Source organism: Cupriavidus sp. USMAHM13 (genome assembly GCF_001854285.1).
GTDB lineage: Bacteria > Pseudomonadota > Gammaproteobacteria > Burkholderiales > Burkholderiaceae > Cupriavidus > Cupriavidus malaysiensis.
Genome location: NZ_CP017752.1, coordinates 3,277,738 through 3,334,654, shown reverse-complemented (window position 1 = coordinate 3,334,654; position 56,917 = coordinate 3,277,738). Strand labels below are relative to the sequence as shown.

Annotated in this window: 49 protein-coding genes, 2 tRNA genes, 3 rRNA genes and 2 pseudogenes; 35 read left to right on the top strand and 21 right to left on the bottom strand. The window is 63.5% G+C overall.

All coding sequences use genetic code 11. The features are described from left to right. Window positions 1–347 precede the first annotated feature (347 nt). The 5 genes from BKK81_RS32715 (at window position 348) to rrf (ending at window position 5,505) form a co-directional block, all read left to right on the top strand. Window positions 348–1,879 (top strand): 16S ribosomal RNA (locus BKK81_RS32715). Window positions 1,880–1,940: 61 nt separating this feature from the next. Further along, window positions 1,941–2,017: transfer RNA gene (locus tag BKK81_RS32710), tRNA-Ile, on the top strand. A gap of 10 nt (window positions 2,018–2,027) precedes the next feature. Beyond that, window positions 2,028–2,103 (top strand) — tRNA-Ala (locus tag BKK81_RS32705). 287 nt (window positions 2,104–2,390) lie between these two features. Then, window positions 2,391–5,269, top strand: a 23S ribosomal RNA gene (locus tag BKK81_RS32700). Window positions 5,270–5,391: 122 nt separating this feature from the next. Continuing rightward, a 5S ribosomal RNA gene (gene rrf, locus BKK81_RS32695) occupies window positions 5,392–5,505 on the top strand. Together the 16S, 23S and 5S rRNA genes with 2 tRNA genes alongside form the textbook arrangement of a ribosomal RNA operon. A 452-nt stretch (window positions 5,506–5,957) precedes the next feature. On the opposite strand, the gene BKK81_RS32690 is transcribed toward rrf, so the two are convergent. Then, window positions 5,958–6,878, bottom strand: a complete 921-nt coding sequence (locus BKK81_RS32690) for a DMT family transporter (protein WP_231908162.1) — start codon at window positions 6,876–6,878, stop codon at window positions 5,958–5,960. A 161-nt stretch (window positions 6,879–7,039) separates the two neighbouring features. On the opposite strand from BKK81_RS32690, the gene BKK81_RS32685 reads away from it, so the two are divergent. Then, window positions 7,040–7,498, top strand: coding sequence for a CopD family protein (locus tag BKK81_RS32685; protein WP_071021735.1), 459 nt, complete (start codon window positions 7,040–7,042; stop codon window positions 7,496–7,498). Between the two features lie 22 nt (window positions 7,499–7,520). Here BKK81_RS32685 and BKK81_RS32680 read toward each other — a convergent pair whose 3' ends face one another. Both BKK81_RS32680 and BKK81_RS32675 read right to left on the bottom strand, forming a co-directional pair. Next, window positions 7,521–8,975, bottom strand: a complete 1,455-nt coding sequence (locus BKK81_RS32680; protein WP_071021730.1) for a GntP family permease — start codon at window positions 8,973–8,975, stop codon at window positions 7,521–7,523. 273 nt (window positions 8,976–9,248) lie between these two features. Then, window positions 9,249–9,713: a hypothetical protein gene (locus tag BKK81_RS32675; RefSeq protein ID WP_071021728.1), complete on the bottom strand. Its 465-nt coding sequence runs from the start codon at window positions 9,711–9,713 to the stop codon at window positions 9,249–9,251. 375 nt (window positions 9,714–10,088) lie between these two features. On the opposite strand from BKK81_RS32675, the gene flhB reads away from it, so the two are divergent. The 6 genes from flhB (at window position 10,089) to BKK81_RS32645 (ending at window position 17,825) form a co-directional block, all read left to right on the top strand. Further along, window positions 10,089–11,231, top strand: coding sequence for a flagellar biosynthesis protein FlhB (flhB, locus tag BKK81_RS32670; protein ID WP_071021725.1), 1,143 nt, complete (start codon window positions 10,089–10,091; stop codon window positions 11,229–11,231). Continuing rightward, window positions 11,228–13,318: a flagellar biosynthesis protein FlhA gene (flhA, locus tag BKK81_RS32665; protein ID WP_071021722.1), complete on the top strand. Its 2,091-nt coding sequence runs from the start codon at window positions 11,228–11,230 to the stop codon at window positions 13,316–13,318. Before flhB ends, flhA begins: the two co-directional genes overlap by 4 nt. 10 nt (window positions 13,319–13,328) lie before the next feature. Next, window positions 13,329–15,689, top strand: a complete 2,361-nt coding sequence (flhF, locus tag BKK81_RS32660) for a flagellar biosynthesis protein FlhF (RefSeq protein WP_071021720.1) — start codon at window positions 13,329–13,331, stop codon at window positions 15,687–15,689. Between the two features lie 4 nt (window positions 15,690–15,693). Further along, window positions 15,694–16,527: a MinD/ParA family ATP-binding protein gene (locus BKK81_RS32655; protein ID WP_197524016.1), complete on the top strand. Its 834-nt coding sequence runs from the start codon at window positions 15,694–15,696 to the stop codon at window positions 16,525–16,527. Between the two features lie 120 nt (window positions 16,528–16,647). Continuing rightward, window positions 16,648–17,364, top strand: coding sequence for an RNA polymerase sigma factor FliA (locus BKK81_RS32650; RefSeq protein ID WP_071021717.1), 717 nt, complete (start codon window positions 16,648–16,650; stop codon window positions 17,362–17,364). Beyond that, window positions 17,364–17,825 (top strand): flagellar protein FlhE, encoded by a 462-nt coding sequence (locus BKK81_RS32645; RefSeq protein WP_071021715.1) that lies wholly within the window; start codon window positions 17,364–17,366, stop codon window positions 17,823–17,825. The genes BKK81_RS32650 and BKK81_RS32645 overlap by 1 nt, the downstream gene beginning before the upstream one ends. Window positions 17,826–18,054: 229 nt before the next feature. Here the strand turns inward: BKK81_RS32645 and BKK81_RS32640 are convergent, their stop codons facing one another. The 3 genes from BKK81_RS32640 to flgA all read right to left on the bottom strand — a co-directional run bounded on the left by BKK81_RS32640 (window position 18,055) and on the right by flgA (window position 19,856). Next, window positions 18,055–18,513, bottom strand: coding sequence for a flagella synthesis protein FlgN (locus tag BKK81_RS32640; protein WP_071021712.1), 459 nt, complete (start codon window positions 18,511–18,513; stop codon window positions 18,055–18,057). Window positions 18,514–18,582: 69 nt separating this feature from the next. After that, complete coding sequence (gene flgM / locus BKK81_RS32635; RefSeq protein WP_071021709.1) at window positions 18,583–18,879, bottom strand: flagellar biosynthesis anti-sigma factor FlgM; 297 nt, start codon at window positions 18,877–18,879, stop codon at window positions 18,583–18,585. A gap of 152 nt (window positions 18,880–19,031) precedes the next feature. Further along, window positions 19,032–19,856: a flagellar basal body P-ring formation chaperone FlgA gene (gene flgA, locus BKK81_RS32630; RefSeq protein WP_083384686.1), complete on the bottom strand. Its 825-nt coding sequence runs from the start codon at window positions 19,854–19,856 to the stop codon at window positions 19,032–19,034. 202 nt (window positions 19,857–20,058) lie between these two features. On the opposite strand from flgA, the gene flgB reads away from it, so the two are divergent. The 11 genes from flgB to flgL all read left to right on the top strand — a co-directional run bounded on the left by flgB (window position 20,059) and on the right by flgL (window position 30,911). After that, complete coding sequence (flgB, locus tag BKK81_RS32625; RefSeq protein WP_071021703.1) at window positions 20,059–20,478, top strand: flagellar basal body rod protein FlgB; 420 nt, start codon at window positions 20,059–20,061, stop codon at window positions 20,476–20,478. Between the two features lie 7 nt (window positions 20,479–20,485). Continuing rightward, window positions 20,486–20,893, top strand: coding sequence for a flagellar basal body rod protein FlgC (gene flgC / locus BKK81_RS32620; RefSeq protein ID WP_071021699.1), 408 nt, complete (start codon window positions 20,486–20,488; stop codon window positions 20,891–20,893). A 37-nt stretch (window positions 20,894–20,930) separates the two neighbouring features. Further along, entirely contained in the window at window positions 20,931–21,611 is a 681-nt protein-coding gene (locus BKK81_RS32615) for a flagellar hook assembly protein FlgD (RefSeq protein ID WP_071021697.1), read from the top strand. Window positions 21,612–21,675: 64 nt separating this feature from the next. Beyond that, the gene (flgE, locus tag BKK81_RS32610) at window positions 21,676–22,908 is read left to right on the top strand and encodes a flagellar hook protein FlgE (RefSeq protein ID WP_071021694.1); all 1,233 of its coding nucleotides are present in this window, start codon (window positions 21,676–21,678) and stop codon (window positions 22,906–22,908) included. 47 nt (window positions 22,909–22,955) lie between these two features. Next, entirely contained in the window at window positions 22,956–23,699 is a 744-nt protein-coding gene (flgF, locus tag BKK81_RS32605) for a flagellar basal-body rod protein FlgF (RefSeq protein ID WP_071021693.1), read from the top strand. Window positions 23,700–23,757: 58 nt separating this feature from the next. Then, on the top strand, window positions 23,758–24,546 hold the full coding sequence (gene flgG / locus BKK81_RS32600) for a flagellar basal-body rod protein FlgG (protein WP_071021690.1): 789 nt from the start codon (window positions 23,758–23,760) through the stop codon (window positions 24,544–24,546). A 2-nt stretch (window positions 24,547–24,548) separates the two neighbouring features. Then, window positions 24,549–25,226 (top strand): flagellar basal body L-ring protein FlgH, encoded by a 678-nt coding sequence (locus BKK81_RS32595; protein WP_071021688.1) that lies wholly within the window; start codon window positions 24,549–24,551, stop codon window positions 25,224–25,226. Window positions 25,227–25,324: 98 nt separating this feature from the next. Next, window positions 25,325–26,398, top strand: coding sequence for a flagellar basal body P-ring protein FlgI (locus BKK81_RS32590; RefSeq protein ID WP_197524085.1), 1,074 nt, complete (start codon window positions 25,325–25,327; stop codon window positions 26,396–26,398). Between the two features lies 1 nt (window position 26,399). Continuing rightward, window positions 26,400–27,485, top strand: coding sequence for a flagellar assembly peptidoglycan hydrolase FlgJ (flgJ, locus tag BKK81_RS32585; RefSeq protein WP_071021683.1), 1,086 nt, complete (start codon window positions 26,400–26,402; stop codon window positions 27,483–27,485). A gap of 233 nt (window positions 27,486–27,718) precedes the next feature. Continuing rightward, the gene (gene flgK / locus BKK81_RS32580) at window positions 27,719–29,632 is read left to right on the top strand and encodes a flagellar hook-associated protein FlgK (RefSeq protein ID WP_071021677.1); all 1,914 of its coding nucleotides are present in this window, start codon (window positions 27,719–27,721) and stop codon (window positions 29,630–29,632) included. A 43-nt stretch (window positions 29,633–29,675) separates the two neighbouring features. Continuing rightward, window positions 29,676–30,911 (top strand): flagellar hook-associated protein FlgL, encoded by a 1,236-nt coding sequence (flgL, locus tag BKK81_RS32575; protein WP_071021674.1) that lies wholly within the window; start codon window positions 29,676–29,678, stop codon window positions 30,909–30,911. Window positions 30,912–31,239: 328 nt separating this feature from the next. On the opposite strand, the gene BKK81_RS32570 is transcribed toward flgL, so the two are convergent. Next, the gene (locus tag BKK81_RS32570) at window positions 31,240–32,142 is read right to left on the bottom strand and encodes a LysR family transcriptional regulator (RefSeq protein ID WP_071021672.1); all 903 of its coding nucleotides are present in this window, start codon (window positions 32,140–32,142) and stop codon (window positions 31,240–31,242) included. A gap of 184 nt (window positions 32,143–32,326) precedes the next feature. Between BKK81_RS32570 and BKK81_RS32565 the strand changes: the two genes are divergently transcribed. From BKK81_RS32565 to BKK81_RS32550, 5 genes are read left to right on the top strand one after another with little or no spacing between them, the layout of a single operon-like run. After that, entirely contained in the window at window positions 32,327–33,529 is a 1,203-nt protein-coding gene (locus tag BKK81_RS32565) for an alpha-hydroxy acid oxidase (protein ID WP_071022860.1), read from the top strand. A gap of 58 nt (window positions 33,530–33,587) precedes the next feature. After that, window positions 33,588–34,265, top strand: coding sequence for an RraA family protein (locus tag BKK81_RS32560; RefSeq protein ID WP_071021669.1), 678 nt, complete (start codon window positions 33,588–33,590; stop codon window positions 34,263–34,265). Further along, window positions 34,262–35,329 (top strand): hydroxyacid dehydrogenase, encoded by a 1,068-nt coding sequence (locus BKK81_RS34815; RefSeq protein WP_083384684.1) that lies wholly within the window; start codon window positions 34,262–34,264, stop codon window positions 35,327–35,329. Before BKK81_RS32560 ends, BKK81_RS34815 begins: the two co-directional genes overlap by 4 nt. A gap of 58 nt (window positions 35,330–35,387) precedes the next feature. Further along, entirely contained in the window at window positions 35,388–36,395 is a 1,008-nt protein-coding gene (locus BKK81_RS32555; protein ID WP_071021667.1) for a tripartite tricarboxylate transporter substrate binding protein, read from the top strand. Continuing rightward, on the top strand, window positions 36,380–36,583 hold the full coding sequence (locus BKK81_RS32550) for a hypothetical protein (RefSeq protein WP_071021664.1): 204 nt from the start codon (window positions 36,380–36,382) through the stop codon (window positions 36,581–36,583). Before BKK81_RS32555 ends, BKK81_RS32550 begins: the two co-directional genes overlap by 16 nt. A 399-nt stretch (window positions 36,584–36,982) precedes the next feature. Here the strand turns inward: BKK81_RS32550 and BKK81_RS32545 are convergent, their stop codons facing one another. Then, complete coding sequence (locus tag BKK81_RS32545; RefSeq protein ID WP_071022857.1) at window positions 36,983–37,966, bottom strand: GlxA family transcriptional regulator; 984 nt, start codon at window positions 37,964–37,966, stop codon at window positions 36,983–36,985. Between the two features lie 92 nt (window positions 37,967–38,058). Between BKK81_RS32545 and BKK81_RS32540 the strand changes: the two genes are divergently transcribed. After that, window positions 38,059–38,844: an MBL fold metallo-hydrolase gene (locus tag BKK81_RS32540; protein WP_071021662.1), complete on the top strand. Its 786-nt coding sequence runs from the start codon at window positions 38,059–38,061 to the stop codon at window positions 38,842–38,844. A 725-nt stretch (window positions 38,845–39,569) separates the two neighbouring features. Here the strand turns inward: BKK81_RS32540 and BKK81_RS32535 are convergent. After that, window positions 39,570–40,826 (bottom strand): alpha/beta hydrolase family protein, encoded by a 1,257-nt coding sequence (locus BKK81_RS32535; RefSeq protein WP_071021660.1) that lies wholly within the window; start codon window positions 40,824–40,826, stop codon window positions 39,570–39,572. Window positions 40,827–40,892: 66 nt separating this feature from the next. Next, on the bottom strand, window positions 40,893–41,942 hold the full coding sequence (locus tag BKK81_RS32530) for an SDR family oxidoreductase (RefSeq protein ID WP_071021657.1): 1,050 nt from the start codon (window positions 41,940–41,942) through the stop codon (window positions 40,893–40,895). Window positions 41,943–42,023: 81 nt separating this feature from the next. Here BKK81_RS32530 and BKK81_RS32525 point away from each other — a divergent pair, with 81 nt between their 5' ends. Then, the gene (locus BKK81_RS32525) at window positions 42,024–42,707 is read left to right on the top strand and encodes a TetR/AcrR family transcriptional regulator (protein WP_269466357.1); all 684 of its coding nucleotides are present in this window, start codon (window positions 42,024–42,026) and stop codon (window positions 42,705–42,707) included. A 164-nt stretch (window positions 42,708–42,871) separates the two neighbouring features. Here BKK81_RS32525 and BKK81_RS32520 read toward each other — a convergent pair whose 3' ends face one another. The 4 genes from BKK81_RS32520 to BKK81_RS32505 all read right to left on the bottom strand — a co-directional run bounded on the left by BKK81_RS32520 (window position 42,872) and on the right by BKK81_RS32505 (window position 47,282). Then, window positions 42,872–43,711, bottom strand: a complete 840-nt coding sequence (locus BKK81_RS32520; RefSeq protein ID WP_071021655.1) for an HpcH/HpaI aldolase/citrate lyase family protein — start codon at window positions 43,709–43,711, stop codon at window positions 42,872–42,874. Between the two features lie 205 nt (window positions 43,712–43,916). Next, window positions 43,917–44,117, bottom strand: coding sequence for a hypothetical protein (locus BKK81_RS32515; protein ID WP_071021652.1), 201 nt, complete (start codon window positions 44,115–44,117; stop codon window positions 43,917–43,919). Window positions 44,118–44,272: 155 nt separating this feature from the next. Next, a complete protein-coding gene (locus tag BKK81_RS34805) occupies window positions 44,273–46,309 on the bottom strand; it encodes a 4-oxalomesaconate tautomerase (RefSeq protein WP_083384679.1) in 2,037 nt (678 codons plus the stop codon). Between the two features lies 1 nt (window position 46,310). Further along, entirely contained in the window at window positions 46,311–47,282 is a 972-nt protein-coding gene (locus tag BKK81_RS32505) for a Bug family tripartite tricarboxylate transporter substrate binding protein (protein WP_071021646.1), read from the bottom strand. Window positions 47,283–47,427: 145 nt separating this feature from the next. On the opposite strand from BKK81_RS32505, the gene BKK81_RS32500 reads away from it, so the two are divergent. Further along, window positions 47,428–48,351 (top strand): LysR family transcriptional regulator, encoded by a 924-nt coding sequence (locus BKK81_RS32500; protein WP_071021643.1) that lies wholly within the window; start codon window positions 47,428–47,430, stop codon window positions 48,349–48,351. A 22-nt stretch (window positions 48,352–48,373) separates the two neighbouring features. Here the strand turns inward: BKK81_RS32500 and dctA are convergent, their stop codons facing one another. The 7 genes and pseudogenes from dctA to BKK81_RS35835 all read right to left on the bottom strand — a co-directional run. Then, window positions 48,374–49,702, bottom strand: a complete 1,329-nt coding sequence (gene dctA, locus BKK81_RS32495) for a C4-dicarboxylate transporter DctA (protein ID WP_071021640.1) — start codon at window positions 49,700–49,702, stop codon at window positions 48,374–48,376. A gap of 70 nt (window positions 49,703–49,772) precedes the next feature. Then, window positions 49,773–51,119, bottom strand: coding sequence for a class-II fumarase/aspartase family protein (locus tag BKK81_RS32490; protein ID WP_071021639.1), 1,347 nt, complete (start codon window positions 51,117–51,119; stop codon window positions 49,773–49,775). A 53-nt stretch (window positions 51,120–51,172) separates the two neighbouring features. Further along, window positions 51,173–52,363 carry a CaiB/BaiF CoA transferase family protein gene (locus BKK81_RS32485; RefSeq protein WP_071021636.1) on the bottom strand — a complete coding sequence of 397 codons (1,191 nt, stop codon included), beginning with the start codon at window positions 52,361–52,363 and terminating at the stop codon, window positions 51,173–51,175. A 21-nt stretch (window positions 52,364–52,384) separates the two neighbouring features. Next, on the bottom strand, window positions 52,385–53,245 hold the full coding sequence (locus BKK81_RS32480) for an FAS1-like dehydratase domain-containing protein (RefSeq protein WP_197524015.1): 861 nt from the start codon (window positions 53,243–53,245) through the stop codon (window positions 52,385–52,387). Between the two features lie 208 nt (window positions 53,246–53,453). Continuing rightward, window positions 53,454–54,527 carry a porin gene (locus tag BKK81_RS32475; RefSeq protein WP_071021634.1) on the bottom strand — a complete coding sequence of 358 codons (1,074 nt, stop codon included), beginning with the start codon at window positions 54,525–54,527 and terminating at the stop codon, window positions 53,454–53,456. Window positions 54,528–54,681: 154 nt separating this feature from the next. Beyond that, window positions 54,682–54,865: pseudogene (locus BKK81_RS32470) on the bottom strand (IS3 family transposase); the annotation flags it as partial. Between the two features lie 3 nt (window positions 54,866–54,868). Beyond that, window positions 54,869–55,048: pseudogene (locus tag BKK81_RS35835) on the bottom strand (integrase); the annotation flags it as partial. Between the two features lie 259 nt (window positions 55,049–55,307). On the opposite strand from BKK81_RS35835, the gene BKK81_RS32465 reads away from it, so the two are divergent. From BKK81_RS32465 to BKK81_RS32455, 4 genes are all read left to right on the top strand, one after another. After that, window positions 55,308–55,748 (top strand): Hsp20/alpha crystallin family protein, encoded by a 441-nt coding sequence (locus BKK81_RS32465; RefSeq protein WP_071021628.1) that lies wholly within the window; start codon window positions 55,308–55,310, stop codon window positions 55,746–55,748. A 15-nt stretch (window positions 55,749–55,763) separates the two neighbouring features. Then, on the top strand, window positions 55,764–56,171 hold the full coding sequence (locus tag BKK81_RS32460) for an Hsp20/alpha crystallin family protein (protein ID WP_071021625.1): 408 nt from the start codon (window positions 55,764–55,766) through the stop codon (window positions 56,169–56,171). After that, on the top strand, window positions 56,171–56,359 hold the full coding sequence (locus BKK81_RS34800) for an Hsp20/alpha crystallin family protein (protein ID WP_335582880.1): 189 nt from the start codon (window positions 56,171–56,173) through the stop codon (window positions 56,357–56,359). The genes BKK81_RS32460 and BKK81_RS34800 overlap by 1 nt, the downstream gene beginning before the upstream one ends. 120 nt (window positions 56,360–56,479) lie before the next feature. Then, on the top strand, window positions 56,480–56,869 hold the full coding sequence (locus tag BKK81_RS32455) for a hypothetical protein (RefSeq protein ID WP_071021623.1): 390 nt from the start codon (window positions 56,480–56,482) through the stop codon (window positions 56,867–56,869). Window positions 56,870–56,917: the final 48 nt, after the last annotated feature.

Sequence of the window (56,917 nt, the reverse complement as noted above, 5' to 3'; positions counted from 1 at the left end):
TGGGTGGTGCTGCAAAGCGCGACTGACCGAAGCGAAAAAGATGCTTCGAACCTGTTGACGAAACGCAGAAAGTTGTTCATAATCTCGTTTCTCTGCTGCTGACAACGCAGCGACGCGGTAAGCAAAGCGAATCGCGTGAGTTCTTTAACAAACAAACAGCCGATAAGTGTGGGCGCTTGATGCGGGAAGCGGAAGACCTCGGTCTTCTAGCTTACAAGTTATCAGTGCTCGCACAGTAAACATGTTTGGTTTCGTCTTCGGACGGAGCCAGTCAGTTTTCTGAGAGTGAGCGACCGCTCGAAAGAGCGAGGTTTGCGCAGGCAACTGCGCGGAACCACACAGAGATTGAACTGAAGAGTTTGATCCTGGCTCAGATTGAACGCTGGCGGCATGCCTTACACATGCAAGTCGAACGGCAGCGCGGACTTCGGTCTGGCGGCGAGTGGCGAACGGGTGAGTAATACATCGGAACGTGCCCTGTTGTGGGGGATAACTAGTCGAAAGATTAGCTAATACCGCATACGACCTGAGGGTGAAAGCGGGGGACCGTAAGGCCTCGCGCAATAGGAGCGGCCGATGTCTGATTAGCTAGTTGGTGAGGTAAAGGCTCACCAAGGCGACGATCAGTAGCTGGTCTGAGAGGACGATCAGCCACACTGGGACTGAGACACGGCCCAGACTCCTACGGGAGGCAGCAGTGGGGAATTTTGGACAATGGGGGCAACCCTGATCCAGCAATGCCGCGTGTGTGAAGAAGGCCTTCGGGTTGTAAAGCACTTTTGTCCGGAAAGAAATCCTTTGGGCTAATACCCCGGAGGGATGACGGTACCGGAAGAATAAGCACCGGCTAACTACGTGCCAGCAGCCGCGGTAATACGTAGGGTGCGAGCGTTAATCGGAATTACTGGGCGTAAAGCGTGCGCAGGCGGTTTTGTAAGACAGGCGTGAAATCCCCGGGCTCAACCTGGGAATGGCGCTTGTGACTGCAAGGCTAGAGTGCGTCAGAGGGGGGTAGAATTCCACGTGTAGCAGTGAAATGCGTAGAGATGTGGAGGAATACCGATGGCGAAGGCAGCCCCCTGGGACGTGACTGACGCTCATGCACGAAAGCGTGGGGAGCAAACAGGATTAGATACCCTGGTAGTCCACGCCCTAAACGATGTCAACTAGTTGTTGGGGATTCATTTCTTCAGTAACGAAGCTAACGCGTGAAGTTGACCGCCTGGGGAGTACGGTCGCAAGATTAAAACTCAAAGGAATTGACGGGGACCCGCACAAGCGGTGGATGATGTGGATTAATTCGATGCAACGCGAAAAACCTTACCTACCCTTGACATGCCACTAACGAAGCAGAGATGCATTAGGTGCCCGAAAGGGAAAGTGGACACAGGTGCTGCATGGCTGTCGTCAGCTCGTGTCGTGAGATGTTGGGTTAAGTCCCGCAACGAGCGCAACCCTTGTCTCTAGTTGCTACGAAAGGGCACTCTAGAGAGACTGCCGGTGACAAACCGGAGGAAGGTGGGGATGACGTCAAGTCCTCATGGCCCTTATGGGTAGGGCTTCACACGTCATACAATGGTGCGTACAGAGGGTTGCCAACCCGCGAGGGGGAGCTAATCCCAGAAAACGCATCGTAGTCCGGATCGTAGTCTGCAACTCGACTACGTGAAGCTGGAATCGCTAGTAATCGCGGATCAGCATGCCGCGGTGAATACGTTCCCGGGTCTTGTACACACCGCCCGTCACACCATGGGAGTGGGTTTTGCCAGAAGTAGTTAGCCTAACCGCAAGGAGGGCGATTACCACGGCAGGGTTCATGACTGGGGTGAAGTCGTAACAAGGTAGCCGTACCGGAAGGTGCGGCTGGATCACCTCCTTTCCAGAGCGTGCTTCCCAAGTGAAGCGTTCACACTTATCGGTCTGTTTGCTGTTACAGCCAAGGGTCTGTAGCTCAGGTGGTTAGAGCACCGTCTTGATAAGGCGGGGGTCGTAGGTTCAAGTCCTACCAGACCCACCAAGTTATCCGAGGGGGATTAGCTCAGCTGGGAGAGCACCTGCTTTGCAAGCAGGGGGTCGTCGGTTCGATCCCGTCATCCTCCACCATCGACCTTGGGTTGGACAAGCCAAATGCAAGCGCTTAGCGTTGAGCGCTTGCATTTGGCGTTGGCCAAGCGATGCGAAAGCATCGGCTGTTCTTTAACAATATGGGATGTAGTAAAGGTGTCGTGAAGCCTTGATGAGAGGCTGAAGTAACCAACACGATACCGGGTTGTGATTGTATCAACCAAAGTATTTAAGTGATCGAAAGATGACTTGGAATACGGCACAAATGCGAGAACTCAACCTGTAATGAGCGTTTCAAGCGCGAGCTTGAGACACACTTGTTATAGGGTCAAGCGAACAAGTGCATGTGGTGGATGCCTTGGCGATCACAGGCGATGAAGGACGCGGTAGCCTGCGAAAAGCTTCGGGGAGCTGGCAAACGAGCTTTGATCCGGAGATGTCCGAATGGGGAAACCCGGCCCGTATGGGTCATCCCTTGCTGAATACATAGGCAAGGGAAGCGAACGCGGCGAACTGAAACATCTAAGTAGCTGCAGGAACAGAAATCAACCGAGATTCCCAGAGTAGTGGCGAACGAAATGGGAACAGCCTTGTACTCTTTAGCAGCATTGTTAGCAGAACGGGATGGAAAGCCCGGCCATAGCAGGTGATAGCCCTGTATGCGAAAACAGCGTTGTGGAACTAGGTGTACGACAAGTAGGGCGGGACACGTGAAATCCTGTCTGAAGATGGGGGGACCATCCTCCAAGGCTAAATACTCGTGATCGACCGATAGTGAACCAGTACCGTGAGGGAAAGGCGAAAAGAACCCCGGGAGGGGAGTGAAATAGATCCTGAAACCGCATGCATACAAACAGTCGGAGCCTGGAAACGGGTGACGGCGTACCTTTTGTATAATGGGTCAGCGACTTACATTCAGTGGCAAGCTTAACCGATTAGGGCAGGCGTAGCGAAAGCGAGTCCGAACAGGGCGTTCAGTCGCTGGGTGTAGACCCGAAACCAGATGATCTATCCATGGCCAGGTTGAAGGTGCGGTAACACGTACTGGAGGACCGAACCCACTAGTGTTGAAAAACTAGGGGATGAGCTGTGGATAGGGGTGAAAGGCTAAACAAATCTGGAAATAGCTGGTTCTCTCCGAAAACTATTTAGGTAGTGCCTCGTGTCTCACCTTCGGGGGTAGAGCACTGTCATGGTTGGGGGGTCTATTGCTGATTACCCCGCCATAGCAAACTCCGAATACCGAAGAGTGCAATCACGGGAGACAGACATCGGGTGCTAACGTCCGGTGTCAAGAGGGAAACAACCCAGACCGCCAGCTAAGGTCCCAAAGATTGGCTAAGTGGGAAACGAAGTGGGAAGGCTAAAACAGTCAGGAGGTTGGCTTAGAAGCAGCCACCCTTTAAAGAAAGCGTAATAGCTCACTGATCGAGTCGTCCTGCGCGGAAGATGTAACGGGGCTAAGCCAGTCACCGAAGCTGCGGACGCACGCAAGTGCGTGGTAGGAGAGCGTTCTGTAAGCCTGTGAAGGTGTCTTGTAAAGGATGCTGGAGGTATCAGAAGTGCGAATGCTGACATGAGTAGCGATAAAGGGGGTGAAAGGCCCCCTCGCCGTAAGCCCAAGGTTTCCTACGCAACGTTCATCGGCGTAGGGTGAGTCGGCCCCTAAGGCGAGGCAGAGATGCGTAGCTGATGGGAAGCAGGTTAATATTCCTGCACCGTCGTATGATGCGATGGGGGGACGGATCGCGGAAGGTTGTCCGGGTGTTGGAAGTCCCGGTCCCTGCAGTGGAGAAGGCGCTTAGGCAAATCCGGGCGCGGGATTCAAGGCTGTGGGGCGAGCGACCATGTGTCGCGAAGCAATCGGAAGTGGTTCCAAGAAAAGCCTCTAAGCTTCAGTCATACGAGACCGTACCGCAAACCGACACAGGTGGGCGAGATGAGTATTCTAAGGCGCTTGAGAGAACTCGGGAGAAGGAACTCGGCAAATTGGTACCGTAACTTCGGGATAAGGTACGCCCTGGTAGCTTGACTGGCCTGCGCCAGAAGGGTGAAGGGGTTGCAATAAACTGGTGGCTGCGACTGTTTAATAAAAACACAGCACTCTGCAAACACGAAAGTGGACGTATAGGGTGTGACGCCTGCCCGGTGCCGGAAGATTAAATGATGGGGTGCAAGCTCTTGATTGAAGTCCCGGTAAACGGCGGCCGTAACTATAACGGTCCTAAGGTAGCGAAATTCCTTGTCGGGTAAGTTCCGACCTGCACGAATGGCGTAACGATGGCCACACTGTCTCCTCCCGAGACTCAGCGAAGTTGAAGTGTTTGTGATGATGCAATCTCCCCGCGGCTAGACGGAAAGACCCCATGAACCTTTACTGTAGCTTTGCATTGGACTTTGAACCGATCTGTGTAGGATAGGTGGGAGGCTTTGAAACCGGGACGCTAGTTCCGGTGGAGCCGTCCTTGAAATACCACCCTGGTTTGTTTGAGGTTCTAACCTTGGCCCGTGAATCCGGGTCGGGGACAGTGCATGGTAGGCAGTTTGACTGGGGCGGTCTCCTCCCAAAGTGTAACGGAGGAGTTCGAAGGTACGCTTGGTACGGTCGGACATCGTACCTAAAGTGCAATGGCAAAAGCGTGCTTAACTGCGAGACCGACAAGTCGAGCAGGTGCGAAAGCAGGACATAGTGATCCGGTGGTTCTGTATGGAAGGGCCATCGCTCAACGGATAAAAGGTACTCTGGGGATAACAGGCTGATACCGCCCAAGAGTTCATATCGACGGCGGTGTTTGGCACCTCGATGTCGGCTCATCTCATCCTGGGGCTGTAGCCGGTCCCAAGGGTATGGCTGTTCGCCATTTAAAGAGGTACGTGAGCTGGGTTTAAAACGTCGTGAGACAGTTTGGTCCCTATCTGCCGTGGGCGTTGGAATCTTGACGGGGGCTGCTCCTAGTACGAGAGGACCGGAGTGGACGTACCGCTGGTGTACCTGTTGTCTCGCCAGAGGCATCGCAGGGTAGCTATGTACGGAAGAGATAACCGCTGAAAGCATCTAAGCGGGAAACTCGCCTGAAGATGAGGATTCCCTGGAGGCTTGACCTCCTTGAAGGGTCGTTCGAGACCAGGACGTTGATAGGCTGGGTGTGGAAGCGCAGTAATGCGTTAAGCTAACCAGTACTAATTGCCCGTAAGGCTTGATCCTATAACCAGTGTGTTTCACTGGTTGACGTATCGCGTGTGCCCAGAACGGTGCCGATACCTCACAACCAAGACTACATCCCTATTCGCTGCGACGGCTCAACCCCGGCGCAGCAACCCTTAATGCCTGGTGACCATAGCGAGTCGGAACCACCCCTTCCCATCCCGAACAGGACCGTGAAACGACTTTGCGCCGATGATAGTGCGGACTACCCGTGTGAAAGTAGGTCATCGCCAGGCTCTCCCTCCCGCAAAACCCCTCGACAGCAAACGCTGCGAGGGGTTTTGTCTTTGCGGCGCTCGCAGCACGCGCGGATGCCGACGAAGCGAAATGCCGGGCAGTCTCGCCGGAAGGCGAAGCCCAAGACTGGGCGCGAAGCTGCGACAAGCGGGTCGGGCCAAAGGTGCTTCGCGTCGCATAACGTGCTCGCTTCAGCATCGAACAGGCTGCTTTTTGGGCGAGTCTGCCGGCTACACCCGCAAACTTCCTTGCAATCAGCCGGATCGGGCGAATTGCCCGGCAATCAGCGGTTTTCAGCGAAAAGAGGGGCGCCGCAGGTGGCCGGCGGATGCATTCTCCTGTAGTGTCGGCGAGGGCCATGCGAATGCCCGGTCGACCAGGATCTGTGCTGAATCATCCGGCTTCCTTCGCGATCGTTTGCGATTCCTCCTGCGTCGCGCGATTCGCGTGCCTATCGCTTCTGTGCCAGCAGGATGCCCATGCCGATCGCCACCAGGCCGACGCCGTGGTACCAGTGCGGCCATTCGCTCAAGAGCAGCGTTGACAGCAGCGCCGCGAACACCGGCGTCAAGGTGATGAAGAAGACCGGGAGCTGCGCTCCCGCCCGCGCGATAGCGCGATCCCAGGAGAAATAGGCCAGCAGGGACGGCACGGTTCCGACATAGGCCAGGATGGCGGCAACGCGCCAGCTCCAGCGGATGGACTCCTGCGCCACGCCGAGCTCCCAGCCGACGAAAGGCACGCTGACCACCAGGCCGGTGAGGATCTGCGCCAGCATGAAGGCGGGTAGCGGCAGGTCGGGACGATGCTTGCGCAACAGCCAGGTGTAGCCGCTCCAGGCGACCGTCGCCGCCAGCATGAACAGGTCGCCCGCGACGAAGTCGAGCTGGGCCAGCCGGGCGGGCTCGCCCCGCAGCAGCACGAAGCCTACGCCGATCAAGCACAGCAGGGCGCCGGCGACATGCCAGGGCTTGACCGGCTCCTTGAACACGGTGGCACCCAGTACCAGCAGGAAGAGCGGCGTCGACGCGCCGATCAAGGTGACATTGATCGGGGTCGACGTTTTCAACGCCAGGTATTGCAGCGCGTTGTAGCTGGCGATCGAGAGCGCGCCCAGGACCCACAGCATGACGGCGTGCCTCTGCAGGGCGCCGCGGTGCGCGAGCAGGCTGCGGCCGGCAAAGCACGCAAGGATGGCCCCGGCGATCACCCAGCGGATGAAGTTCAGCGTGATCGGCGGCACATGCCCCGCCGCCAGCCGGCCGACGATGGCATTGCCGGCCCAGCTCAGCGGTGGAAACGTCAGCAAGAAGAGCGTGCCCCACCGGGATGGCGGGGTGTGGCGGCTGTCGAGGCCCATGGCGGTCATCATGCCGGATTGAGGATCTCCAGATTATGCGGCGAACACGTCACGGCGAACAGCCGTGGATCACGGCACCGTGCCATCCGCGGGCCACGCCCGCGCTTGCCAGCGCATAGAATGGAGGCCGCGTCCCGCGCACTTGGGCGGGCGCTTCCGAGGAGCCGGTCCCGATGAATGTCGAACTTCTGCTGCGTTTCGTCCACATTGCCGCTGCCGCGATCTGGGTCGGCGGGATGTTCTTTGCCTATGTCTGCCTGCGGCCGGCGGCGGCCGAACTGCTCGAGCCACCGCCGCGGCTGCGCCTGTGGCGCGCCGTGCTGGCGCGTTTCCTCGGCTGGGTCTGGGTCACCGTGATCCTGATCGGCGTGACCGGCATGGTGCGCTTCGGCCAGGCAGGATCTGCGGCGCCACCCAACTGGCATGTGATGATGGGCAGCGGCCTGCTGATGTTCGCGATCTTCGTCTATGTCTACACGGTGCCGTTCGCGGCCCTGCGTCGCAGCGTCGATGCCGAGGACTGGGCCCAGGCCGGCGTGGCGCTCGGACGGATCCGTCAGGCGGTGGGCTGGAACCTGCTGCTGGGCCTGCTGACCATCTGCGTGGCCACGCTGGGCGCCGCCCTGGGCTGAGGCGGAAGCGGGCAGGCGCGGATCAGAAGGCCCCGAACAGGTTGCCCAGGCAGATCACGGCGACCAGTGCCAGCACCGGGCCGATGATGCCGACCACGGCGATGTCGCGGTAGCTGCCGCGGTGCCCGGCACCGCAGACGGCGAGCAGCGTGACGACCGCACCGTTATGCGGCAGCACGTCCAGCGTGCCGGCGCCGATCACGGCGACGCGATGCAGCAGCGCCGGGTCGATGCCGCTGGCGGTAGCGATGTCCATGAAATTCCCCCCGAGCGCCTGCAGCGCGATCGTCAGGCCGCCCGAGGCCGAGCCCGTCAGCGCGGCCAGGACATTGGTGGCGAGCGCCAGCGAGACGAGCGGGCCGCCTTCGATCGACAGCACCCACTCGCGCACCACGGCAAAACCGGGCAGCACCGCTACCACCGAGCCGAAGCCGACCAGGCTGGCCACGCTCAAGGCCGGCAGCACGGCCGCATTGGCGCCGGCGTCCATGGTTTCACGCAGGGCCGGCAGGCGGCGGTGGTTCAGCACCAGCAGGCAGAGGATGGCTGCGGCCAGCGCCACCAGCACCGCCCACACTCCGCCCACCGCCGCCAGGCTGGTGCTGCCCCAGCGTTCCTCGGCCAGGTAGCCGGCATTCCAGCGCGGCAGCACCACCAGGCTCATCAGCAGGTTGACGCAGACCACCACGGCCAGGGGCAGCAAAGCGGCCCCGGGCGAGGGCGAATCGCTGCTGCGCTGTCCGCGCGGCGCCTCGGCCGGATCGAACTCGCGCGCCACCGAGGCGCGTTCGCGCACCAGCTCGCGCTCGGCCACTTCTTCCACCGGCACATCCGCCCCGTCTCCGAAGCCCTCGCCGGCCGCTCGCGCCGCAGCCTCGGCGCGCCCGAGCCACCACAGGCCGAAGCCCAGCATGATCGCGCTGGCGATCGCCCCCAATCCGGGCGCGGCGAAGGGCGTGGTGCCGAAGAAGGGCATCGGGATGGCGTTCTGGATGGCCGGCGTGCCGGGCAGGGCCGACATGGTGAAGGTCGAGGTGCCGAGCATGATGGCGGCCGGCGCCAGGCGGCGCGGAATGTCGGCGGTACGGAACAGCTCCAGCGCCATTGGCGCGATCACGAAGAAGGCGACGAACAGGCTGACGCCGCCATAGGTGACCAGCGCGCCGGCCAGCACCACCGCCAGCATGGCACGCCGGGTTCCCAGCGTGCGGGTCATCAAGGTGGCGATGGCCGAGACCGAGCCGCTGTCGGCCATCAGCTTGCCGAACAGTGCCCCGAGCAGGAAAAGCGGGAAGAACTGCGCGACGAAACCGGCCGCGTTGTACATGAAGGTCTGGGTCCAGTGGGCCAGGGGCGGCTCGCCGGCGAAGACCGCCGCCAGCATGGCGGCGCCGGGCGCCAGCAGCAAGGTGCTCCAGCCGCGATAGGTCAACCAGATGAGCAGGGCGAGGGCCAGCAGGATGCCGAGCAGGCTCATGGGGTCAGACCTCCTTGCACAGTCCGTCGGGATCGTACTTCGGCGATTGCATCTCCATGCCTCCGCGCGCGAGGCGAGAGGACGGGAAGCCTGCATTATTCCCCGCGACCGGCCAGGCCACAAGATGTTGCCCTGCACAAAGCGATGTCCGGCGTGGCTCCCATGATTCCAATGACCCCAATGACCCCAATGACCCCAATGGAAAAGTCCCCGGCGTAGCGGGGACTTGCCATGTTCGCATCAGGCCGGGGATCGCCGCCCGGGCGGCGTGGCTCAGGTCGCCGCGCCATCGGTGTAGGGATTGGCCTTGCCGCCGAGCGCGCCCTCGCCGTAGGCGTCGAAGCTGCGCTGCGGGACAGAGGAGACACCGCTGCGGTCCAGGCCGGCGATGCGGGCACCTTCGGTATAGGGATCGAACTTCGCGCCACGTGCACCTTCGGTGTACGGATCGAACTTCGCGATGCGGGCACCTTCCGTGTAGGGATCGAACTTCGCGCCACGCGCACCTTCGGTGTACGGATCGAACTTCGCGCTACGGGCGCCTTCGCTGAAGGCATCGAACCTGCCGCCGCGCGCACCTTCCGTGTACACGTCGTGCACTGCGCTGCGGAAGTCGTAGCCGTACTTGTCGCCGGGCTGCATGTTCTTCGGGCCGGCGGCCAGCGCGCTGCCGGCAGCGGCGGCGGCGAGGGACAGCACCAGGGTGGAAACCAGCTTGCGGGTGATAGCGTTGTGCATGATTCTCTCCAGTTCGTTTAATTTTCCAGAAGGCGTCGTGCCGTCCTTGAACGCAATGATAGGTAACCTTCCGGGCGGGAAAGGCGATGAGTCGTGGATCATTTATTCAAAAAATTTGAATTAATGGCCGAGGATGCCGATACCATGCCGCGGCAGCCCATGGCACGGGTCCGCCCCCATCTGTCGCCCCGTCGCTCAAGTTGCCCCGGCCCCGTCCGTTATCCCTCGCAAGAGGCGGAACTCCGCCTTGGTGGCTGCCGCTGATCACGCAAACAGCAACCGATTCCCCTCCCTATTCCCGCTAATGGCAGGACTGGCCCGCTTTGATAATCGTCACTGACGAAGGGCCGCCTGGCGCTTCGCAACGGAGCGTCCATGTCCGAAGAAAGCGATCTCGAGAAAACTGAACCCGCCACACCCCGGCGCCTGGAAAAGGCGCGCGAGGAGGGGCAGGTGATCCGTTCGCGCGAGCTCGGCACCTTCATCATGCTGCTGGCCGGCGTGGCCGGCCTGTCGACGCTCGGGGCGCCGCTTGGGCGCCGGCTCGATGCCAGCATGCGCCACAGCCTGAGCTTCGAGCCGGCCACCGCTTTCGACGTATCGCGCATGCTGTCCCAGTTCGGCAACGTGGTCTGGGACAGCCTGCTGGCCCTGATGCCCCTGCTGGCGCTGCTGACCGTGGCGGCCCTGGCCGCGCCGCTGCTGCTGGGCGGGTGGATGTTCTCCACCAAGTCGCTCCAGCCCAACTTCGGCCGGCTGTCGCCCTTGCAGGGTCTGGGGCGCATGTTCTCCATGCAGACGCTGGCCGAGCTGCTGAAGGCGATCGCCAAATCCGTGCTGGTGGGCGGCGTGGCAGCCTGGGTGCTGTGGCGCCGGCTGCCCGAGGCCATCTCGTTGATGAACGTGCCGGTGCAGGAAGCACTGCTGCACATGCTCGAACTGGTGCTGTACTGCTCCGGCCTGGTCGTGCTGTCGCTGGTGGTCGTGGTCGGGCTGGACGTGCCCTGGCAGTTCTGGCAGTTCCACAAGAAGCTGCGCATGACCAAGGAAGAGGTCAAGCAGGAACACAAGGAAACCGAGGGCGATCCGCACGTCAAGGGCCGCATCCGCCAGCAGCAGCGCCAGGCCGCGCGCCGACGCATGATGTCCGAGGTACCCAAGGCCGATGTGGTGGTGACCAACCCGACCCACTTCGCGGTGGCGCTGCGCTATGAGGAAGGCCGCATGAGCGCACCGCGCGTGGTGGCCAAGGGCAGCGACCTGGTGGCGGCACGCATCCGCGAGATCGCGGTCGAGCATCGCGTCCCCATCCTGTCGGCGCCGCCGCTGGCGCGCGCGCTGCACCGCCATGTCGAGCTGGGGCAGGAAATCCCGGCCGGCCTGTACACCGCCGTGGCCGAGGTGCTGGCCTGGGTCTTCCAGCTGAAACACTGGCACTACTCCAAGGGACCGCAGCCCGCGGCTCCCAGCAACCTTCTCGTGCCTGACGAACTCGCCGTACCGGAAAGCCGCGCATGAATGCCCTGACCTCCTTGCTGAAGCTGCCCGGCGGGCAGACCGCCGGCCAGATGCGAGCCCTGGCGGGCCCGCTGCTGATCGTGATGATCCTGGGCATGATGGTGCTGCCGCTGCCGCCCTTCCTGCTCGATCTGCTGTTCACCTTCAACATCGCCCTGTCGATCATGGTGCTGCTGGTGGGCATGTACACCCAGCGGCCGCTCGATTTCGCCGCCTTTCCCGCGGTGCTGCTGTTTTCCACGCTGCTGCGCCTGTCGCTGAACGTCGCCTCCACCCGCGTGGTGCTGCTCGAGGGCCATAGCGGCCCCGATGCCGCCGGCAAGGTGATCGAGGCGTTCGGCCACTTCCTCGTGGGCGGCAACTTCGCCGTGGGCATCGTGGTGTTCGCCATCCTGGTGGTGATCAACTTCATGGTGATCACCAAGGGCGCGGGCCGTATTGCCGAGGTGGGCGCGCGCTTCATGCTGGATTCGATGCCCGGCAAGCAGATGGCCATCGATGCCGACCTCAACGCGGGCCTGATCAACGAGGAGGGCGCCAAGAAGCGCCGTACCGAGGTGGCCCAGGAAGCCGACTTCTACGGCGCCATGGACGGTGCCAGCAAGTTCGTGCGCGGCGATGCCGTGGCCGGCCTGCTGATCATGTTCATCAACGTCGGCGCCGGCATGGTGGTCGGCATGGTGCAGCACGACCTCGACTTCGCCACGGCCGTGCGCAACTACACGCTGCTGACCATCGGCGACGGCCTGGTGGCGCAGATTCCCGCGCTGGTGATCTCCACTGCAGCCGGTGTCATCGTCTCGCGCGTGTCGAACGACGAAGACGTCGGCCAGCAGCTGACCGGCCAGCTGTTCTCCAATCCGCGCGTGCTCTATATCACGGGCGCCATCATCGGCCTGCTGGGCGTGATCCCGGGCATGCCGCACATCGCCTTCCTGCTGTTCGGCGCCGGCCTGATCTGGTTCGGGCGCTACCTGGCGCAGCGCCAGCAGGCCGACGCGCAGGCCAGCAAGAAGGGCGAGTCGCGCCCCGCGCAGGCGCAGCCGGAATCCACCGAGGCGACCTGGGACGACGTCACCATGGTCGATCCCCTGGGCATGGAAGTCGGCTACCGACTGATCCCGCTGGTGGACCGCGCGCAGAACGGCGAGCTGCTCGGCCGCATCAAGAGCATCCGCAAGAAGATGGCGCAGGAGATCGGCTTCCTGGTGCCGGTGGTCCATATCCGCGACAACCTCGAACTCAAGCCCAACGCCTACCGCATCACGCTCAAGGGCGTGGAGATCGGCAGCGGCGAAGCGGCGCCGGGGCAGTGGATGGCGATCAACCCCGGCCAGGTCAGCGGCACCCTGCCGGGCGCCGAGACGCGCGATCCGGCCTTCGGGCTGCCGGCCGTGTGGATCGACGCCGCGCACAAGGAGCGCGCGCAGGCCTTCGGTTACACGGTGGTCGATGCCAGCACCGTGGTGGCGACCCACCTGAACCACCTGATCCAGATGCACGCGGCCGAACTGCTGGGCCGCCAGGAAGTGCAGCAGCTGCTCGACCGCATCGCCAAGGAATCGCCGAAGCTGACCGAGGACCTGGTGCCGAAGACCATCTCGCTGACCGGCCTGCAGAAGGTCCTGCAGAACCTGCTGGAGGAGGGGGTACCCATCCGCGACATGCGCACCATCCTGGACGTGGTGGCGGAGCACGCGCCCAAGATCAGCGAGCCCAGCGAGCTGACCGAGCTGGTGCGCGTGGCGCTGGGCCGCGCCATCACGCAGCAGCTGTACCCGAACGGGGCGGAAATGCAGGTGGTCGGCCTCGAAGCCGGCCTGGAGCGCGTGCTGACCCAGGTGCTGAACAGCGGCGGGGGCCTCGAGCCCGGCCTGGCGGACGCCCTGCTGCAGCAATCGCGTGCCTGCGTGGAGCGGCAGGAGCAGATGGGCTACACACCCGTGCTGCTGGTGCCGCCGCCGCTGCGGGCGCTGCTGGCTCGTTTCCTCCGGCGTACGCTGCCGCAGCTCAAGGTGCTGTCGCATGCCGAGGTCCCCGACAACCGAAACATCAGGATCACCGCCGTGATCGGCGGTGCAGCATGAGGAAGGCGCGATGAGCGTAGCGAAATTCGTGGCGGCCAATGGCCGCGAGGCCCTGCGGCGCGTGCGCGAGGCGATGGGGCCTGACGCGGTGGTGCTGTCCAACCGGACCGTCGATGGCGGCGTCGAGATCGTCGCCATGCGCGACACCGATGTCGGCGCCATCTCCAGCAGCGCCCAGCTCTATGTGCCGCCCGCACCGGTGCGCGACGACGAGGCCGAGATGGGCGAGCTGCGCGGCGAGCTCAAGTCGATGCGCGCGCTGATCGAGCGCCAGTTCGCCGGCATGGGCAACGTGCCGGTGGCGACGGGCGACCCGCTGCGCGAGTCGCTCTTCACCTGGCTGGCCGGCGCGGGCTTCTCGGGGCAGCTCGCGCGCACGCTGCTGGCGCACCTGCCGGTCGGTCACGACCGCCAGTCGGCGATGGCCTGGATCCGCCAGGAGCTGGCGCGCAAGGTGCAGGTGCTGGCCGATGAGGAGGCACTCTTCGCCCAGGGCGGCGTGCTCGCGCTGATCGGGCCGACCGGCGTCGGCAAGACCACCACCACCGCCAAGCTCGCCGCGCGCTTCGTGCTCAAGCACGGTCCGGAGCGGCTGGCGCTGCTGACCACCGACAGCTTCCGTATCGGCGCGCACGAGCAGCTGCGCATCTATGGCGACATCCTCGGCGTGCCCGTGCACGCGGTGAAGGATGCGGCCGACCTGCGCTTCGCGCTGAACGCGCTGGCCGACAAGCACCTGGTCATCGTCGACACGGTCGGCATGAGCCAGCGTGACCGCAACCTGTCCGAACAGATCGCCATGCTGGCCGGCGTGCAGGCACCGGTGCAGCGCGTGCTGCTGCTCAATGGCGCCAGCCACGGCGATACGCTCAACGAGGTGGTGCACGCCTACCGGCAGGACGCCGGTCTCGGCGGTGAGCCCGGCTGCGGCCTGGACGGCTGCATCATCACCAAGCTGGACGAAGCCACGCACCTGGGATCGGTGCTCGACGTCGTCATCCGCCACCGCCTGCCGGTGTTCTACGCCTCCACCGGCCAGCGCGTGCCCGAGCACCTGGAGCTGGCGCAGGCGCCGGCCCTGGTCGAGCGCGCCTTCCTGACGCCCCGCCGCGGCTCGGTCTTCGCCGATGCGGACGTGGCCCGCCGCCAGGCCGGCGCCCTCGAGGATGCCGAGGCGCAGCGCGGTCCCGCCGCCGAGGACATGCTGCGCTCGCTGAGCGACAGTGCCGATGCGGTCGGTGCCTGCGTGGCCGAGCTCGATGCCGGTACGCAGGGTTTTCCGCTGCTGCGCGCGCTGTGGCAGCAGCGCGACGACGACGCCGCATCGCTGCGCAGCGTCGCGCAGCAGGTGCGCGAAGCTGCCTGCCGCGACCTCGGTCGCGGCTGCGATCGCCATGTGCTGGCGCTGTCCGCCACCGCCCAGTTCGCGGCTGGCGGGCGCCGGGCCCCGCACCATGTTCAGACGACCCTGTGGCTGTCGGATCGCGACGGCTTCCCGCTGGCCGCCGCCGTGAGCGGTGCACGCAACGGCAGCGGCGAAACCGAGGCCGCCACGCTGCGCGCCGCGCTGGCGGCCACGCGTACGGTCGTCAACATGGTCGATGCGCTGCCGGCTCCGGCCGTGCTGGCGCGCTGGCAGCAAGGCGGCGAACGCTGGCTGGCGCGGGCCCGCAAGGGCGCGCGCATGCTCAGCGGAGGCACGGCCTGGAAGGTCGAGGCCCTGGCCGAAACGCTGACCTTCCATGCCGTGGGCGAACTCCATGAGCAGGGCTGCGATGCCGTGCAATGGCTGGCCCAGGTGCCGGTGCGGGTGCCCGACGGTCCGCTGCAGCGCCGTGCCGGCCGCGGCAATGCCGACGGCGGCACCGATGCCTGCCTGCTGGTTTCCCGCCTGGTGGAGCGCGACAGCGGCCGCCTGCTGGACACCAGCTATCTGCTGTGCGACCCCGCCCTGGCCGATGAATCCGCGCGGCTGGCGCAGTGGGCGCGCTGGGCGCTGGCCGCCGAGGCACGCTTCCGCACGCTGCGCCACGCGCTCGACCATCTTGCCCGCGGCGCCGTGCCGGCCGCGGACGAGGCGCAATGCCGCGCCGCGCTGATGGCGCTGCAGGCCGGCCTGACCGCCCTGCGTCTCGAATGCGAGCCGGGCGCCGTGGCGGCCGGCTTCCTCTCGCGCCTGGCCGGCCGCGCCGCGGGCAAGGCCGCGCAAGCGGCGCCGGGCCAGGCGCTGGTCGAAGGCCTGGCGCGCCTGCTGGCGCTGCTGGACGTGCTGGAGGGCTATCCCGTGCGCGCAAACCGTGCCGCTGCGGCGGACCCGGTCCGTGCGGATACGTCCGCTACCGAGCAACAACTGGAATCCGTAGGAGAGTAGGTCTGTGCACACTCTGGCAACCGATCAGGCCGAGGGGCTGCGGCGCCTGCTGGCGCCGCGCGCCACACGGCACATCGCCGTGGTAGCCAGCGAGCCGGGGGCCGGCGCCACGACGGTCGCGCTCGGACTGGCCAGCGCGCTGGCCATGCAGGGCGAGCGCGTCCTGCTGGTCGACGAGGATGCCCCGGGCGCGCGCGCCGCGCACCTGGCCGGAGCCGCGCCGCGCGGCACGCTGGCCCAGGTGCTGGCCGCACAGGCGACGCTCGACCAGGCGCTCGGTGCCGCCGGGCCCAGCGGTGTCGCCGTGCTGCCCGCGGGCGCTGCCGGCCCGGCCGGCGGCGGCCTGCCGGGCACCTTCGGCGCCTTCCGCACCGTGCTGGCCGATGCCCGCGCCGACGGCCAGGGGACGCTGTCGGCGCTGGCCGGCGCCGCGCACAACCTGCTGGTGGTGATGCGCCCCGAGGCGGCCTCGATCACCGCGGCCTACGCGCGCATCAAGCAACTGCATCACCGCTACGCCATCCGCCATTTCCAGCTCGTCGTCAATGCGGCGGCGGGCGAGGGCATCGCCGGCGCGGTGGCCGGCAACCTGGCCCGCACCGCCAGCCAGTATCTCGGCATCGAGGCCTCGTGGGCCGGCTATCTGCCGCTCGATCCGCTGGTCAGGCAGAGCGAGCAGCTGGGTCGCGGCGTGGTCGATGCCTACCCCGCCGCACCGGCGACGATGGCCTTGCGCCGCATCGCCAGCAGCATCGGCGCGTGGCCCATGCGCGCCGCGTCCACCACCTTCCCCGGCGTCGCCTCGGCGACGCCTCCGACCAGCCCACGCATTCATTGACGCCGATGCCGCACGTATCGTTCCCCCAGGCCATCGACCGGGCCCAAGCCATCGGGCCCCGGTCCCTGCACGGTACGCGCGCGGCCGGCGCTGCGCTCTAGAAGCCACGAGAGTCCCACCATGTACACCGTTCAGGGAAAGCTCGAACAGACGGATCTGGTCAAGGCACACGCATCGCTGGTGCGCCGCATCGCCTTGCAACTGGCGGCCAAGCTGCCGGCCAGCGTGCAGCTCGACGACCTGATCCAGGCCGGCATGATCGGCCTGCTGGACGCGGCCAAGCGCTACGAAGACACGCACGGCGCGCGCTTCGAGACCTATGCCAGCCAGCGCATCCGCGGCGCCATGCTCGACGAGGTGCGCGCCAACGACTGGCAGTCGCGCAGCCTGCGCCAGTTCACCCGCCGCATCGAGCGGGCCATACGCAGCCTGGAGCAGAAGCTTGGCCGCACGCCCCTCGATTCCGAAGTGGCCGAGCATCTCGAGATGCCGTTGCCGGAGTACCAGCTGCTGCTCAACGAAGTGCACGGCTGCCAGCTGCTGCATTACGAGGACTTCGAGCGCTCCGGCGAAGAGGATTTCCTCGAGCGCCACCTCGGCGTCAACGAAGACAGCGACCCGCTGATGGTGCTGATGGAGAGCGGCATGCGCGAAGCGCTGATCCGCGCCATCGAGCGCCTGCCCGAGCGGGAGAAGCTGGTGCTGTCGCTGTGCTACGACCAGGAGCTGAACCTGCGCGAGATCGGCGCCGTGCTGGACGTGACCGAGTCGCGCGTCTGCCAGATCCGCGGCCAGGCCATCGCGCGCCTGCGTGGCCAGCTGCGGGGACTGCTCTGATGCGAGGGCCCGGCCGCGCCGCGCCGCGCGTGCAGGCATGCGTTGCGACGGGCGTCGCCGCACTCGGCCTGGCGACCGCCGTCCCGCCGGTCCGGGCGGACGAGGGAGGTCCCGGTCATGCCTGGCAGAGCGTGGTGCAGGGGCCGATGCTGTCCGTGCGCGGGATGCGCATACTGTCGCCTGCGCTGCGGCCCGGCGCCATGCCGGCGCTGGCGACCGGCAAGGTGACATCCGTGCGCTGGCAGTACACCTTCAGCGGCGTGCCGCCGCATGATCTCCAGGTCTACCTGTGCAATGGCAGCCGATGCGTGCTGTTGCCGGCGGCGCAAGGCCACACCGAGGCATTCCGCGGCGATGCCGCCGCACAGGATTTCACCTTTGCTTTCCTGGCCCCCGGGCGTGGCGCGCTGGCGCCCGTGCTGCAGGGGCGCGCCAACCAGGTCATCGTCGACTATCGCTGATCGTCGAGAGCGGTCCGCCGCCGCTGCGGCGACACCCGCGACGCCGTCCTCGGCCGATCCGGCTCGGTTCAGCTCAGCTCAGCTCAGTTCAGTTCAGTTCAAGGAAGAGGATGGCGGCGCCGGACGGCGCGGTAGCGAGGGGCAATCGCGCGACCATCGTCGCGCGGCCATGTCACCAGCCGGAGCGGGGCGCTGCGAGCGCGCGTCAGTCCCAGCCGCCGCAGTGGCCTCAGCCGCGCGCCAGGCTCAGGCCGGATGCCGCGTTCTGGGTGCGGCCGTCGCGGCCGTAGAGGCCGGCATCGATGCCGCGCTGGCGCAGTACCTGGATGGCCGCGCGCGTGTGTTCGAGATGGGCGGCGATGACCGCCGAATTCAGCGTGCTTGCCTGGTGCGCGCCGAGCGCGGCCAGGCGCAGGGTGCGCCAGGCCTGATGCACGGCGGGGTCGATGCGCAGGCCGACCAGCATGCCGTTCGGGCCGGCGCGCAAGCCGGCGGCGGCCATCTGCGCTTCGCGCGCGGCGCCCAGCTCGGCCAGCGCGGAGGCCAGCGCCGTCTTGCGGTCCAGCACCGCGCCGAGCGCCTGCGCGTCGCCGCTCTTCATCACTTCGCGTTCGTCGGCCAGGGCCTCGGCGAATGCCTTCACGGCTTCGGTTTCGCGATGCAGGATCTGGATCAGGGGCAGGCTCATGGTTTCTCCACGCGCGGCGCTCTATGCCGTTCGCTCTCGGCTCGCTGCTGGGTTCCTGCCGCGGACCGCTTACTGGCCCTGGTTCAGCTCGCGCAGCGTGGCGAGCAGACCGTCGGCAATCTTGCTCGGATCGATCTTGATCCGGCCTTCGACGATGGCCTGGCGGATTTCCTCCACGCGGGCCGTGTCGATGTCGTTGTCGCTATCCTGGCTCAGGCTGGCGCCGATCTGGCGGACCTGGGCGCTCAGGGGGCTGGTCTGCACCTCGGCTGCCGTGGCCGGGGCGGGAGCGGGGGCCGTGGTGGCGCGCGCCGTGCCTTCGGCGGGGGCGCCGGTCCTGGACGAAGTGGACTGATTGATCTTCACGACTGTTCCTTGCTGGGTTCCACATGCATATCGGACGCCCGGCCGCAAACTTTAGGGCCGCCTTGCCGCATGGGCATCGCAAGCCCGCATTGTCGCACGCCATCCCGCCGCTGCGCCGCGTACCCGGCCGCCGGCCGGTCGCTTTGCCGCGCCTATTGCTGCAGTACCACGGTATCGCCGCTGCGCACCAGCCCGGTGACCACCTGGCCGTTCTTCAGGCGCACCTGCACCGAGCCGCCCGTCGGCGCATCATTCATCACTTTTCCTTCGCTGCTGATCTGGAAGGCCTCGCCTTCGATGGTCACCGACACGGTCTGGCCGTTGCGTACGGCGGCCGGCCGCTTGAGCAGGTCGGCGCGCAGCGGCGAGCCGGCGGCGATGCGGGTGGCGGCGACGGCACCGTTGGCCTGCGCCGGGTCGGTCACCACCGCGCGCGGCAGCATCGCGAGGTCCCCCTGGCGAGCTTGCAGGTCGGCGCTGCCGATCGGTTCGCCGGGGGCGATCGCGCGGGCTGCCACGTAGTAGTCGGTCAACACGCCGACCCGTGCCTGCACGTAGCGTATCCACGGACGTTCGCCACCGCAGCGCACGCCGACCGTGACGCGGCCCCAGGGCGAGCCGCCCGGCGGCAGGAAGGGGTCGGGCGCCTCGCATTCGGGAGCGCGGCCGCCGGAGGGCGGCACGACCTGGATGCTGACCTTGCCCGGCAGGCCGGCGCTCTGGCGCGCGAGGAACTGCTCGACCGCGCTGCGCACGGGATCGTCGGGGAAAGGTGTGGCGGGCGTGGCGGGCGTGGCGGGCGTGGCGGGCGTGGCGGGCGTGGCGCCATTGCCGGCCCTGGCGCCGGCCGGTTGCGCCGCGACGTGGGCGCCGGCCAGGGCCAGCGCCAGCGCGGGCAGCAGGCGCGTCGCGCGGAGCAGGGCGCGGAACAGGGCGCGCAATGGGGCGCGGAACAGCGCTCGGGACAGAGGCTTCATGTGGGTCTTCCAGCAAGTGCGCGGGCCTTGCGGCACGCAGCGGAACGTCCCGTATTGTAGGCAGCCACCCGGCGCGCTTCGGAGGGAATTGCGCGGGTTTCCGCCGCCTATTCGCGCGATTGCGCTGGCGTCGCCGCACCTACCATGGCAAGCCTGAAGAAGCATGCGCTTCCATGTTCTCCCTTCCCAGCGAGACGCAGACATGATTGACAAACTCGATGCGGCTTTCCGCTTCCAGCAGGAAGCGCTCAACCTGCGTAACCAGCGCCAGTCGGTACTGGCGGCGAACATCGCCAATGCCGATACGCCTGGCTTCAAGGCGCGTGACTACGACTTCGCGAGCACGCTGTCGCAGACCATGCAGCGCGGCGGCGCCGGCGGCGCGCAGGGCGGCCTGGTGCTGACCACCACGTCGGCGCGGCACCTGCCCGCCGAGGCACCGTCGGGCACGAGCGACCGCGACCTGATGTACCGCATCCCGACACAGTCCAGCATCGACGGCAACTCCGTGGAAATGGACACCGAGCGCGTCGCCTTCGCCGACAACACCGTGGGTTACCAGTCGGACCTGACGGTGATGACGTCGAAGATCAAGACGATGCTGGCCGCGATCCAGCAGTGAGCATGCCATGGCAGCCATGAATATCTTCGACGTGGTCGGTTCGGCCATGTCCGCGCAGTCGCAGCGCATGAACGTCACCGCGTCCAACCTCGCCAACGTGGACAGCGCGGTCAGTCCCAACGGGCAGCCCTATCGCGCCAAGCAGGTCGTCTTCGGGCTCGCGCCGACACCCGGCCAGAGCGAGATCGGCGGGGTGCAGGTGCAGGGCGTGGTCGAGGATCCCTCGCCGGCCAAGATGGTCTTCAATCCCACGCATCCGCTGGCCAATGCGGAAGGCTACGTGACCATGCCCAACGTGAACCCGGTGGAGGAGATGGTCAACATGATCTCGGCTTCGCGTTCCTACCAGGCCAACGTCGAGGTGTTGAATTCCGCCAAGAACATGATGCTCAAGACGCTGACCCTGGGTCAGTGACGCCGACAGGCCAACCCGACAAGCCGATGGATTTGACATGACCACCACCTCGAACGTTAGCGGTACCGGATCTTCCACCACCAGCTCCTCCGTGAACCAGGCGCTGAGCAGCAGCTCGGCGAGCGCCTCGGACCTGCAGAGCCAGTTCCTGACGATGCTGGTGACCCAGATGAACAACCAGGATCCGCTCAACCCGATGGACAACTCGCAGCTGACCTCGCAACTGGCGCAGATCAGCACCGTGAGCAGCCTGCAGACCATGAACACCACGCTGAACCAGCTGCTGTCGCAGAACAGCGCGAGCCAGGCGATGAATTCGGCCAGCCTGATCGGCCGCTCGGTGGAAGTGCCCGGCTCGCAGATCTCGGTCGCCGGCGGCACGCCCAGCAAGTTCGGCGTCGACCTGCCGACGGCGGCCGATACCGCCAGCGTCACCATCAAGGACTCCGGCGGCAACGTGGTGCGCACGCTGACGCTGAGCAACAAGGCAGCCGGCGTGCAGGACGTGAGCTGGGACGGCAAGGACAACAACGGCAATACCGTGGCCGACGGCAAATACACCTTCAGCGTGAGCGCGACCGCCAAGGGCAACAGCGTATCGCCGGTCGCCCTGAACTACGCCACGGTGCAGAGCATCACCGGCGACTCGAGCGGTGTGCTGGTCGGCCTGACCAACGGCCAGTCTGCCAACGTCAACGACATCCGCCGGATCAGCTGATCGGGCAACCATACCGCGCGCAGGCGGGTCATTCACGCAAGACAGCAAGTCAAGGGGAAAATCAATGGGTTTCGGTCAAGGGGTAAGCGGGATCAACGCAGCCGCCGCCAATCTGGACGTGATCGGCAACAACATCGCCAACGCGAACACGGTGGGCTACAAGCAGTCGACCGCGCAGTTCGCGGACGTCTATGCCGGCACCAACATCGGCCTGGGCACGAAGGTCAACACCGTGATCCAGTCCTTCACCCAGGGCAGCATTTCGTCGAGCAACAACTCGCTGGACGTGGCCATCACCAGCGGTAACGGCTTCTACCGCCTGGTCAACGCCGATGGCGGCGTCTACTACTCGCGCAACGGGCAGTTCCAGCGACAGGCCGACGGCAGCCTGACCAATGCGCAGGGCCTGCAGCTCACCGGCTATCCGGCAGGGACGGCGGCCGGCGGTTCGGTCCAGCCGCAGCCGCTGGTGGTGTCGAACACCAATATGCCGCCGGTCGCCACGACCAAGCTGACGGCGCAGTTCCAGCTCAATTCGAGCAACACCGTGCCGGCCACCGCGTTCGCGAGCGCGCCCGGCGCGCTGCCGACGTCCGGCATGTACAACTACGCGACCAGCTTCACGGTCTATGACTCGCTCGGCAATGCGAAGCAGATGACCGCCTACTTCGCCAAGCAGGCGGCAGGCCCCGGCACCACCGCCGGCGGCTCGGACTGGAACCTCTACGTCACGGACCCGAGCGGCAACCTGACCGGCGGCAGCCCGATGGCCATGCAGTTCAACAGCGCCGGCGTGCTGACCTCGCCGACCGCTGCCACCGCGCCCAGCTTCACGATGCCGGCGGCCAACGGCGCCGCGGCGATGTCGGTCGCGGTCGACCTGACGGGCACCACCCAGTACGGTGTCACCAGCGGCACCAATTCGCTGTCGCAGAACGGCTACGCCTCGGGCAGCCTGCTGAGCTTCGCCGTGCAGGGCGATGGCACCATCGTCGGCAGCTATTCGAACCAGCAGACCCAGAACCTCGGCCAGATCGTGCTGGTCGGCTTCGCCGATCCGCAGGGCCTGAAGCCGTCGGGCGACAACGTGTGGCAGGCCACCGGCACCTCGGGCGCGCCGCTGGTCGGTACGGCGGGCGGTAGCCTTGGCACGCTGCAGGCCAACGCCGTGGAGGATTCCAACGTCGACCTGTCGGCCTCGCTGGTCAACCTGATTGTGGCCCAGCGCAACTACCAGGCCAACGCCCAGACCATCAAGGCGCAGGACCAGGTGATGCAGACCCTGGTGAACATGTAATGCCGGGCACGGCCAACGCGCGCTGCCGCTGCCGCTAGGGGACGACCATGGATCGCCTGATCTACACCGCGATGTCCGGCGCCAAGCAGACGCTGGAGCAGCAGGCCGCGGTATCCAACAACCTGGCCAACGTCTCCACGCCGGGCTTCCGCGCGCAGATCAATATGTTCCGCGCGGTGCCGGTAGTGGGCAATACCAACCCCACCCGCGCCTTCACCCTGGCCAGCACGCCGGGAGCCGACCTCAAGGCCGGCCCGCTGAACTACACCGGCCGCGTGCTGGACGTGGCGATCAAGGGCAACGGCTGGCTGGCGGTGCAGACCCCCGACGGCGGCGAGGCCTACACCCGTGCGGGCGCGCTGCAGGTGGGCGCGGACGGGCAGGTGCTGACCCCCAGCGGGTTGCCGGTGCTCGGCCAGGGCGGTCCGCTGACCGTGCCGCCGGGCTCCGAGCTGACCATCGCCAGCGACGGCACGATCACGGCGCGCGGCCCCGGCGAGACCGCTAACGGGCTCGCCAACGTCGGCAAGCTGCGCCTGGTCAGCCTCACCGGCGACCAGGTCGAGCGTGGCGACGATGGCCTGTTCCGGCTCAAGCAGGGCGTGCAGCCACCCGAACCCGATGCCGACATCCGCATCGTCTCCGGCGCCGTGGAAGGCAGCAACGTCAACCCGGTCGAGGCCATGGTCGACATGATCGCCAACGGACGCCGCTTCGAGATGCAGATGAAGATGATCCAGAACGCGGACAGCAATGACCAGCGCGCCAACGCACTGCTGTCGACCAACTGATCCAACGTAAACACCGAACCCGGCCGCGGCGCAGTGCCGCGGCCCCGCAAGGAAAACCATGATCCGCTCACTCTGGATTGCCAGAACCGGCCTCGATGCGCAGCAGACGCAGATGGACGTCATCTCGAACAACCTGGCCAACGTGTCGACCAACGGCTTCAAGCGCAGCCGTGCGGTGTTCGAGGAACTGATGTACCAGACCGTGCGCCAGCCCGGCGCGATGAGCTCGGAGCAGACCACGCTGCCGTCGGGCCTGCAGCTCGGCACCGGCGTGCGCCCGGCCGCCACCGAGCGCATCCACCTGCAGGGCAACCTGACCCAGACCGGCAATCCCACCGACGTGGCGATCAACGGCAAGGGCTTCTTCCAGGTCTCGATGCCGGACGGTACCACCGCGTACACGCGCGACGGCTCCTTCCAGGTCGACCAGAACGGCCAGCTCGTGACCTCCAACGGCTTCGTCGTGCAGCCCGCGATCACCATTCCGGCCAACGCCACCTCGCTGACGATCGGCCGCGACGGCACCGTCTCGGTGACCCAGCCCGGCTCGACCAACAATGTGCAGATCGGCCAGCTCCAGCTCGCCACCTTCATGAACCCCACCGGGCTGGAAAGCCTCGGCACCAATCTCTACGCGCAGACCGATGCCTCCGGCGCGCCGAACACCACGGTGCCCGGCCTGAACGGCTCCGGCGTGCTGCAGCAGAACTACGTTGAGTCGTCGAACGTCAACGTGGTGCAGGAACTGGTGGACATGATCCAGACGCAGCGCGCCTACGAAATCAACAGCAAGGCAGTGCAGACATCCGACCAGATGCTGCAGCGGCTGACCCAGCTCGGTAGCTGACGATGGCACTGGCGCAGCTCCGACTCGGCGTGCTTTCGCTGTGCTGCCTGGCGACAGGCTGCGCACTGGCGCCGCGCGAGCCCTTGGTGCAGCTGCCGACCACGGCCCGCGCCGAGATGCGGCCGCGCGGCGCACCCAACGGCTCCATCTTCCAGTCCTCGTATGCCGGCATGCCGCTGTTCGAGGATGCGCGCCCGCGCAACGTCGGCGACATCCTGACCATCATCGTCAGCGAGAACGTCAACGCGACCAAGAACTCCGGTGCCAACGCGAGCCGGGCCAGCAGCTCCACGCTCGCGTTCGATGCGGTGCCCCGCCTGTTCGGCGGCCTGTTCGGCACCAGCCAGAACGCCAATATGAGCGGCGCCAACTCGCTGAAGGCCAGCGGCGGCGCCAGCGCGGCCAACACCTTCAACGGCACCATCACCGTCACCGTGCTGGAGGTGCTGCCGAACGGCAACCTGCTGGTCTCCGGCGAAAAGCAGATGGAGATCAACCAGGGCACCGAATTCATCCGCTTCTCCGGCGTGGTCAATCCGCGCACCATCACCGCCGCCAACGCCGTGCCCTCCACCCAGGTGGCGGATGCGCGCATCGAGTACACCGCCAAGGGCTATATCGATGACGCGCAGAATATGGGCTGGCTGCAGCGCTTCTTCCTCAGCGTGGCACCTTTCTAATGTCCTATCCGATTCCATCGTCGCCTGCATCCGCCGTTCCGCTGTCATACCCGGCGCGCCTGGCGCGCAAGGTACTGGCCGGGCTTTCGCTGGGCCTGATGCTCGGCCTCGCGCTGTGCGGCAACTCGCACGCGGAGCGGCTGAAGAACCTGGTCTCGGTACAGGGCATGCGTGACAACCCGCTGGTCGGCTACGGCCTGGTGGTGGGTCTGGACAACACCGGCGACCAGACCATGCAGACGCCGTTCACCACGCAGACGCTGACCAATATGCTGTCGCAGCTCGGCATCACGCTGCCGGCCGGCAGCAATATGCAGCTCAAGAACGTGGCGGCGGTGATGGTCACGGCGACGCTGCCGCCGTTCGCGCAGTCAGGCAGCCAGATCGACGTGGTGGTGTCGTCGATGGGCAATGCCAAGAGCCTGCGCGGCGGCACGCTGCTGATGACGCCGCTCAAGGGGATCGACGGCCAGGTCTATGCCGTCGCCCAGGGCAACCTGCTGGTGGGCGGCGCGGGCGCTCAGGCCAACGGCAGCCGCGTGCAGGTCAACCAGCTCGCGGTCGGCCGCATCTCCAACGGCGCCATCGTCGAGCGCGCCGTGCCCGCCTTCCAGCCGGAGGGTGGCCTGATGAGCCTGGAACTGCGCGATTCCGACTTCGGCACCGCGCAGCGCGTGGCCGATGCCATCAACCGCAGCTTCGGCGGCGGCGTGGCCAGCGCGGTCGACGCCCGCGTGGTGCAGGTGCGGGCGCCCACCTCGCCGACCGCGCGGGTCAGCTTCCTCGCCCGCATCGAAGAACTCGACGTGACGCCGGAGAAGGCTGCGGCCAAGGTGATTCTGAATGCGCGCACCGGCTCCATCGTGATGAACCAGGCCGTGACCGTGCAGGACTGCGCGATCGCGCACGGCAATCTCTCCGTCGTCATCAACACCCAGCCGGTCATCAGCCAGCCGGCGCCGTTCAGCGGCGGCCAGACGGTGGTGGCGCCGGTCTCGCAGATCGACATGAAGCAGGCCGCCGGCTCGCTGCAGATCGTCAAGGCAGGCGCCTCGCTGGCGGCCGTGGTCAAGGGCCTGAACGCGCTTGGCGCGACGCCCGCCGACCTGCAGAGCATCTTGCAGGCGATGCGTGCGGCGGGCGCGCTGCGCGCCGAACTGGAGGTGATCTGACATGAACAATGCGGCGATGGCCCAGGCCGACGTGTCGCAGCGCTTCGCGCTCGACACGCAAGGCTTCGAGGCACTCAAGCAGTCGGCGCGCCAAGGGGCCAGCGCTGATACGCTGAAGTCGGCCGCGCGCCAGTTCGAAGCGGTGTTCACGCAGATGGTGCTCAAGAGCATGCGCGACGCCACGCCGCAGGACGGCGTCTTCGACAACGAGCAGACCAAGCTCTATATGTCGATGTTCGACCAGCAGCTTTCCCAGCAGTTGTCGACGCGCGGCATCGGCCTGGCGGACGTGATGGTACGCCAGCTGGCGCGCGCAGCCGGCTCGGCGCTGGCGCCGGACGCGGCCGCCCTGGCAGCCGCCGGCATGCAGGGCGGGCAGGGCGCGCAGGCCGCCCAGGAAGCGGCGCTGCGCAAGGCCCTGCAGGCGATGCAGGGTGCGCAGGGCAGCCAGTCCGGCCAGCCGGACGATGGCGCGGCACAACCCTGGGACGCGGATGCCCCGCCCAAGGTGGGCACGGTAGTCCCGGGCGCGGTATGGAATCCGACGGCCGGCGTGCGCCAGTACCAGGCGCAGGAGGCCTATACCTGGCAGGGCGGCAGCGGCACCGCGAGCTACGGCAGCGACGACGCACCGGCCCATGTGAGCGCCTTCCTGCAGCGCATGAGCGCGCCGGCGCAGGCCGCCGAGCGCACCAGCGGCGTGCCGGCGCAACTGATCCTCGGCCAGGCCGCGCTGGAGTCCGGCTGGGGGCGGCGCGAGATATCCCACCCGGATGGCAGCACCACCTACAACGTGTTCGGCATCAAGGCCGGCGCGAACTGGCGCGGCCAGGTGGCCGAGATCACCACCACCGAGTACGTCGACGGCCAGCCGCAGAAGGTCAAGGCGCGCTTCCGCGCCTACGGCTCCTACGAAGAGGCCTTCGCCGACTACGCCCGCCTGCTCACCAGCAACCCGCGCTACGCCGGGGTGGTGGGCGCCAACTCCCCCGAGGAGGCCGCGCGCGGCCTGCAGCGGGCCGGCTATGCCACCGATCCGTTCTACGGCGAGAAGCTGGTGCGGATCATGAAGCGCGTCACCGCCTGAGGCGCCTTCCTCCACGCCTTCCCGCACGCCTTCCGTCTCGCAGTCCTGTGCGCCGTCCCGCGCGCCGCCACGGGCGAAGCGGCCGTGGCGGCCGGCAAACCGGTCCCGGCCCCGGGTCGGAAAGCCGCCCTAAAGTCCGCGTCCGAAGCTGCCGATATCACTAGCATTCTTCGAATGCACCTTCGTCCCACCGGCCGCGAGCCGGGGTAAGCCAAGCGATCCAGGGTTAGAGCATGTCTCTCTTCAATATCGGTCTTTCCGGCCTGAACACGGCACAGAACGCGCTGACCACCGTCAGCCACAACCTGAGCAACTCGACCACGCCCGGTTACTCCAGGCAGAACGCTATCATCGCCTCGGCGGGCGCGCTCTACCAGGGCTCGGGCTACTACGGGCAAGGTGTCCAGACCACCTCGGTGACGCGTTCGTACAGCGCCTTCCTGACGACCCAGCTCAACAATGCGCAGTCGCTCAGCTCGCAGCTGTCCACCTACCAGACCCAGATCAGCCAGATCGACAACCTGCTGTCGAACAGCACCAGCTCGCTGTCGAAGGTGATGCAGTCGTTCTTCTCGGCCGTGCAAGGTGTGGCGAACACGCCCGCCGATCCGTCCGCACGCCAGAACATGATCTCGTCCGCGCAGACGCTGGCCGGGCAGATGCGTTCGACCTCGGACTTCTTCACCCAGCTGCAGTCCGGCGTCAATACCCAGCTGAAGTCGTCGGTCACCCAGGTCAACGACTACACCAAGCAGATCGCCACGCTGAACACCCAGATCGCCGCCGCCACCGCTTCCGGCAACGGCCAGCCGCCCAATGACCTGCTCGACCAGCGCGACCAGGCCGTGTCCAGCCTGTCGCAACTGATCGGCGTCAAGGTGGTGGTGCAGGACGGCACCTCCTACAACGTATCGCTGAGCGATGGCGAGCCGCTGGTACTGGGCGGTACTTCCTACAGCATGCAGGCAGTCACCTCGTCGGCCGACCCTTCGCGCACGGTGGTGGCCATCAGCAGGCCTGGCGGTGGCGCGATGCAGCTCGACGACAGCACGGTGTCGGGCGGCTCGATCGGCGGCCTGCTGCAGTTCCGCAGCCAGACGCTGGACCCGGCCCAGAATGCCATCGGCCAACTGTCGGTCGTGCTCGGGCAGACAGTCAATGCCCAGCAGGCCCTGGGCATCGGCCTGACCGGGCAGCAGGGTACCAACCTGTTCCAGGTCGGCACGCCGACCGTGCTGACGAACGCCAACAACACCGGCAACGCGCAGCTCAACGCCAGCGTGACCAACAGCAGCGCGCTCACCAACAGCGACTATACGCTGAGCTTCGACGGCACCAACTACACGCTGGTACGCGCCTCCGACAAGCAGACCATGGCCACGGTTGCCGCGGCAGGCGCGACCTACCCGCTGTCGATCTCGGCCGATGGCGTGACCATGCAGCTCACGGCCGGCATGGTCAGCGGCGACTCGTTCCAGGTGCAGCCGACCCGCAATGCCGCGGCGTCGTTCAACCTGATCATGACGGATCCGGCCGGCATCGCCGCCGCCGCGCCGTCGCGCGTGGACGCAACCTCCACCAACACCGGCTCCGGCACCGCTTCGCTGAGCAGCGTCGCGCCCGGCTACACCATGCTGGCGGGGCCCCTGACGGCCACCTACAACGGCGCCGGCTACACCTTCACCGATGCCACCGGCGCGGCGGTGACGCCGACCAGTTCGAGCACCAGCGGCTCGACCACCTCGTACGTCATCAACGGGCAGACCTTCAGCTTCGGCGGAACGCCGAAGACGGGCGACACCTTCAAGCTGTCGTCCAATGTCGGAGGCGTGTCGAACAACAGCAATATGCTGCAGATGGCAGCATTGCAGAACGCCAAGACCATCGGCGGCATCTCCAGCTACAACGATGCCTACGCGCAGCTGGTCAACTCGGTCGGCAGCCAGGCGAACTCGCTCAACGTGGCGGCCACCTCGCAGCAGAGCATCACCACCCAGATCCAGACGCAGCAACAGTCCGTGTCGGGCGTCAACGTCGACGAGGAAACGGTCTCGCTGATGCAGTACCAGCAGCTCTACCAGGCGAATGCCCAGGTGATCCAGGCGGCGAACACGATGTTCCAGACCCTCCTCGGCATCGCCAACTAAGGCCAAGGCCCGCAACCGTTCACCCCGCAGCGAAGGAATACTCATGCGCGTCGCTACCTCAATGCTCTACCAGCAAGGGCTGGCTTCGATCCAGGGCCAGCAAAGCTCTCTGATGCAGGTCCAGCAGCAGCTCGGCACCGGCAAGCGGATCGTGACCCCGTCCGACGACCCCGTGGGCGCCACGCGGGCGCTCGGCGTGTCGCAGTCCATCGCCGTCAACGACCAGTACACGGCCACGCGGACGCAGGCCACCAATATGCTCGGGCTGGAGTCGAATGCCCTGCAGAGCGTCGTCACCACCGTGCAGAACATCCAGGGCCTGCTGGTGCAGGCCGGCAACGGTACCCTGAACGACTCCGACCGCGCCTCGCTCGCCACCTCGCTGCAGGCGCAGTACAACCAGCTGCTCGGGCTGGCCAACAGCGACAACGGCAACGGGCAATACCTGTTCGCCGGTTACCAGTCGGGCTCGGCGCCGTTTACCCAAGGCGCCGGCGGCGGCATCCAGTACAACGGCGACACCGGCCAGCAACTGCTGCAGGTCGACGTCTCGCGGCAGATGGCGGCAGGCGACAGCGGCAGCAGCCTCTTCATGAGCGTGCAGCCCTCGGCCGGCTACGTGGTGCAGGCCGGTGCCACCAACACCGGCACCGGTGTCTTCAGCGCGCTTGCGGTGACCAATCCGAGCGACCCGCTGTACGGCCACTCGATGCTGATCAACTTCCAGAACAACGCGACCACCGGCGCCCTGGAGTACACGGTCACCGACGAGACCGTTCAACCGCCGGCCGCGGTCGGCTCCCCCGTCGGGTACACCCCCGGCAGCGCGATCCAGGTGGGTGGCGTGTCATTTACCCTGTCCGGCACGCCGGCAGCGGGCGACACCTTGACGCTGGCGCCCGCGCAGCAGTCCGGCACCAATGTCTTCAGCTCGCTGTCGCAGATCATCCAGGCGCTGAAGACGCCGGTCGGCTCGGCCGCAGACCAGGCCAACCTGAGCAACGCGCTCTCCACCGGCAGCACCAAGATCACCAATGCGCTCGACAACGTGCTGACGGTGCAGACCTCGGTCGGCTCGCGCATCCAGGAACTGACGACGCTCAACGACGTCGGTACCAACCGCAACCTCAACTACACCACCACGCTGTCGAGCCTGGAAGATCTCGACTACGCGTCGGCGATCTCGCAGTACTACCAGTACCAGACCGCCCTCCAGGCCGCACAGCAATCGTTCGTCAAGATCCAGGGGATGAACTTGTTCAAGTATGTGCAGGGGTAAGTCTGGGATCCAGCCTGAACGCTGGCAATGAAAAGAACATAACTGCAAACAGCACAGAAAAGTAGCTGTCGTGCACATATCAATCTGGCTGCACCCCTTGTCCTGCAAGGCGTGCAGCTATTTTTTTTCGAAGGTGAGGGGACAGGTCTCCGGATGTCGCCGGCTGTTTTGAGCTCAGAAGGGTGGTTTGTGGGAGCTAACTTTCCGCGAGGCAGCTTGGCGATGTCATCGAGCTGCGTCTGTGTGACTGTCGATAGGTCGATGCCCTTGGGCAGAAACTGCGGGCCTGGTAGTACTGGACCAGCACAAAGCTAACCACAGGGTTTCTTTAGACGAAACAACGCGGAGCCTGGAAATCGATGGTGCCGCGGATAATCTCGCGCATTGCCAGAATCAACGGCCGGGTGTCATCGCGGCGCCACTGCACGGCATAGTGAAGTGGCTCCAGTGCTTCGTTATCGGGGAGAATCCGCAGCGCGCCGCGCTCAACCAGCGCGTCCGCCCACAGCTGCGGAACGAAGCCGAAACCGAGTCCTTCCACCAGCATGCCGACGACCGCGCCCCAGCTGTTGCACATCAGGCGCCGGCCGACCATGAGGCCATGGCGAGCCAGCCATTGGTCGAGCACCCGTGTCCCTCCGGCTCCAACCGGAAGCGTCAGCAAAGTCTGCTCTCCCATAAGTACGCGCGGATTGTCAGTGCCGGCCAACTCCACAAACGACTGGCTGGCGACCCAGGCGAAATCCACCTGACCAATCCGTTCGGCAGCGAGGCTGCTCCTGGTGGATGGCCCGGCCAGGACCCCGATATCCAGCTCCCCGTCATGGAGCCGCTGCTCCAGAACCTGCCCGATATCGACATGGGGCTCCAGCAGCAGGCCCGGGTGGCGTGATGCCACCTCACGCACGAGCTTGGGCAACCAGGTAAGCCCGCTCAACTCACCCAGGCCGATATGGCATCGCCCCATCAAGCCGTGGCGCTGCCCGGCAGATTGCTGCAACTCTGCGGCGGCATGCAGCATCGAGCGAATCTGCGGCAGCATCCGCTCCCCTTGCGCGGTGAGTTTGGCGCTTCGCCCGCTGCGGTCGAACAAGTCCACGCCCAACGAGGCCTCCAATTCGGCAATCCGCTTCGAGAGGGAGGAAACCGACAGGTGGACACGCTCGGCCGCGACCGTGAAGTTGACGCAGGTTGCCGCCCAGTAGAAGGCCTCGAGTTGCTTGAGAGTCATGGCGCGTTGTGGACTGAGAGCCGATATTTTCCGAAAAGAGAAATTATATCTTCGTTATTTTTCGCTTTTTTCGTTGCCTTTGCGTTGCTAGATTTGCCCTCAATCCATCGCAATCGCTCCCATGTCAGCTCCTTCCTTCGACAACGCCCCGCACACGTCCGCCTCCGCGGCCGGTAGGGGGGAGATGCGTAGTGCCTCCTCATGCGCTGATCGTGGGCGAGAGGCTGCATGGCTCAAGCGGCACGTCTTGTCACTGAAGGACTTCGAGCCTTTGGCTCGAAAGCGCTTGCCCAAGCCGCTGTATGCCTACGTGAGCGGCGCGGTCGAAGACAACCTATCCCTAGGCCAGAACCGGCGGTCCTTCGAGGAAATCGCACTGCGACCACGCGTGTTGGTGGGCGTTTCTAGTCGTGACCTGAGCTTCAGCCTATTTGGCCATCGATACACCGCCCCCTTCGGTCTCGCCCCGATGGGCATCTCCGCGCTGTTCGCGTATCGCGGCGATGTCGTCATGGCACAGGCAGCTTGCCAGGCGTCCGTACCTGCAATCATGAGCGGCTCATCGCTGATTCGGCTTGAGGAGGTGATGGCAGCGGCGCCGGGTACCTGGTTTCAGGCATACCTGCCCGGTGACATGCATCATATCGAAGGCCTGTTGGCGCGAGTGGAAGCTGCCCGGGTCGAGACGCTGGTCATCACGGTCGACACACCCGTGGCAGGCAACCGCGAAAACAATGTGCGAGCGGGCTTTTCCACGCCGCTGCGGCCGAACGCGGCGCTTGCCTGGCAAGGCATCTCGCACCCCCGTTGGCTGCTTGGCACGTTCGCGCGGACCTTGTTGCGCCACGGCGTGCCGCACTTCGAGAACGCCTACGCCCGTCGTGGCGCCCCTATCGTATCGCGCAGCGTCGAGCGCGATTTTTCGGACCGTGCCCATTTCACGTGGGACCACCTGGCGACTATCCGCCGCCGCTGGAGAGGGCAGCTTGTCGTCAAGGGCATCCTGACTGCCGAAGACGCGCGCCTGGCTCAGCAGCACGGTGTGGACGGAATCATCGTGTCGAACCACGGCGGCAGGCAGCTTGATGGTGCCATTGCGCCAATGCATGCCTTGCCCGAGGTCGTCGAAGCCGTGCCGCAACTGCCGGTGATGCTCGACAGTGGTGTGCGGCGTGGCACCGATGTCATCAAGGCGCTGGCCCTAGGGGCCCGATGCGCTTTCATCGGACGGCCGTTCGCCTATGCGGCAGCGGTCGCCTCCAGCCACGGCGTCACACATGGAATCGGCCTGATGCAAGCCGAACTCTCGCGCGACCTGGCCCTGCTGGGCGTGACGCGTGTTGCTGACGTGGGTGCCCATTGCATTCAACGGCCTGCTGTGAATTAAGTCACCACCGCTAAATCATGCCAATCGGCCATACACCGCCACAACAGGAGACAGAACAATGACTTCGCCGCATGGCTTCCGCATCCATCCGCGCCCCGCTCACACGGTCAGTGCCTCGCTGATGGAACGGTACCGCAACTTCCCGGTCGCCAATATCAGCGATGCGATGAGCCGCACAACCGGGACCAGTGGACTGCGTCCGTTTCACCGCCGCAATGGCAATCTGGTCGGGCGAGCGCTAACCGTTCGCACGCGTCCGGGCGACAACCTCATGGTCCACAAGGCAATCGACCTCTCCGGCCCCGGCGACGTCATCGTGGTGGACGCAGGCGGCGCGGGGCCTAACGCAATCATTGGCGAGATCATGCTTGCGCTCGCTATCGCGCGCGGGGCGGCGGGCTTTGTCATCGATGGCCTGATTCGCGACAGTGACACGATTGGCCAGGAGCCTCTGCCGGTTTATGCGCGAGGTGTCTCGCACCGTGGCCCCTATAAGGACGGCCCTGGCGAACTACACATACCGGTCTGCATCGACGGCATGGTTGTCCGGCCGGGCGACCTGATTGTCGGAGATGGAGACGGCCTGCTGGTCGTTCCCGCCGAAGAGGCCGAAGACATCGCGGTATGCGTGGAGCAGATACAGCGGAACGAGGCCGGCATTCTCCAATCGATTGCGCAAGGCCGCGCCGACCGCACCTGGGTGGACCGCTCATTGGCTGACAAGGGGGTACTGTGAGTCAGTCGGGCACCGAACTCGGGGGCCAGCGTCAAGTCGTGCGCTTCGACTACTGGCTCGACCCTGCTTTCAATCGCATTGTGAGCGAGAGGCCAGGCGTTTGCTTACATACGTGTCAACGCGAAGGGGCTGACGACGAGGCCTGGGCACGCCTCTCCCAGGCGCACGTGTACCAGATCACGGCCGCCAAGGATGAACTGCCCCGTCGCTGGTTTGTTACCGCGGAATTGCTTGCGCGCTGTCCCAATCTCGTCGCCGTGTCATCTAGCGGGTCCGGCTGCGACACGATTGATATCGATGCCTGCACAGCAGCGGGCGTTGTCGTCATGAACCAGGCCGGCGGAAACGCCGATTCTGTCGCCGAGATGGCAGTGGGATTGATGTTGTCGGTGATGCGACGCATTCCCGAATCCGACCGGCACATGAAAGCGCATAGCACAGGCAGCCGCGAAGACTTGATGGGCCACGAACTCCGTGGGCGGACGTTGGGTCTGGTAGGCGTTGGCCATGCGGGAAGCCGTACGGCAGCACTTGGTCGTGCTTTTGGCATGCGCGTGATTGGATTCGACCCCTTTCTCGATGGTTCGGAGATGCGTGAGCGAGGAGCGGAGCCAGTCTCGTTCAACCAGTTGCTGCGCTCGGCTGACATCGTGTCATTGCACTGCCCGCGCGACGCCAGCACCTTGGGAATCATGAATGCTGAGGCCTTCGCAGCCATGCGTCCCGGAAGCATTTTCATCAGTACGGCTCGCGGAGGCATTCACGATGAGATGGCGCTGTACCGAGCGTTGTCCAGCGGCCACCTTGCTGGAGCTGGTCTGGACGTATGGGACGAGGAACCACCCCCTCCCGGTCATCCTCTCCTCTCCCTTGGGAACGTCGTGGCTACATTTCACACCGCAGGCGTTACGCATGATGCCCGACGCAGGAACGCCACACTGGCCGCTACCCAGATTGTGGAGTTGCTGGCAACCGGTGAGAGGCCGGAGCGCCTGGTGAATCCGGAAGTCTGGCCCAGGGCGAAGCAACGAATGGAGACGGCCTCGCTGATTGCCGCGAGCTGACCCAGTAGTCATCACAACAATATGCTGGTGCCATGAGGGCCGGCGAGGAGACAACATCATGCGTTTCACTTTCGACGCCGCTCGTCGGCGTCTTTCCGTTCGCCTTGCGGCGTGCTCGTTCGCTGTTGTGGTTGGCGCTCTCGCATCCGTCGCGGCGCAAGCGGAAACCGCGGCCTGGCCAAATCGCCCAATCGAAATGATTGTCGCGTACGCTCCAGGGGGCGGAACGGACCTGGTTGCTCGCCTGCTCTCGCGATATCTCGAGAAGGAGCTTGGCACGACTATTGTCGTGCAGAACAAGCCGGGAGCGGGCGGTGCCATCGGCTTTGCCGAATTGGCGCGCGCCGTACCGGACGGCTACACGATTGGCTTCATCAACACGCCGAACCTGCTGACGATTCCGATTGAGCGCAAGACGCCGTTCACCTGGAAAAGCTATGACCTCATTGGCAACCTGGTGGACGACCCGGGCGCCTTCACTGTCAATCAGTCGAGCCACATCGATTCGCTTGCCACGCTGGTGAAATACGCCAAGACGAGCCCGGGTGCGGTCACCGTGGGCACCACGGGTGTCGGCTCCGACGACCACCTCGCCATGCTGTTGTTCGAGAAGGCTGCTGGCGTGAAGATGACGCACGTGGGCTATAAGGGTGCGGGCGAAGTCCGCGGCGCGCTGGCTGGCCAGCAAATTACGATTGGCGCCATCAATGTCGGGGAGGCGCTGGCTTACCAGAAAGGGGGCACGCCCCTCAGGTTCCTCGGGCAGATGGGGGCAGCACGCGCCGTTCTTGCTCCTAACGTATCCACGTTCCGTGAACAGGGCTACAACATCGAGCTGGCATCATTGCGCGGGCTCGCTGCGCCAAAGGGACTGGCCGAGCCCGTGAAGAAGAAGCTTGTCGACGCCATGGCGAAGGTCGCATCCGACCCGCAATTCAAGCAACAAGCAGAGGCCATGTTTGCGCCGCTTCGCTATCTGGCACCCCCGGCCTATGCCACCGAACTCGAACGCAGTGAGGCAAGCTTCCGTCAACTGTGGAAGGAGATGCCATGGCAGGAGAGGTGAAGCGGCTCCTCCGGCTGAACGCTGCGCTGAACCAGGCCTTGAGAGACCCGGAGCTGCAAAAGCAGTTCGCGGAGCAAGGTTCACTGCCCGTCAAGCCGATGGGGGTGGATGAGTTCTGGAGCTTCGTCAAGAAACAGATGCCCCTGGCGGCAGAGCAGGTGCGCATCTCCGGGGCAAAGGCGGGCTAGGGAGGAGGCCGGCAGTGAGAGGGGGGGCGCTGCTTTCGAACTGATGAACAGGCTGAACCCTCTCGCCTTGGGACGCAGCGACCGCTTTGTGGCGACCTGAAACCCGGGCGCGGCCGGTGGCGTTCGTATGTCGGTCCCTCAAGTGAAAATGCATGTCGCACGCCCTGCGCCACGTGACGGGTGTCCCTTCGGGAGCGACGAAGGGACAGGGTCGCCGCAAAGTCGAGGCGCTACAGCGATCGCACGTGGATCGTGTGGAGCGGGCATCGGCGTTGTATAGGGTGGTGGCGCATTACCCGCCTGAGGCGGTTGGGCAGAACCTGCCCGGATCTGGATGCATGCGTCCCTGTTCTTCGGTGCCGACGAGAGTCAGCCTTGCCCAGGCTAACCGACCTTCGTCTACGGAGTCCAGGACCGTCCAAATGCCTGCCGGTATTGCGCTGGCGTAAGCGCTGTCAGATCCTTGAACATCCGCCGCATCCCGGAGTCACTGCTGAAGCCGAGTTCCGCGCTGATCGTACTGGCCGGCGCAGAGGTATGAATCAAGCGCTCGCTGACTTGATTGAGCTTTATCCTGCGCACATAGCTTGCGACCGGCAAGCCAGTCGCGGCAACAACTTTCCGGGCCAGGGTTCGCTCTGTCATATTCAGTTCCTGAGCCAGGCGGCTGACCGTTGCTTCAGTGGCAGAAATCTGTTCCGTGATCCTGTGCAGCTCGCGCAGTAGCCGATCCGGCTGCTCGATGAGACTCATCATCTGAAAGGCATGGTGAGTACGCTCGGGTCGCGGCAAGACCATGAGCTTCGTCAGGTCCCGATAGGCTTCCTTGCTAAGCCGCGTTTCTATGAACGTCTGCGCGATCGGCAGATAACCGTTGATCCCTGACGCGGTCGCGGTACGCGAGTTGTAGGCAATTGTTCGTTCGGTTTGCCAAACGGCTTTTGGGTACTGTTCCCGCACCATGTCGGCCAGCCACCATGTGATGGTGGCTTTTTGCCCATTCAGCCTGCCCGTGGCGGCAGCCAGGCAGACACCGGTGCAGTAGCTCCACATCATCACGCTTTCTTGCAGGCCGGCCAATACCGTAATCATGTCTGCATTCTTCGCCAAGGCGCTGGCTATCTGCCCGGAAGATTCAGCCCACAACCCGGGTATCAGTATTGCATCGAGACAGGCCTCTTGAGCCGATAATCCGGCTTTCAGCGAATGGCCGTGAGCGCATTCGACAACGCCCGCCTGGGCCGCTACAAACATCGGCTCGAAGAGAACCGTCCCGGCCCGGCGGTTCGCCGCATGAACAAGATCCGCGAACGCGAATAACCCGGCCGGCATGCATTCCGGGTACAGCAGCAAACCGATGCGGCAAGGAGTCGGCGGAGGCATGGCAGAAAACAGTCGCTTTATGTCAGTTCTCGCCATTCCAGGCGAGTGGCGCGCAGCACACAATGAACTCCTCCCATCAGGACGGATAGATCATGAAAATAACGCAGCTCCGCAATGCCACGGTCGTCGTCGAGATTGGTGCCCACAGAATCCTGGTTGATCCGATGCTGGCTCCCAAAGGCGCAATGCCGCCACTGAGGCTCCTCGGCCAGCGAGAGCGTAATCCCCTCGTTGATTTGCCGCCGGTGACCGATTCGTTACTGGAAACGGTGACGCATTGCCTGATTACGCATTGCCAGAAAGGGCATTTCGACCATCTCGACCGCGTGGGCAAGCACTGGCTACGCAGCAGGAAAATTCCCGTTATCTGTACGCCGCATGACGCGAAGCATCTTCGTCAATGCGGCTTAAACGTGAGTCCACTGGCGGAGAATCATCATGATCCGCAGCCATTCCTCGGCGGGAGAATCAGGACGATGGCTTGCAAGCATGGGAAAGGCATGGTTGGACTGTTGATGGAGCACGGCGTCGGCTACTTGATCGAGATGCCGGGGGAGCCCAGCCTGTATCTCTCCGGCGATACCATTTTTACACCTGCAATTCGTGAATTCATCGCGTGGCATCGGCCCAAGGTTTCCCTGATTCCAGCCGGAGGCGCCAGGTTCGACGTCGGGCATGAAATCATCATGGGCATGGAAGGCGTGATTGAATTCACCAAGGCCCTGAAAGGCGTAGTAGTTGCCAATCATCTGGAAGCGCTGAGTCATTGCCCCGTACAACGGGCGGAACTAAGGGCCGCTGCAGCCCTGGCAGGCGTAGGCGATCGGCTGCGGATTCCCGCGGATGGGGAGGCATTGGAATTCGATCCTCTGAGCTAGGAGGCAGCACGAAAATGCTCGATGGTCTGGCCCGCATTCACCGCGCGTCGCAGCCAGTCTGGTAGCTCACCGTCACCGTCCCAGGTATGGCCTTGTGCGTCCCTGAAGCGAATACGCCCACCCTGCTCGGCCTCAATGGGTGACGACACCCAGCATCCCGCAGCCTGGAGATCAGCCAGATGCAATCCAAATCGAGCCATTTGCGTCTTGATCCAGAGAATTGCCTCCGCGCGTTCGCGCAGCAGTTGAACTTCGGAGTTGAGGGGGAGGGCACGGAGCATACACGCCGGCGGAATGACCGCGGATCAGTTGAGCGTCGAAGGCAAGCGCCAGACCAGTATTCCAGCAGATGTGGCTGGCAACTCAGGGCTGAACGCGACGCACATTCTAGCCTAAGAAGGACATCCCCCAGCCAGGGAAACGCTGATCAATGAGGTCGGCGTATCATGGCATGCCGCTGGACCGGGTGGCCACATTCTGCGCGGCGACCGATGGTGCGTCTGCCGCCATGCCAAAACCTCACTTCGGGGCATAAGACTATTGCGCATGGTCGAAACCGGTGCTGACAATTACTGATATTCGGCTATCAGGAGCCATATGCACGCCCGGCGCAATCTCCAGGCAATTGGTGGAGTCGCCTTCTGAACGGCAGCGGCGCATCGGGATAATTTCTCTGTCCCATTGCGCAGGGATGCGAATTAATCGATCTATTGTCAGCGGCCAAATCAATTGCCGGTCTTCAGGCGTCGCATGAGCCAGTTCGCGGTGAACTCGAAGTGCTCTCGCATGTTCGATTCGGCCGTGTGCCCATCATCCCCAAAGACCAGTTGCGTCACATTGAAGCCAAGCGCGGCAAGAGCTGTAGGCTCGTCTCTGGAAACGAGATCTTCACGGGCGCCGTTCACCATGAGGATGGGTTTGCGCAACTGCGCCGCGGTTGGCATCTTCAATTGACGTGAGAGTTGGAACGCTTCGTAGTATTCGCACATCGTCTGACGAGGTGTCGTCCGCGGATTCATGTTGGCAAATACAGTGTAGGGAGCGACGATCCATGCAGGCGCTTTCTCGCAATGGACTTGTCCGAAGCTCGCATCGCTGGGGCCACCTATATTGACAATCGCTCGGTAGAGGTCGTTTCGCAGCCCGCCAAGTGTTCCCAGATAGCCCCCCATGCTCCAGCCGTACACTGCCACTCGGCTTGTGTCCAGGTCGCTGCGAGTCTTGATGTAGTCTGCAATCGTGTCAAGCATCGCTGAGGACTCCGGACGAAATCCCAATTGATTCTCCCCGGTGTCCGGATTTTCCACAATGAGGGTTGCAAAACCGCGACCCATGAAGTAGTCGCTGTGCCGGATCATCTCCGTCTTCAGGTTGTCCAGGCCGCCGAGAATGACCAGAACCGGCGGCTTCTCATTGCTGCCGCCTTGCCTCGGCAGTGCACGGAAGTAGCCGACGAATTCCTTTTCGCCAGACTTGAATGCTATTCGCTGGAGCGGTTTTCCCAGGACCGCGTAGGCTCGTTCGGTCGCCTGCAGGTCTGCCGCGGGGATCTGCTTGGGTAGCCGATTCATCCGCAGATAGAAAGCGGCCTTCTTGTAAGCGGCCGACGCGGACGCATTGTCGCCCCGCTCCTCGGCCACGCGGGCTTGTTCCAGATGCATCTGAGCGGCCTTGCTAAAAGTCGCTTGCCAGGTCGGCTCCAACGGTCCTGCATGTTGCGGCAGAGTTCCAACCACGTCATCGAATGTGCTTGGCTCTATGCCGGCATCCTCGAGCCACCAACAGATGTTGAACTTGAACGAAGGATGCATGCGAGCGATGCCCCCCGGATACTCCGCCTGTCCTTTCCTGCAGAACTCGGCCATGCTGTCCGCGGCCCTCGCTGAGGGGATGCCCTGTGCAGCGGATTCGCGCGGCACAACCGCAGCAAGAAGGACGGCTCCAAGCAGCGTCAAGAGATTCAAGATCAATTTGTCCGTCATAGTCTTTCCTTTTTGCGGTTCGGCGGCTCTCCCCAGAACCAGGGCGATGGAGAGGTCTACCTGGCGTTACCGGGGCGACGCACTGGGTAGCCAGCCATTGCGGCGATACCAGGCGACCGTATCGGCAAGGGTTTGCTCGATGGGGCGAAATTTCAGTTGAAGTTTCTGCTCGCTCTTCGTGTGAATGAAATGACTGCGTCCCGCCTCCTTGCGCATCAGCCTCACCGTCGCCAAGCTGAGCAAGATGGGTTTGCCGCTGATCTTTGCGTAGACTTCCTGTGCTGCCGCCAGGAAATACAGAAGCAGGAAAGGCAAGTTGTTTGTGGGCGTCTTGATGCCCGCGATCTTCCCCAGCAAGGGAACCAATTCCTGCATCGTCATGTGGCGGCCAGCAGCCAGATAGCGTTCGCCGCGCTGACCGCGCTCTGCAGCTGAAATCTGCGCCCTCGCTACATCACGAGCATCGACAAGCGAGAAGCTCCCTGGCAGCAACCCAGGCAATTTTCCAAGCACCACATCGTTGACAAATTGTCCTGACGAAGTCGGGCCGATATCGGCGGGCCCCCACATCCACCCAGGCAAGACAAAGCTCGCATGCATGTCCGGATGCGTTTCAAGAAAGGCCGATACGACTTGATCGGCCAGTATCTTGCTTCGGTAATAGTCGTCGTCAGCATCTGCCAGATCACGCAGGCAGGTCTCGTCGATGGGCATGCCCGGTTCGCCGTTCAGCACCGCGATGGACGAGGTCTGAACGAAGCGCCGGATGCCGGCCTCGTATGCCCGCTCGATAAGCTGCCGCGTGCCATCCACATTGATGCGTTTGAGCGCTTTCCAGTGGCTGCCGCCCTTGAAGTTGTCGCGAAAGAATGCGGCGGTGTGGAACACGACGTCACATCCCTGGAGGGCTGCGGAGAAAGCGGGTACATCCGCCATGTCGCCCAGCACCAATTCAACGCCTTTCAGTCCCGCGAACTGTTGCATACCTTTGGTCTCCGAGCGGACGAGCGCCTTGACGGAGACGCCGCGTGCGACCAGCTCACGCACAAGGTTGTTGCCGAGAAGGCCTGTGGCGCCGGTGACGAACGCGCGCCGTGGGCTGTTGAGTTTTTCCATATCGACTGAACTTCAAAAATCACATGAATTTTCAATATACATCCGGCAGGTTGAAATATCAAGTGACATCCGGAATGGCGTTTGACTTCGGTCCAGATGCACCGCCCGACGGCCGACATCCGAATTTCATGTGATATCTTTCCCGGCATGAGCACTACGACAGCAAGAAGGCGCCTGACCCGCGAAGAAAGCCAGGCGCAAACTCGCGAGCGTCTGATCAACGCTGCACAGCACTTGTTCGTGTCGAACGGGTATGGGGGTGCATCGATCCGTGACATCGCGAACAACGCGGGCTATTCCCAAGGCGCCTTTTATTCAAACTTCTCGAGCAAGGAGGACATCCTGCTAGAGTTGCTGCGGCGGCACATGGAAGCAGAAGCGCTGCAGCTGTCCACGGTCATGGGCAACAACGCGCAGCAGCTCGAGCAAATACTGGCCGAACTGGAAGCCTGGGCTTCTACGCTCAATCAAGATGCTGACTGGTGCATGCTTTCCATCGAACTGCAGTTGCATGCCAAACGCAGCCCGACGTTCGCTGCCGAGTACCAGAAGGTATGGGGCAAGCACCGGTCCGAGATCGGTAGCGTAATCAGCCTGTTGTTTGAGAAGCTCGGGCGCCCGGCCCCTGCCTCGCCGGACGAACTAGCTGCTGCCTTCATGGCACTTTCGCATGGGCTGGCGCTGCAAAGGACCACCGATCGCCTGGATCCGCCGGGGCGGCTGATCATGGTGTTCCTACGTGGATTGATCGCAAGTGCGAAGTAGTCTCAAGAATTGAGAAATGCGTTCGTACTGGAGCGCGGGCACCGTGGACACGGCTGATGTGTATTAGTTATGACTCGATCTGACATGTGGCCGGACTGCTGAACCGGCATCCACCGATTCAATGAGGAACCGGTCGCCCTCCGGCTCGGCCGGGACAGCGCCTACTAGTTGCCAGACAGAGCCAGGATGCGCTTCGCCTGCTCGATGACGGGCCGGTCAACCATCTTTCCGTCGACCTGCACGGCGTGGCTGCCGGACGAGGTGGCCTCGATCACGCGCCGGGCCCAATCGGCCTGTTGCGCGGACGGACGGAAGCCCGCTTGCACGCCGGCCACCTGCGACGGGTGGATACACAGCTTGCCGGCGAAGCCGAGTTCCCGGGCGTAGGCGACGTCGTCAGCCAGAACGGTCTCATCCGTCAGCGCGGTGGTCACGCCGTCGACAGGCGGCGGCAGACGGGCGACGCGCGAGGCCAGCACGAGGCGGCTGCGTGCGTAGGCCAGTGCGTCACGGGTGTGCTCGCAGCCGAGGTCGACAGCGTAGTCGATGGAGCCGAACGCCAGCCGCGCCACGCCGGGCGCCGTGGCGATGGCGTCGGCCTGATGCAAGCCAATGGCGCTTTCAATGATCGCCACCAGTACGCCGTGCGGATTGATCCTGCGCAGCGCCTCGGCGATGCCGCCCAACGTCGCAGGTTGTTCGGCCTTGGGAACCATCAGCCCGGCCAGCGGCGTGCCGGCGGGCAGGGTGGCGAGCCACTCAAGGTCGGCATTGAAATAAGGCGAGGCGGTGTCATTGATCCGGACAAGGACATTCGCCACCTGCCCTGAAAGCTGCCTTGCCGCGAGCCACGAGGCGATTGCCACGCGGGCGGCGTCCTTGCCGTTGGGATGGACTGCATCCTCCAGGTCGAAGACTGTCACGTCGGCGCCGGCGGCAACGGCTTTGTCGAAGCGCTCGTGCCGGTTGCCCGGCACGAAGAGATAGGTGGTGGCGATGTTCATGGCGGTGCCTTTCAGCGGGCGGCAAGGTGGAACACGGAGCCTTCGTGCTCGTCGTCCTGCTCGATCATGTGCGACGAGGCGCCGATGATCAGCGCCGGGCAGTACGGCCAACGGCGACGGCGTCGACGTGATGCAAGAAATGAAGACTATGGCTCGCCACCGAAGTCGTGGCGTACCGTTCGGGGCTCGCCATCGTCGAGAAGCGCTAGTTGTATCCCAAGAACGCGATGGCGGTCACGTCTTGCCGGTCATTCAAATTCTCCATCAGCACCTCGGTCGGTGTCCGTCTCCAGGAAATGGCCGTTGGATCGGGGTCTTTAACCGCAACCGGTGTGACCGCGTGGCAAGGCCGGGATACCAGCTCCAGCCTGTTTTCGCTGCCCAAGTGAGCTTCGACTAGGGTCATGGCTTCTCCTATTGCTGTGATTGCTGAATCTGTACTTCATCAATTCCCGCAAGTCTGTCGAAATCATTGCCGACTTGCTTCGAGCCGACACGGAACCCGCCTGATATGCAGTTGCAAGACTGTAGGCAGTCCTTGGCCGGCTCGTCACGGCGCAGTTAACACGAGTCGGCTAATTGAGGATATGGAGCAGGAAGTGCTGGCGCCAGACTTGACTCGATAACGACGCGCCGCCATCGCGTCAACTCGGCCTCCACTTTTGCTGCGAGCGCCTCCGGACTGCTTGGCTCCGCCGTCGCACCGTAACTTTCAAAACCCGCAATGACGTCTGGGTCTCGCAAGACTTCGTTCAATACCTGATTCAGCTCATCCACCTGAGCGGAGGGAGTGCCAGCGGGCGCGAACAGTGCGTACCATTGTGTCAATTGCACGCCGGAAATCCCCGCTTCAGCCAGGGTAGGAACATCCGGCAAACAAGTGAGGCGTTGCGGACCGGCAACCGAAAGCGCATGAAGGCGCCCGGCACGTAGCGGCCGATACGCAGTCAGCAGGCTGGAAAACATCACCTGTGCGTGCCCTTCGATGGTGGACGCAATTGCCGGAGCAGCGCCGTCAAAGGTGAGAGAGCGCATTGATGTGCCAGTGGCAAGCTGGAAGAGTTCTGCAGCGAAATGAGGCGGTGTGCCGTCGCCTGCGGACGCGTAGCGCAGACCTTGTGGCTCTTGTTTCAAGCGGGCGATCAGAGCCTCCACGTCAGCCGGCACGTTCGACGGATTTGCCACCAGCAATATCGGAGATGACCCAATGAGACCTATCGGCGCGAAGCTGCGGAGGGGATCGTACCCGACCTTCTGAAGGGCGGGATTCATCGCGTGTGTTCCCACGTAGCCAAGGAGCAACGTATGTCCATCGGGGACCGCCCGCGCAACATACTCGCAGGCTATCCCTCCGTTCGCTCCGGCCCGGTTATCGATGACCACCTCTTGTCCGAGCAGACGCCCGATGCGGGGACCGATGAGGTGAGCCACAGCGTCATTGCCACCGCCTGCGCGTGTAGGAAGGATGATCTGCAAAGGCTTCGCGCGCGATCCCACCGAAGCCTTTGCCATTGGCGCGGGCCGGGAGAAAACGTAGTCGGGCAGATGGAGTTCACCAGCCATGATTTTTCGGGCCGTTCGAACAAGCGCTGCTCGAGTTACTTTCGTGGCACCACCTTCGCCCTCCAGTTCGACTTCGACTTCGATCCGCCCAGCGGGATGAAGCACCACGAGGGCATGTCGGCCAGCGTGCCTTTCGTTTTGGCTCGCGACGGTACCCGGCAATGCGAAGGCGCTGGCCACGCCGATCGCTCCTGTAACGGCATGAGAGGCATGGCACTTGCGCGGAGTGAAGTAGCGCGATGTGATGCTATCGCGCGAGTCGCCCGGGCTGACCAGCACTGGCTTCGGAATGACGCTGTCAGACACATCGCCGAGGCCCATCAGCAGGCCGGCTTGCAATCGCAGCGTCTCCAGTCGCGCCAGCAATGCTGCATCGCTGTCGAGCGTGGCCGGTGCTTCACGGCCGCTGACGCCCAGGTCGCAGGCCCGGACAATCATCAGCGGCATGGCCGCGTCGATGCAAGTCACCTCGATGCCATCGATCACATCGATGCGTTTTCCCGTTGGGAATACTTGGCCTGTCACGGCACCCCAGGCATCCAGAAAATCAAGCAAGATCGGCGCGCCGGTTCCAGCGACACCGTCGATGCGGGTGTCACCGTCATAGGTTATCCGGCCATCCGGCGTACGTACGGTCACGTCAATTCGAGCGCCAGTATTGACGTTATGCACGCGTACGCGAGTCGTGTCGCGCTCGACCTTGACGAGACCCTGCTCGATGGCGAAAGGCGCGACGCCTGACAGCATGTTGCCGCAGTTGGGGCGTGTATCCACCGAGCAATTGCCGACTCCTACCTGAACAAAAAGATAGTCCAGGTCACAATCCGGCTGCGTGGACCGTGACACAATGGCCACCTTGCTGTTAAGCGTGCTGCCTCCTCCAACGCCGTCAAGTTGCAAGGGATCCGATGCTCCGATCGCGCCAATCAACGCCTGGTCACGCTCCTCGTCGCTTTCCGGTAGCCATTCGCGCAGGAAAAACGGTCCGCGAGAAGTGCCGGCGCGCATCAGGACACAGGGAATAGTTTTACTCATCTCAGTCCGCCTTCAACTTCGCCGCCTGCACGACCGCCTTCCATTTCACTTGCTCCTGTTGCATAAAGATCTGCATTTGATTCGGCGTCATTGTCGCGACCTCCGCGCCCTGGCCTTCCAGGCGTTGAACGACGCTTTTCTCCGCCAGCGCTTGGTTGAGCGTCTTGTTTAACGCCTCTATGATCGGCGCCGGGGTATTGGCAGGCGCGAAGATCCCATACCACTGCGAAACGTCGACATCATTGATGCCCTGCTCTTTTAGTGTGGGGACGTCTGGCATCAATGCGGAACGCTTGCTGCCCGCGATGCCAACCGCCTTAAGCTTGCCCCCCTTTACATAAGGGATGGCCGTAAAAAGACTTGGAAACATCACTTGTGTCTGGCCTGCTATGGTGTCGTTGATCGCAGGTGCAGACCCCTTGTACGGAACATGAAGCATGTCGGTGCCCGTGGAGAGTTTGAACATCTCGGCGGCAAAGTGCGGGGCGGTCCCATTGCCAGCGGATGCGTAGCTGACCTTGCTTGGCGTCGCCTTCAGCAGAGCCACGACGGCCTTCGCATCGTTCGCCTTCACCCCGGGATTGAGGACCATCACCGTCGCCGACGACCCGACCATGCCGACCGGCACGAAGTCCTTAACGGGGTCATAGCGCAGGCGCTGCAGTGCGGGATTCATCGCATGGGTGGCGACGTATCCAAGCAGGAGCGTGTAACCGTCGGGCGGGGCCCGCATGACGAACTCGCTGGCAATTGCGCCGTTGGCGCCGGCTTTGTTGTCGACCACAACGGTCTGTTTGAGAATTGACGACATGGCTTGCGCAACCACACGTGCAATGGCGTCGTTGGCGCCTCCTGCGGCAGTGGGCACGACCAACGTGATCCGCTTGTCCGGGAAGGCGCTCCAGGCACCGGGGCTGGCCATGGCGGCCGCGACGGCGAGACTGCCAAGGACAAGTCGTTGGGTAAACCGCATCTGTCTGCTCCTATTGGATATTGTTCGATCTAGGGCCTCTCCGCCCGCAAACGTATCGTCATACTTTTCCGGTTCCCATGGAATTGCATAATTGAGAACGGTTGATGCACACTATGGATCAGTGACGACGACGCGAGGCACAGCGATGACCATCAATTTCAACCTCAACGACTTGCAGGCATTCCGTGCAGTTGCCGAACTGAACAACTTCCGGAAGGCAGCCGACACGCTGCATATTTCGCAGCCGGCCTTCAGTCGCCGAATCGAAAAGCTGGAAGAGGCACTGGGTGTCCGCTTGCTGGATCGCACCACGCGAAGCGTCAGCCTTACATCGGTGGGGCGGGAGTTCGACCGCAAGCTACAACAGATTCTGGATGACCTGGACCAGACACTGCTTAGCATACGGGGGGTAACGACCACACGCATGGGGGAAGTGACGATCGCCTGCGTGCCTTCAACGGTCTATTACTTTTTGTCGCAGGTCATCTCGCGCTATCACGAGCGCTATCCGAAGATTCGCGTCAAGCTTCTTGACGCCAGCGCGAACGAGGTCTTGTCCGCAGTATCGTGCGGTGAAGCGGACTTCGGACTCAATTTCGTTGGCAACCAGGAGCCGGAAATCGAGTTTCGCCCTCTTCTTGAAGAGCGGTTCGTGGCGGCATGCCGGCGCGACCATCCACTCGCCAAGCATCGGCGCGTCAAATGGGCAGACCTGGCCGAGTATGACTATATTTCTGTGAGCAAGGCATCCGGCAACCGGCTACTGCTGGACCAGGCGCTATCCAACGTATCCGGCCTCCCATACAGCATCTATGAGACGCAGCACGTCACAACAATGCTGGGACTAGTCGAAGCCGGGCTCGGCGTTGCGGCTGTGCCTTCGATTGCCATGCCTGGTCCGGACCATCCGCTACTCGTAAGCGTTCCGCTGACCGATCCCGTCATTACACGCAATATTGGACTCATTCATCGGAGGGGCCGTTCATTGACGCCTGCGGCACAGCAACTCTATGATTTCCTCAGCGAAATGAAATCAACCCGGGGCAAGCGCGGCAGTCGCCGCGCATAGATACGAGCAGCCGCACACTGATTCAGAGCGGCGACGGGCCGGCGGTGACCACGGACGGCGCATCGCCCGCCTCCAGTTTTTCCTCCGTGAATGGGTAGTTCGAAGTCAACTCGCGCTTCAGTACGTCACGATCGCAAGCCTTTTCCCACATCGAAACCACGATACAGGCGACGACGTTACTGATCGTACTCGTCAGGGCGCGAGCCTCGGACATGAAGCGGTCAATGCCCACGATAAGCGCGACGCCGGCAACGGGAAGGTCGGGCATGACGGTCAGTGTCGCTACCAATGCCACGAATCCGCTCCCGGTTACCCCCGCTGCGCCCTTTGACGTCAGCAACATGATGCCGAGCATGGCAGCAATCTGATGCCAGGTCAGGTGGATGTCGCACGCCTGGGCAATAAACATCGATGCAAGCGTCAGATAGATAGCAGTGCCGTCCAGGTTGAAGGAGTACCCTGTCGGAAGTACCAACCCGACGACGCCCTTCTTGCAGCCCAGGCGCTCGAGCTTCAACAACAACCGAGGCAGCACCGGCTCGCTTGACGATGTACCGAGGACGACAAGCAGTTCTTCCTTGATATAGCGCAGCAACTGCCAAAGCCGGAACCCATGCAGGCGACACAGGAGACCGAGTACCACTACGACGAAGAAGGAACAGGCAACATAGAACGTCCCGATGAGGAGCCCCAAAGAACCAATCGACTTGATTCCATAGCGTCCGACCGTGAAAGCCATCGCCCCGAAAGCCCCGATGGGTGCCACCCGCATGATGACGCCAAAGACGGCGAAAAGCATGTGGGAAAAGCCGTCGATGGTGTCCAGTACGGGACGGGCCGCGGACCCGATGCGTGTAAGGCCGAAACCGCACAACACCGCGAGCAACAGGACAGGCAGGACCTCACCTTGCGCGAACGCCCCGACGAACGCATTCGGGATGATGTGCAATGCAAAGTCGGAAAAGCCTTGGATATGGATGTCGTTGGCAAAGCGCGCCGCAACGCTCGCGTCGAGTTGCTTCGGGTCGATGTGCATACCTGTGCCGGGCTGCATCAGAAACACCGTGACGAGACCGGTCAGCAAGGCAATGATGGTCAGTGCATAAAATAACCCCATCGACTTCAGCAGAGTCTTTCCGATCTCCTTGGTATCGCTAAGCGACGTAATACCGGTCACGATCGTACAGAACACGACCGGCGCGATCATCATCTTGACCAGCTTGACGAACCCATCGCCGAGCGGTTTGAGGGATGCACCGATATCCGGCCAGTAGTGACCGACAGTGATGCCGAGCATCAGTCCGATGAGTACCTGGACGTATAAGTGCTTGAATAGGCTCCGTAGTTTCACAACGGTGTCTCCTTATTTTGGTGCGACCGGCATGAGAGTTGCCGGAATCTTCGCCAGGCGGGTTGATCTTTCAACGCCGGCTTGCAAGCACGCGGTCGACCATCACGCCAGCCTGCCCCAGGTTATTGGCGGGGTCGCACATCGCCTCGAGTTGAGATCGTGTGACATGTCCGCGGATTTCCGGGTGAGTCGCGAGTATGTCGATCAATGGCCGGTTTTCGTCGATGGCCTTGCGGCATAGGTCATAGACCAGGTCATGCGCATATTCCCGGCCGATGTACGGGCCCAACCCCATCATCACCGCTTCGGACATCACCAGCCCGTTGGTCATATCGATGTTGGTGCGCATGCGGTCGGCGTCCACTTCAAGCCCTTGCAGGACAAATTTCGCCTGTTTCAATGCGCCGGAGATCAAGCAGAAGATCTCTGGCAACGACACCCATTCAATTTCCCATGGCCCGGTGGAGCGCTCATGGTCGGCGACCATCGCATCCATCAGGGCCGCTGCGTGCTGTCGCGCCACTGCAATGTTCGCGTGGATGTATAGGCACGAAATCGGGTTGCGCTTCTGCGGCATGGTGGACGACGAGCCGCGCCCGGGCGCGAATGGTTCGAATACCTCCGCGACCTCCGTCTGCATCATCAGCTTTACATCCATGGCAATCTTGCCAAGCGATCCACCGACGAGACCCAGGAAGGCGCCAACCTCGGCTACGGTGTCGCGTACCGTATGCCAGGAGATGAGCGGCTGCGCCAGGCCCAGCTCCTTCATCAGCGCGGCTTGCGTCTCCATCGCGCCTGTCTGCAGAGAAGAAAGCGTACCGGAGGCGCCGCCGAACTCTCCCATCAGTACACGCGGCTTGAGCTGCTGCAACCGCTCGCGGTGACGGTCAATGCCAGCCAGGATGCTGGCCATCTTGTAGCCGAACGTAATCGGCGTGGCTTGCTGCAAGTTAGAACGGCCGATGACCGGTGTGTCCCGATATGTCTTCGCTAGCTTAGCGAGCGCTCCCGCAATGTCGTCCAGATCCGCCTCGATCAGTGCGAGACCCTCACGCATTTGCAGCACCGCCGCGGTGTCAGTGATGTCCTGGGTCGTGGCTCCCCAGTGACAGAACTCGCCGAGGCCGTCTCGGCAGTTCTGATTGATCTGGTTGACCACGGCGATGATTGGATAGCCGATTTGCTCGGTTTTGGCTTTGAGCTTTACCCAGTCAATCTGCGAAAGTTCGCAGTTGCGTACGATTTCGTCAGCGGCCTCTTTCGGGATGATACCGAGTTCGCCCTGCACCTTTGCCAGGGCGCGCTCGATGTCAAGGTACTTGGCGGTCCGGTTCTCGTCCGACCACACCTCGCGCATGCGCGCATCACTGAACATGTCGCCAAAGATGCGCGAGTCAATAATTGTGGAAGCCATAATGTTCTACCTCTGCTTGATCTTGTCGAATGGGTCGACGGATGGAGTCGGATTCACACCGCATTGTCCGAACGCAGTGCCGTAATCTCGTGGGGGGCGTATCCGAGTTCCGCAAGAATGGAGTCGGTGTGTTGACCAAGGGCAGGGATCGGGTCCATACGCGGCCCTTCGTTCCAGGTGCCCGGCGGCAGCAGGGCCGGCAGCGTGCCCCGGGGCGATCCAACCTCGGTCCAGCGGCACCGCGCTTTGAGCTGCGGATGTTCCCAGACCCCGTTCATATCGTTGACACGGGCATTGGCAATCTGCGCGATTTCCAGCCGCTCCACCACCTGCGCGCCGGTCAGGGAAGCGAAGGCGTCCACGATAATCTGCCGCAAGGCTGTGCGCGCAGCCACCCGCTTCGGGTTGGAGGTGAACCGCGGATCCTCGACAAGTTCGGGCTGCTGCAATACTTTCAGGCAGAAGCTCGCCCACTCCCGTTCATTCTGCAGACCCAGCATCACCGTGACGCCGTCGCCTGCAGGAAAAGGACCATACGGATAGATCGTGGCGTGACTTGCGCCAGTGCGCGGCGGCGGCTCTGCGCCGTCGAACGCATAGTAAAGCGGGTAGCTTGTCCACTCCGCCAGCGATTCAAGCATCGAGATATCGATACGCTGACCGCGTCCGGTCCGACCGCGCTGGAGCAGCGCGGCCAGAATATTGCTGTAGGCATACATGCCCGCGGCAATATCGGCGATGGACGGTCCAGCCTTGCAGGGCTCCTCGGGGGTCCCTGTCACCGAGACGAAGCCGGCCTCGCTTTGAATCAGCAGATCATAGGCCTTCTTGTCCCGATAGGGGCCTGGATTGACCGGGTCATCGCCGTAGCCGGAAATGTCGCAGACAATCAATTCCGGCTTGACTGAGGAGAGCCTCTCATAGCCCAGTCCCAAGCGGGCGGCCGCACCGGGAGCGAGATTCTGCACCACGACGTCCGCCTTATTCATGATGAGACGCTCGAGCACGCCAGCCGCCGCCGGATGCTTGACGTCCAGCGTCAAGCTCTCCTTCGAACGATTGGTCCAGACGAAATGCGACGCCAAGCCGCGCACCCGTTCGTCGTATCCGCGAGCGAAGTCGCCCACGCCCGGCCTTTCGATCTTGATGACACGGGCGCCTAGATCGGCTAGCTGACGGGTCGCGAACGGCGCCGCGATAGCATGCTCGAAGGTAACGACGGTGATGTCTTTAAGTGGTTGCATCGTGAGAATCCGGGAGGAAGATCAGCGCAAGACGGCAGTGGCGTCCATGGTCAGCCATCCTTCATGGTCCGACGCCCAAAGATGAATGGTCTTGCCGTCAGCCTGAGGCTGCCCATTGACGTGGAAGGGGTGCAGGTCGAATGTCGGACGCACTGCGCGAAAGCGGAAGCTCGCCACGTCAGCTTGCGGCAGCTCGCGCCGAAGCAGGTCCAGCAACAGCGTCGCGATAAGGGGTCCGTGTACGATGAGGCCCGGGTATCCTTCCACTTCGGTCACATAGCGGCGGTCATAGTGAATGCGGTGGCCATTGAATGTCAGCGCCGAATAGCGGAACAGCAGTACATCGTCCGGCACGATTCGGCGCCGCCAGGCCGCATCAGAAGGTGCCGCCTGGGGTATGGCGGCAACATCACCCGATGGCTGTGCCTCGCGATAGACGATGTCATGAAACTCCACCAGCGAGGGCTCAAGGAGCCCTTCGACGCACACCTCATGACGGACCTTGACGAAGACCAGCTTGCCGGTCCTGCCTTCCTTGGTCGAGACGTCATCGATGGTCGAGGTGCGCACAACGCGGTCGCCTACACGAAGCGGAGCACGAAATTCAAACCGGCCACCAGCCCACATGCGGCGTGGCAAAGGCACGGGAGGCAGGAAGCCACCACGCTTGGCATGACCATCCGCACCGATCTCGCTCTGTCGGTGCATGGGAAGAAAGTAGAGCCAATGCCACAGCGGGGGCAATGGCGTACCAGTCGGCTGCGGTGCAGCCGGATGGTCCAGCGTAGCCCGCAGAGCAGTCACGGGAACCGCGGTAATCGTATCTTCGTGCTGCTCCCTGCGTCCGATCCATGTCCGCGGGTCCACTGCCTGTTCGTTCATTCCTCTCTCCTCGCTGTCCGTGCCAGACCGACACCTGCATGCGAATGGATTCTGGTCTCCTCGCGCAAGGGAGGGAATTGCATAATTCCTATGGATTGATCATTCGGGTGCATGAGTCGCGTCGACCGCGGGCTTCCTCAAGCTGGCCGGTTGCCTCATCTGCTGGCGCACCCTTCAGCGTGACGAGACTTCATCTTGAAATGGGTTCTCAGAAGCGGTGCCGCAAGCCGATACCGCCACCGAGCTTGCTGCCCTTGACGCCCATGAAGGAAGGACGCGCGTAACCGCCATGGATGCGGTTGAAGTCCACCTCAGCGTAGACATCGGTGCGCTTCGACAGGTTGTAGTCAGCAACACCCGTGACCATGATGCGGCTGCCTTCGGCGTTGCGCTGGCGATCGTAGTGTGACGCTACGGATAGTGTCAGGGCTCGAGTCGCGGATACCGCCAAGCCGCCTGTAAAGACGTCATTGCGTGTCGGGCTCACGTCAAATCGGTTGTTGAGGTAGCCAAATGTCAATTTGACGATTCCCCACTGGTAGTTGCCGCCCAGTCCCCATACCTTTCGCGCCTCGGGAGTTGTCAACGCGTTGGCCTGTTGCCAGAAGGCGCCGACGTCGACCGGACCTCTCGTGTAGCCAAGCGAGATCCCGTAACTGGAACTGCGCTTCGTCTGGCCAGGCACTTCGCCGAAGGTATAGTGAGCGCCTGTCGACAGCGCCCCCCATTGCCCAAAGAACTTGGCCATGTTGTCTTGGCGCGGCCCCGTATAGCCGTTGATGATAGTGACGGCGTCCAGATTTGGATGTCCGTTCGGCTGAAAGCGACCTGCTGCATCGTAGGCCGTCGTAAATTGACGCCCGAACGTCAGTCTGCCTGCCCCCTCCTTACTCAGACCCACCCACGCTTGCCGCCCGAACAGGCGCCCTTGTCCGCCCGTGCCCTGCTGCCCATAGTTGGCGGTCGCCGTACCTTGTGACGATACGCCTGTCGTTGGGTCGAAGCCGCTTTCCAGATTGAAGATGGCGGACAGCCCCTCACCGAGCGCCTCGCTGCCGCGCATGCCCCAGCGCGATCCGTTGAAATATCCGTCGCTCAGTTCTGCAAGGTGCTTGTCCCCGGCATTGTTATTGGAGTACCGGATGTTGGTATCGATGATGCCGTAAAGATTGACACCAGACGAGGCTTGGGCCTGCGCTGCCCCGCTGATGGCGACTCCCAAGGCAACTCCGGTTGCCAGGTCTTTGTACGTCCAGGTTCTATGCGGTTGCCTGATGCGCATTCGATCTCCTCCAGATGGTTCTTGTTGATATTTCGCCGTTGTGTGCCAACTCACCAGAGTTGGCCGGCGAGCGGGAGGCAGTTTGGGTGAGGCTGCAAAGGTGCGGAATTGCGATATTTGGAGGAATTGATGCAGGCGGTGCATCATTTGGGGATGAGCACACGGGCGTGGTCAGCGTGCTCCAAGCCCAGCGCGAAGCTGCACGTGCGATGGTCGATGCAGGCCGAGCCGTTGTCCGTCAGGCATTCGGTGGGCTGCGCGGTATCGAAGCGCTGCTCGACGGCGGCCAGCATCACGTCGCACACCACGTCGCCGCTATGCCCGCCGGCCGTCGCGGCCCGCTGCTGGTGCGGCGTGGGCCGGCGCAGGAACGCGCGGTGGGCAAGGGCGTCCTCGGTTGCCAGCGACGACAGCGCCTTGCCGCGCTCGACGACCGCCCACAAGAGGCGGCGCTCGGCTTCCCGGCGTTATGCGCGCGCGGTTTCGGTCGATTCGTGCAAGGTCAGCCAGGCGCGCAGGGCGGCTAGCAGGGCGGCGTCGGGAAAGTCGACCGTGATCGAGAAGCTCCGCATGGGACGCACCGCAAGTGACGAGAGGTGCGCTCGCCGACCGCGCCGCCGCCCCCCTTGAAATCGTCCTGCCCAATTGCTATTTTAGTTTCGCTCAGGCAGTCGCGTCGTTGCGCGCTGCGTGTTTCTGTTTGTTTGCCAGCAGCTTGGCGGGTGGATGGGAGCGCGTAGGCCCCGTCGCCTCCTTGCTGCATCGAAGGAGGATACGACCATGAGTGACCTTTTCTCGGGAGCCGACCTCTTCAGCGAACTCGACCGCATGCAAAGACAGATGGCGAGTTTGTTCGGTGGCTTCCCTTCCAGCCTTCGTACCGGACGCTTCGGCGCCTTTCCACCCGTCAATATCGGCTCCACGGACGACTCCATCGAGATCGTCGCATTCGCACCGGGCATCAAGCAAGACAAGCTCGAGGTGTCGATCGACAAGGGCTTGTTGACCATCAGCGGCGAGCGCGAAGCGGCGTATCACGGGTGCGATCCGGAAGCACGGCTATACGCGCAAGAGCGGTTTGCCGGCGCGTTCCGACGCGTGATCGAGTTGCCGCAAGGCGCCGATCCCGACAAGGTGCAGGCGCGCTACGCCAACGGCTGCTTGTCCATCCGTGTTGGCAAGCGTGAGTCCTCAAAGCCGCGGGCAATCGCGATCCAGTAATGCCAGGAGACTGCCATGACCGATAGTACCGAAGTCGCCAAGCGCGACCCGAACGCGCTGGCACAACGCGAGGAAGACCGGTCGACGCCGACCATGACACTGCTCCCCGCAGTCGACATCATCGAGGACCGCAGTGGCGTCACCCTCTGGGCCGATCTGCCAGGCGTGACCAAGGACAAGCTCGAGGTGCATGTCCACGACGGCAACCTCAATATCGAGGCAGAGGCGGTCGTGCCGATGCCGCCCGGGCTGCGTGTGCAACATGCAGAGATCCGTCAGCCGCACTTCGCGCGTGCGTTCTCGCTGAGTCCCGACCTCGATGCGGCGAAGATCGAGGCGAACCTGCAGGACGGGGTATTGAAGCTGACGATTCCGCGTCGCGACGAGGCCCGTCCGCGCCGCATTGAAGTCACCGTGGCGTGATGTCCCTCAGCGAGGGGTGGCGTTGCGGAGCTGGCGACGGTGGCGTCCCGTTCATGCGCAGTATTCCGCTGCCGGATGGCCTCGATCTGGACCATGTCGATGCCCGATTCGAACGAGGCCTGCTAACCCTGCGCCTACCCAAGTCAGGTGCGCAGCCACCCCCCGTCAGGAGAATCGAGGTCAAGTAAGCGGCTCGGAAATTCTAGGAACCTGAAGGGAATGCCTTGCGCAATTGACGGCGACGTATGGTCGGCTTGTCAACAGTCAGGCATCCCGGCAGATCCGTGAACGAAGCGAAGGAGGTAACGATGGAATTCGATTCTGATTGGCTTACGCTGGGTAGACATCGGTTGAGGCTCAGGTGTGTACGCGGATTTCCTACCGAGAAGACACGGGCAGTGGCGGAACTGGCGAGGATCGCCATCGATAACAACCTGAGTGCGGCGGCCCGACTAGTCGAAGTCTCCGTTACTGGTCCAGGGGAAAACGCTTACACGATCACCGTTGGCACGACCTTCGCAAAGGACAGGGATGTGACCCCGCATCTTGAGCTGGCGCTGGCCACGATGCTAGGCATTCCGGCTGACCACCTCAATATGGAGGTGGAAGTCATCAGCCAGGCGGAAGTGGATACACATTTTGGTGTGTATGAACGATGCTTGGCAGAGAAGCTTGGCATCGTGTTGCCCATTCAGTGAGAAGCCGATGGACACGGCCAAATCCGCTTTGGCATCACCGGAGGTGGA

Bases quoted from the DNA above. Each gene is read 5' to 3' on its own strand.
- BKK81_RS32690 (WP_231908162.1), bottom strand. From the start codon at position 6,878: ATGATGACCGCCATGGGCCTCGACAGCCGCCACACCCCGCCATCCCGG.
- BKK81_RS32685 (WP_071021735.1), top strand. From the start codon at position 7,040: ATGAATGTCGAACTTCTGCTGCGTTTCGTCCACATTGCCGCTGCCGCG.
- BKK81_RS32680 (WP_071021730.1), bottom strand. From the start codon at position 8,975: ATGAGCCTGCTCGGCATCCTGCTGGCCCTCGCCCTGCTCATCTGGTTG.
- BKK81_RS32675 (WP_071021728.1), bottom strand. From the start codon at position 9,713: ATGCACAACGCTATCACCCGCAAGCTGGTTTCCACCCTGGTGCTGTCC.
- flhB (WP_071021725.1), top strand. From the start codon at position 10,089: ATGTCCGAAGAAAGCGATCTCGAGAAAACTGAACCCGCCACACCCCGG.
- flhA (WP_071021722.1), top strand. From the start codon at position 11,228: ATGAATGCCCTGACCTCCTTGCTGAAGCTGCCCGGCGGGCAGACCGCC.
- flhF (WP_071021720.1), top strand. From the start codon at position 13,329: ATGAGCGTAGCGAAATTCGTGGCGGCCAATGGCCGCGAGGCCCTGCGG.
- BKK81_RS32650 (WP_071021717.1), top strand. From the start codon at position 16,648: ATGTACACCGTTCAGGGAAAGCTCGAACAGACGGATCTGGTCAAGGCA.
- BKK81_RS32645 (WP_071021715.1), top strand. From the start codon at position 17,364: ATGCGAGGGCCCGGCCGCGCCGCGCCGCGCGTGCAGGCATGCGTTGCG.
- BKK81_RS32640 (WP_071021712.1), bottom strand. From the start codon at position 18,513: ATGAGCCTGCCCCTGATCCAGATCCTGCATCGCGAAACCGAAGCCGTG.
- flgA (WP_083384686.1), bottom strand. From the start codon at position 19,856: ATGAAGCCTCTGTCCCGAGCGCTGTTCCGCGCCCCATTGCGCGCCCTG.
- flgB (WP_071021703.1), top strand. From the start codon at position 20,059: ATGATTGACAAACTCGATGCGGCTTTCCGCTTCCAGCAGGAAGCGCTC.
- flgC (WP_071021699.1), top strand. From the start codon at position 20,486: ATGGCAGCCATGAATATCTTCGACGTGGTCGGTTCGGCCATGTCCGCG.
- BKK81_RS32615 (WP_071021697.1), top strand. From the start codon at position 20,931: ATGACCACCACCTCGAACGTTAGCGGTACCGGATCTTCCACCACCAGC.
- flgE (WP_071021694.1), top strand. From the start codon at position 21,676: ATGGGTTTCGGTCAAGGGGTAAGCGGGATCAACGCAGCCGCCGCCAAT.
- flgF (WP_071021693.1), top strand. From the start codon at position 22,956: ATGGATCGCCTGATCTACACCGCGATGTCCGGCGCCAAGCAGACGCTG.
- flgG (WP_071021690.1), top strand. From the start codon at position 23,758: ATGATCCGCTCACTCTGGATTGCCAGAACCGGCCTCGATGCGCAGCAG.
- BKK81_RS32595 (WP_071021688.1), top strand. From the start codon at position 24,549: ATGGCACTGGCGCAGCTCCGACTCGGCGTGCTTTCGCTGTGCTGCCTG.
- BKK81_RS32590 (WP_197524085.1), top strand. From the start codon at position 25,325: ATGCTCGGCCTCGCGCTGTGCGGCAACTCGCACGCGGAGCGGCTGAAG.
- flgJ (WP_071021683.1), top strand. From the start codon at position 26,400: ATGAACAATGCGGCGATGGCCCAGGCCGACGTGTCGCAGCGCTTCGCG.
- flgK (WP_071021677.1), top strand. From the start codon at position 27,719: ATGTCTCTCTTCAATATCGGTCTTTCCGGCCTGAACACGGCACAGAAC.
- flgL (WP_071021674.1), top strand. From the start codon at position 29,676: ATGCGCGTCGCTACCTCAATGCTCTACCAGCAAGGGCTGGCTTCGATC.
- BKK81_RS32570 (WP_071021672.1), bottom strand. From the start codon at position 32,142: ATGACTCTCAAGCAACTCGAGGCCTTCTACTGGGCGGCAACCTGCGTC.
- BKK81_RS32565 (WP_071022860.1), top strand. From the start codon at position 32,327: ATGCGTAGTGCCTCCTCATGCGCTGATCGTGGGCGAGAGGCTGCATGG.
- BKK81_RS32560 (WP_071021669.1), top strand. From the start codon at position 33,588: ATGACTTCGCCGCATGGCTTCCGCATCCATCCGCGCCCCGCTCACACG.
- BKK81_RS32555 (WP_071021667.1), top strand. From the start codon at position 35,388: ATGCGTTTCACTTTCGACGCCGCTCGTCGGCGTCTTTCCGTTCGCCTT.
- BKK81_RS32550 (WP_071021664.1), top strand. From the start codon at position 36,380: ATGGCAGGAGAGGTGAAGCGGCTCCTCCGGCTGAACGCTGCGCTGAAC.
- BKK81_RS32545 (WP_071022857.1), bottom strand. From the start codon at position 37,966: ATGCCTCCGCCGACTCCTTGCCGCATCGGTTTGCTGCTGTACCCGGAA.
- BKK81_RS32540 (WP_071021662.1), top strand. From the start codon at position 38,059: ATGAAAATAACGCAGCTCCGCAATGCCACGGTCGTCGTCGAGATTGGT.
- BKK81_RS32535 (WP_071021660.1), bottom strand. From the start codon at position 40,826: ATGACGGACAAATTGATCTTGAATCTCTTGACGCTGCTTGGAGCCGTC.
- BKK81_RS32530 (WP_071021657.1), bottom strand. From the start codon at position 41,942: ATGGAAAAACTCAACAGCCCACGGCGCGCGTTCGTCACCGGCGCCACA.
- BKK81_RS32520 (WP_071021655.1), bottom strand. From the start codon at position 43,711: ATGAACATCGCCACCACCTATCTCTTCGTGCCGGGCAACCGGCACGAG.
- BKK81_RS32515 (WP_071021652.1), bottom strand. From the start codon at position 44,117: ATGACCCTAGTCGAAGCTCACTTGGGCAGCGAAAACAGGCTGGAGCTG.
- BKK81_RS34805 (WP_083384679.1), bottom strand. From the start codon at position 46,309: ATGAGTAAAACTATTCCCTGTGTCCTGATGCGCGCCGGCACTTCTCGC.
- BKK81_RS32505 (WP_071021646.1), bottom strand. From the start codon at position 47,282: ATGCGGTTTACCCAACGACTTGTCCTTGGCAGTCTCGCCGTCGCGGCC.
- BKK81_RS32500 (WP_071021643.1), top strand. From the start codon at position 47,428: ATGACCATCAATTTCAACCTCAACGACTTGCAGGCATTCCGTGCAGTT.
- BKK81_RS32490 (WP_071021639.1), bottom strand. From the start codon at position 51,119: ATGGCTTCCACAATTATTGACTCGCGCATCTTTGGCGACATGTTCAGT.
- BKK81_RS32485 (WP_071021636.1), bottom strand. From the start codon at position 52,363: ATGCAACCACTTAAAGACATCACCGTCGTTACCTTCGAGCATGCTATC.
- BKK81_RS32480 (WP_197524015.1), bottom strand. From the start codon at position 53,245: ATGAACGAACAGGCAGTGGACCCGCGGACATGGATCGGACGCAGGGAG.
- BKK81_RS32475 (WP_071021634.1), bottom strand. From the start codon at position 54,527: ATGCGCATCAGGCAACCGCATAGAACCTGGACGTACAAAGACCTGGCA.
- BKK81_RS32465 (WP_071021628.1), top strand. From the start codon at position 55,308: ATGAGTGACCTTTTCTCGGGAGCCGACCTCTTCAGCGAACTCGACCGC.
- BKK81_RS32460 (WP_071021625.1), top strand. From the start codon at position 55,764: ATGACCGATAGTACCGAAGTCGCCAAGCGCGACCCGAACGCGCTGGCA.
- BKK81_RS34800 (WP_335582880.1), top strand. From the start codon at position 56,171: ATGTCCCTCAGCGAGGGGTGGCGTTGCGGAGCTGGCGACGGTGGCGTC.
- BKK81_RS32455 (WP_071021623.1), top strand. From the start codon at position 56,480: ATGGAATTCGATTCTGATTGGCTTACGCTGGGTAGACATCGGTTGAGG.